Raw genomic sequence first — 57671 nt, forward strand, 5'->3', positions numbered from 1 at the left:
CCGCAATCTCTATGTTCGCTGGATTCTGAAGGTAAAGTTCTTCATACAATTGCATACTACGAGAGTAATTGTTCTCAGCATCTCCCACCCTTCCCTCTGCACGCAAAAGATTACCAAAGTTATTCAAAGTCAACGCTAACCCTGCCGTGACATTAAAGTTCGTTGGGTTTTGACGACAGTGATCCTCATAGAACTGCAAACTACGCCTGTAGCTTGTTTCGGCTTCTGTAGCCCGTCCAATTAAACGCAGGAGGATAGCTAGGTTGTTTAACCCACGTGCTAGTCCGACTAAGAGCTGTATGTTCGATGGGTTTTGATGGTAGAGATCATCGTACAGCTGCACACTACGCCGGTAGTTGACTTCAGATTCGTTTATCATCCCAGATGCGCGTTGTAAGATCCCTAGGATTCTCAACGCCCGAGCCAGCCCAGACGCAATCTCCAAGTTATCCGGGTTACAAGCCAGTAGCTTTTCGAGAATCGTGACCGTAGACCTCAAATACAGCAATGCAGTCGGTGCCAATGAAGTTGTGATTAGTGAGGACCCTGCCCGATAGATTGCGGAGGCAATTCGTTCGGAATCGTTTTTTACCAGTGATCCAGATAGTCTTTCACCTCGCGATGATACTACTCCGGGAACGAAACCGGTGCGGGCCAGTTCGTCGAGCAGTTTCGTTAGTACACCTCCGGTCCATTCCTCCCCTTCTTCCATTAGCTTGCCGATCCACTCGCGGGCGTCATCGCGGTCCTCCCAGTTCCGCAACAAGAACAGGAACGCCCCGGCGTACTCGGGAAACGCCGTCTCACGCTTCGCCAGCTTCAGCCAGTAAGCGAACTCGTCGGCGCCCGTCGGCATCGCGTCCCGCAGATGGCGATAGAGAAGGTACTCGGCCACCGTCTGGTAGACGAACCGATACCCACCCCCCTCCTCCCGTACCCGCTTGGTGATGAACCCCTCGTGCACCAGCATCTCAACCGGGTGGAAGTCGGTGCGAACCTCCATCGCGGTGCGGCCGGACGCCCAACCAAGTCGCAGAGCGTTCACGTCGTCGTCGGTCAGGTCGGAGGTGGCGCGGTCGGGGTCGGCGATCAAGTGCTCCTCCACCGCCCGCACCGCCGGCCCGATGTTCCGCTCGTACGCCGACTCCACATACGCCGCGTACAGTTCCGGCACCCCCGCCACCGGCCCCACCGGGCGGCCGGCGAACGCCCGCTGGAAGAGGTAAAGGTAGAGCGGGTTGGTGAGCAGCTTCCGCACGTTGGCGGACAGGTTGTCCCACGGCGTGATACAGGCGGGGATGGCATAGCCGTCTTCGGTCTTCGAACGGGCGCGGGCTTGGTGCTTGCGGTAGATCCGCTCGGCGTGGTCAGCGACCAGTGGTTCGATCACGAGTGCGGGCAGGCGTCGTTCGCCCGGCTGGTTCGGGTCGGGATCGTAGAGAAAATCCTTCACGTCGGCCCGCGGGTCGGCCTCGGTCGCGGCCATCTTCTCCGGCAGAATGGCCAGCCACTCGTCGCGGGTGGAGAGCACCACCTTGCACCACGGGAAACGGGCAGCGAGCGAAACCAGCTGTAGGGCCTCGCGCGTGACCTGCTCGGCGAATGGTGCCTCGTTTAGGGCGTCAACCACTAGCACCAGCCGGCGGCCTGGCGCCTGATCTTTCAGAAATCCGGTGTGTAGGTGGGCGAACAGTTCGTCGAAGCTGCCGATCCCCTTCTCGCCGACAGACACGCCGAGCTTCTCGGCCACGTCGCCGAACAGCGACACCCCGTCCGGCCGCAGCGCGATGCCGTTGCCGCGGAGGAAGAGAACCACATTAGGGTTGCCGCGGTCGGCTTCGGGGTCGGCGAGCGTGTTTGGCGAATTACCCAGTGTGTTAAGCAACTGCTCCACCCATCGGGCGAGAAGGGCTGTTTTCCCACTGCCAGCGGTGCCGAGCAGGAGCAGGCAATTGAGGAACCGCGGACGGGTAGTGTCCTTCCACTGGTCGCGGGCTGGCACGCTCAGGAAGCGGTCGAGGTGATCACCGATTTTCGGGAACGGCTCGTAGCACTCCGGAAAGTATTTGGTGCCGCGCAGGTCGGTGAGAGTCCGACGGGAGTAGTCGAGGGCGGCCTCGGCGATCGTCCACGGGTAGACCCGTTCCTTCGGCAGGTCGTAGTTAATGTTGCGGGCAACGAGTAGTTCCCGCAAGCGTTCAGCAGCCGCTTGACAGTCCGGCGTGCCGCTGCGCTTGTCCCGTACCCCCAGGTAGTAGACGTACCTGTTCACCGCCTCCGTCTTGGCCGTCACCCGGATGCCGTAGTGCCCGTCGTAGAGGTAGAGCGGCTCATCGTGCGGGAGCGGTCGCAGCAGTGGGTCGAGGGGGATCGGCACCTTGGTGGGTGTGACCAGCACGGCGACGGACTCACCAAACGCCGCCTCCAACTCCGGCGTCAGGTCCGTTTCTACCGGCTCTAGTGGGGTCACCCCGGTCAGCGACCGCACCGCTACCGGCAGCCCCTGCTTCACCTTCTCAGTGTCATCGCAAACCAGCAGTTGGCAGTCGGCGAGGAAGGCGAAGGCGGTGAGCACCTCCTCCAGGACCGGGATGTATTCGGCCAGGTGTCGCTCGGCCTGCTGCTGGTCCGGGAGGCCGCCGTGGGCGATATAGTTGCGTAGGGCGACGATTGCTTCCAGGGACTGGAGTTTTGTTATCCTGCTTGAATCCGGAATGCTTCTCTCTACTGATGGCAATTTCTTCAAATTATCGGGCAAATCAGGAAATGGTTGGGTAAGTTTCAGGGCCGGCCACTTTCTGGGCAGGGTGCGAACTGCAGTAACCCAATCGGAGAACATCGGAGAACGCAGGGATGCAATACGCTCATTGGTAGTTTTAACAGCTTCTTTCGCAGTCTCATCGATTGGAGTCCGCAGGTACTGACTGATAAAGGCCAACACGACCATCCGCAGAGTTTGATATTGGGTAAAACACAGTGCCCAGCGACGTTCCGAAGGTAAAAGCGACTCGTCGAATATAAGTGAGTACGGCAACGCAATCGGATAGGGAAACTGATCTATGATTGAGGAGCGATTCACGATTAAACTCATGAAGATTGCAAATTCGGTGTACGATATATTATCGAATAGTTCAAACTACAGTTTATCACTGTTTTACAACAAAGTCTGCTCTACCAATACCAGAAATGTAATCATCGTTAGATCTGATCTGTGTCACCCAGTTACTTGGAATGGATCAATAGTAGCGACAAGCAGGCAATTGCTTGAAAGTTTCCCAAATTTCATTTGAAAACCCATCGACAAACTCTAATGTGATGATGCTTCTAACTTGGAGAATCGAATGTCTACGAACGAATTGGAAACATTACTCGGATCCCCCAACGGCCAACATTGGATCAAAACCATACTGGGTGTCCTGGTCGGCGGACTGGAAAAATTGCTCACCACCCAGCAGATGGCAGACATAATGAATGCCGTGGTGTGTACGGAAGCTGATCCAAAGGTTTCAAATGCCGAATGCCAGGTGCTGATCCCGCTCTTTGATGTGATGTTCCAACAATGCCCCGAGGTGGTGAAAGTAGCTCACGGCGACTACCAGGCTACCCAGCCAGCTTCGCTTTCTGCCCGGTAAAATCTTCCCAACGCTTTACGATCACGTCGCAGTATTTTGGGCTGATCTCAACCCCGTAACATTTCCTACTGAGCTGCTCAGCTGCGATCACCGTGGTACCACTCCCGAGAAACGGATCGTAGACAATTTCGCCTTCTCGCGTGCCATCACCCAACGCCTGAGCCCAAAGGGAAACCGGCTTCATGGTCGGGTGCTCACGGCTCGCTTTGGGCCTTGGATGCTGCCACAGCGTGGTCCGAGTGCGGTCTGCGTTCTTGTGCCGGTCCCCAGGGATCCAGCCAAACAGGATAGGCTCGTGCTGGTAATGGTACTCGCTGTGACCAAGCACCATCGAATCTTTTGCCCACACCAGGATCTGCCGGAGAATGCCACGCCGATTCCAGTCGTCCGCAAACATGATGTGCAGAGGGCCTGCAGGAACGGTTGCGTACCAGTATGCACCTGGTCGACAGTTCGCCTGGGAATGATCAAAGGCTGCAGACACCAGCTCAGCCAGCCCCTTTTCGTCCAGGTGGTCGTTTTCCACCTTCAACTTATCTTTTGTTTTGCCAACGTACGAAACGCCGTAGGGGGGATCTGTTACGCAAGCGTCGGCCTTCACACTTTCCATCAGCCTGGCTACATCGTCGGCCTTCGTCGAGTCTCCACACAGGAGTCGGTGCTCGCCCATGAGCCAGAGGTTACATGGCTGGGTGATTGCTTCCTTTGGCGGCTCCGGTACCAGATCCGGATCGGTCAGCCCACCGTCGAGGATTTTGCCCAGGTACTTTCCGAGCTCCTTATCATTCCACCCAAAGTCAGCCAGATTGTACCCGTTCGATTTGAGCCAGTTCAGCTCCGTGGGCAGTTTGATATCGTCCCACTTTGACAGCTCGTTCGTTTTGTTGTCGGCGATCCGGAGGGCCCTGGCTGCCTCTTCGGCGATATCCGCAACGAACACCGGCACCTTCTTCAGTCCCAGTTTTTGAGCTGCCAAGTACCTGGTGTGGCCCGCAATGATCACGCTCTGCAGGTCGACCACGATCGGCTGAACCCACCCGAAATCCCTGATCGAGTTTGCCACGGAGTTGATGGAGTCCGCACCGATTACCCTCGGATTGTCCGGGAAGGGAAATACCTTCGATATGTCTCTCTGTTCAATTCTCATCTGTTTCTCTGTGTACTACTATACCTACACTCTAACAGATACATAAATTCATGTAAATGCTTTCAAAGAAAGTGTTTCCCAAATAAGTAGTGGCTGTTGGTTTCAAGAGAATTGCTGGTCCGAATCCTACTGAATCCCGCTCTTTGAAACGATATTTCAGCAATGCCCTGAGGTGTGCGGGTGGCCTAAGTTTGAATATGTTCCAAACAACGACATGGTTCAAGGTTTCTTGAACAACACAATAACTACTGCAGTAAATTGAACGAAGTTGTTTTTGCCTTTTCCAGAATCGATTCGCAAGTAGGATAATCTTTCCTGCGAACTCCTTGTTCGCGAAGTACTTGTTCGTCCAGGTTCGAGCCAGACCCATGAAACTCATTTCCAACAGCGGTAATGACCGTGTACTTGACGTTTTCAAAAAGATGGTTGTTCCTGGCTGTTCCATCGACATTGTAACGCCTGAATTATCACTATTCGGTTTCGCTGAGGTCCTAGATTTTCTGGAAAAAGCTGGTAAGTCTCGGCTCGTTCTGCCTGATCCGTCATTACATGATCCCGGTTTACTCGGTTCTGATGCTGATCGTGCTTCTCGCAACAAATTATTAGGACGATGGTGGGCCTCCCAATGTATGAGGTGGTTAAATCACGATGTCCAGGTTCAGCAGGCACCAACGGGTATACCGCAATCAGCAATCATGGTTCACAACTCACCCGGTGAAAATGTGGCAATTACTGGTAATTGTCCTTTTACCACATCGGGTTTTGGCCTGACACCAGGTGTCCAGTTCGGTCTCATTCAACGTACGGAATCTTCGAATGAAGCTTCCGTATATCACGAATGGTTCTCGCAACTCTGGATAAGCACTCAGTCAAACGGGATCAAAAGCAGTTTGTTCGAAAAACTGAGCGAAATGGTAGATCATCGTTCTCCAGAGACTGCATATCACCTCGCACTTTTGCATCTCTTCCAAAAGTACGGTGAGGAACTCGATGAAGAGCGAATCGTCAAAAGTGCAACCGGAATCAAGAATACAATCATCTGGAAAAAGCTATTCCGCTTCCAACGGGATGGTGTCATCGGAGCTATCGACAAACTAGAACGATACGGCGGGTGTATCATCGCAGACAGTGTTGGATTAGGGAAAACATTTGAGGCACTCGCGGTCATCAAGTACTACGAACTCAGGAATGACCGTGTGCTGGTCCTATGTCCCAAGAGGCTTCGAGAAAACTGGACAATTTATCGTTCTAATGACCGTCGCAATATTCTTGCATCAGATCGCCTCAACTACGATGTACTCAATCACACAGACCTGTCTCGAGATGATGGGTTCTCGGGTGATATCGATTTGTCACACATCAACTGGGGCAACTACGATCTTGTCGTCATTGATGAATCGCACAACTTCCGTAACCGAACTACGCCGAAGGCAGGTGGCGAAACAAGATACGACAAATTGATGCGCCGGATTATTCAGGATGGTGTGCGGACCAGAGTCCTGATGCTGTCAGCGACACCCGTCAATAATCGGTTGGCTGACCTGAAGAACCAGATTACTTTCGCAACCGAAGGGAATGATGAAGCACTTAAGGATCAGGGGATCACCAGCATCGAAACGACGGTTCGTCTTGCCCAGACTCAATTCAACAAGTGGCAACAATTGGAAGACGAAGAACGCCGACCAGCTAGGCTGATGGATATGCTTGGGTTTGACTACTTCCAACTGCTTGATCTGCTCACGATTGCACGGTCGCGGAAGCATGTCGAAAAATATTATGGCACATCAGAAACCGGTAAGTTTCCCGAACGGCTGACACCAATAAACATCTACGCGGATGTGGACCTGACCCAGCAATTTCCACCGATTGCAGAAATCAACGACGACATTCGACGGCTCAACCTCAGTTCTTACGCACCACTTCGCTACGTATTGCCCGCCAAGCAACCAGCATACGATGCCAAATACAGCCAGCGGGTAAAGGGTGGTCTTTTTAGACAGTCTGACCGAGAAGAGAGTCTAATTCATCTATTGCGCGTCAACTTGCTCAAGCGTATGGAAAGTGCGGTCTCTTCGTTCTCGCTCACTGTGGAACGTCTGCTACATACCGTTGAGACGACACTTGCACAGATCGAAAGGCATGTCGATAGCGTTGAAGAGATCGATATCCACGAGGTAGATGTTGAGGACCCTGTTTTTGAACCACTGCTGGCAGGGGCGAAAGTCAAGGTGTTGTTACAGGATGTCGACCGCGTTCGGTGGCAACAAGACCTGATGGAGGACCGCGACAGGCTTACTTCAATGCTCACTGCTGCAAAAAGCGTCAATCCGGAACGTGATGCAAAACTCGCCGACTTGCGCAAAGTGATCGAGGAGAAAATTCGCCAGCCGATTAATGCAGGCAATCGGAAAGTACTGGTTTTTACAGCCTTCACAGATACAGCGAAATATCTTTACGAACAACTCACCCCGTGGGCAACGACACTGGGATTGAACACCGCAATGGTAACTGCGGGTCGGATGAGAAGTTCCATCTCCACACTCCGACTGAACATGTCTACTTTACTCTCTGCATTTGCACCGCGAGCAAAGGAGCGACCGGCAGAATTTGCAGGGGAAGGTGACATCGACCTGCTGATTGCAAATGATTGTATTTCTGAAGGCCAGAACCTTCAGGATTGTGATTTCCTCATCAACTATGACATTCACTGGAACCCCGTCCGGATCATTCAGCGGTTTGGACGGATCGATCGTATCGGTTCACCCAACTCAGTGATACAACTAGTGAATTTCTGGCCGAATATGGAGCTGGAAGAGTACATCGGCCTCGAACAACGGGTCAGTGGTCGCATGGTGCTACTCGACATCTCGGCAACAGGAGAAGAGAACGTAATTGAGCAGCAGTCTGGCAACCAGATGAACGACCTGGAGTACCGACGAAAGCAGTTGTTGAAGTTGCAGGATGCTGTTATCGATATGGAAGACTTGTCCAGTGGTGTATCGATTGCCGATCTCACCCTGAACGACTTTCGCATTGATCTGGCCCGTCTTTCGAAGGAAGAGCGACAAAACCTTGCGAAGTTGCCTTTCGGTACCTTTTCCGTCACATCGAGTCTGAATGGCGAAACCCCAATTCCACCAGGTGCGATCTTCTGTCTCCGAGCGATGGGGGAGTTTGCAGACAAACCTGCGGAACCAGGTTATCCATTGGCACCTCACTACCTTGTTCATGTGGGTGATGACGGCAGTGTAGTTCACTCATTTACACAGGGAAAACAGATCCTAGACTACCTCAAGCGTCTCTGTTCTGAACGATCAACCCCGGATCCCATTGCCTGTGGAGAATTCGATAAAATTACTCGCAATGGTGAGAAAATGGAGCACTATCAGAAATTACTGGCTGTTGCGGTAGCCTCGATTACCGGAAAGAAGGAAGAGCGATCGACAGCCAGTTTGTTTTCTCCAGGTGGTACACACCCACACAAAGGGCAGTTTGCGGGAATGCATGATTTCGAAGTGGTAATGTTTCTTCCAGTGCTTGCAGAGGTTGGATCGTGACAGCCGATTCGCTCATTGAAGCAATGGCACTTCCCGCACATACGCGGGTCGATCAACGAGTTGCCAAAAAATTATTGCTGGAGAATGGTGCCCCAACCGCTGCCGATAAACGGATCATCAACGATGGCATTGAAGAGCTTATCTGGGTGGCAGCTCTGAAACCCGAATCGATCGGTGTACCATCTTTTCGAGATGCTACTCGTGAATACCTTGAAATTGCTGTATTATCTCTCTCCTTGCGGTCTGGAGCAAAGGCAGTGCGGTTACGGGAGCTTGTTCATCGAGCGATTCCTTATCCGCTGGCGCTTGTAAGTACAATTAGCAATGGGATGACATTTTCTATGGCCCATCTTCGAAAAGCAGAAAATGACTCATCGAAGATAGTTCTTGATGGCGGTATCGTTGGTGTTTCGGTGACATCAGATGAGGTAGATACTGCTTTCCTTAAGCACCTTTCGCTGGCTGGGTTGCCGAAGGAAAATCTCTTCTCTCTATATCAGGGTTGGTTCGATCGCATTACTGCTCTGGATGCTGCTCGATATACGGGTTCATTTGCTCTTGCCTCATCGCGGGGAGTAACAGAAAGATGGCAGATTTCCGTCCGCGAGATTGCCAGGCTCGATGTAGAGATTGCCGCACTCCGGGCGAACGCAGAAAAAACAACGCAACTGAATCGCCGTGTGGAGATGAATCTGGAATTACGGCGATTGCAAGATGAACGATTACAGTTTCTGGCACAACTTGGGAAGGGAGATAGCGAATGAAACCGATTGCAGCAGGCGATCCAGAAAGCCAATCGGCGGACATTGTTGCCGAGAATATCGCACAACTGCGTGGCCTGTTTCCTGAGGCATTCACCGAAGGGAAAATCGACTTCGACGTACTGAAACAATTGCTGGGTAGATCGGTTGATGAACGGGAGGAAAAGTACGGCCTGAACTGGCATGGTAAACGACGGGCTCGGCAATTGGCTCTTACTCCCAGCACAGGCACGCTGCGACCTGCTCTTGGGGAAGGTGTCGATGAAGAGACCACCCAGAACCTCGTCATTGAGGGGGATAATCTCGAAGTGCTGAAACTCCTGCAAAAGAGTTACAGTGGCAAGGTGAAGCTGATATACATTGATCCGCCATACAATACTGGTAAAGACTTCGTCTACCCGGACAACTTTCACGATAACATCAAGAATTACCTCGAACTGACGGGCCAGATCGAAGGCGGAACCAAGATCGCAAGCAACACCGAAACCAGCGGTCGGTTTCATACTCACTGGCTCAACATGATGTACCCCCGCCTGATGTTGGCAAGGAACCTTCTGCGAGAAGATGGAGTTATATTTGTCAGTTGTGATGATACAGAATTGCTGAATTTAAATTGGTTACTCCATGAAGTATTCGGCGAAGAAAACTTTATTCATTGCCTTGTGTGGCAAAAAAAAGTCAGCCCATCCAACGACTCAAGATATTTTAGCAATGATCATGATTATATACTTACAGCAGCAAGGCAACTTACCCCTCTAGCATTATCGCGTTTGGCAAGAACTGAAGATCATAACAAATATTATTCTAATCCAGATGAAGATCCAAAAGGTTTGTGGAATTCTACAGCTGCAACATGTAATAAAAGCTCGGAAGAACGGCCCAATTTGTACTATCCAATAATCAATCCAAAGACTAAGCAAGAAGTTTGGCCTCGAAAAGAAGCTGTTTGGGCTCTTTCAAGAAGCAGAATGGAAGAGTTGAACAACAATGGAGAACTCTATTGGGGACTGAACGGAGAATCATCATCTCCAAGAATCAAGAATTATTTGAGTGAAGCTAGCGACGTTGTTCCACGGAGTGTTCTGTTATACAAAGATGTAGGACATACTCAGTCTGCAACATCAGAGCTGCGACATTTATTTGAGGATTCTGTTTTCAATTACCCAAAGCCAACAACTCTTTTACAGCATCTCGTCCAAATAGGGGGCACAACACACGAATCTAAAAAAAATGACCTAATCCTCGATTTCTTTGCTGGCAGTGGCACCACTGGCCATGCTGTAATGGCACAGAATGCGGCCGATGGTGGAAACAGGCGGTTCATCCTCGTGCAACTTCCCGAACCGCTCGATCCGGAGAACAAGGACCAGAAGACAGCAGCGAACTTTTGCGATAACCTCGGTAAGCCACGCACCATCGCGGAACTGACGAAGGAACGACTCCGGCGAGCAGGCAAGAAGGTCAAGGATGAACACCCGATGTTTGCTGGAGATACCGGCTTCCGAGTCTTCAAACTGGATTCATCCAATATCCGAACCTGGGACCCCAACCCGGACGACCTCGACGCAACGATGTTTGATTCTGTGGAGCATCTTAAAGAAGGCCGTACATCAGACGATATTCTTACTGAACTACTGTTGAAACTTGGCTTGGACCTTTGTGTCCCGATTGAGTCGAAAATGATAGCGAAGAAGAAAGTGTACAGTATCGGCGGAGGGGTACTCTTTGCATGCCTGGAAGAAACGATTGCAACTGAAACGGTTGAAGCACTCGCACTTGGCATCGCTGATTGGCACCAAACTCTGGCACCTATTGGTGAATCGCAGGCTGTCTTCCGCGACAGTGCTTTTGAAGACGACATTGCCAAAACCAACCTGACCGCCATTCTCAGCCAGCATGGGCTGAAGAACGTCCGAAGCCTGTGAGGAAACAGCAATGAAAGAAGACACCGTACCCGCAGGCGAATTTCTGCTGTATGTGTCCGAAGACGGCCGCACGCGGGTCGAATGCCGTTTTCAGGATGAAACGATCTGGCTGAGCCAGGCACTGATTGCTGAATTGTTTCAAATCGATGTGAGAACTGCAAACGAACACCTACAAAACATCTTTAAGGAAGGTGAACTCAACCCGGGGGCAACTATCCGGAAATTCCGGATAGTTCGAATTGAAGGAACCCGGGAGGTTTCGCGGGAGATCGAACACTACAATCTGGATGCAATTCTTGCTGTCGGTTTCCGAGTGAGATCGGAGCGAGGCACACAGTTTCGCCAGTGGGCGACGACACGCCTAAAGGAGTACCTGGTCAAAGGCTTCACGATGGATGATGAGCGGCTGAAGAACCCACCTGCCGCCGGGTCTGGTGTGCCTGACTACTTTGACGAATTACTGGAACGTATCCGGGATATACGCTCCAGTGAAAAGCGAATGTATCTGCGAGTGCGGGAGATTTTTGCTTTGGCCGGGGATTATCTACCGAATCACCCAGAGACGACCATTTTCTTTCAAAAAATCCAGAACAAATTGCACTATGCAGCGACCGGAAAAACAGCTGCCGAGCTGATTGCCGAACGGGCTGATGCCCAGAAATCGAACATGGGTCTTACAACCTGGAAAGGATCTGTGGTTCGAAAAGGAGATGTTGCTACGGCCAAAAATTATCTTCTGGTCGAAGAGATTGATGAATTAAACCGAATCGTTGTCATGTGGCTCGACTATGCGGAAGATCAGGCCCGTCGACGAAAACAGGTATTTCTAAAGGATTGGGAAACAAAGTTGGAAGAGTTCCTGCAATTCAACGACCGTGCAGTGTTAGAAGGTAAAGGAACGGTGAGCCATACGGATGCTGTGCTGAAGGCCGAAGCGGAATATGAAGAGTTCGCGGCCCGTCGACGTGCGGCTGCTGGAAGCGGAATCGAACAGATGTTGCGGCAGAATTTAGAAGATACTGCAAAGATGATACCAAAACAACCCAAGATGAAGTCGAAGAAAAGGAAAAAATCGCCATGAAGCTCCATTTTGAATCCAATCTGGGTTATCAGCTTGATGCGATTGAAGCAGTTTGTGACCTGTTTCGCGGGCAGGAAATCTGTCGGACAGAGTTTACAGTCACGCTGCCGAGAGATCCAAACTCTTTGTTTGAAGAAAATAGCGACCTGGGGATTGGCAATCGACTACAACTGCTGGATACGGAACTATTGGCCAACCTGCGTGAGGTACAACTGAGACACGGCTTGAAGCCCACGGATGAGCTGGAATCGGGCAAATTCAATTTCACCGTGGAGATGGAGACCGGTACTGGAAAAACTTATGTCTATTTGCGTACGATCTTCCAGCTGAACCGTGATTACGGCTTTACCAAGTTCGTGATTGTTGTGCCCAGCGTGGCCATTAAGGAGGGAGTGTTCAAGACATTGGAAATTACCGAAGATCACCTTCGCAGTTTGTATGGCAATGTCCCATTTTCGAAAGGAAATAATTATTTTATTTATGATTCATCAAAGTTAGGTCAGGTGCGGAACTTCGCCACAAGTTCGCAATTGCAGGTGATGGTCGTAACTGTGGGAGCAATCAACAAGAAAGATGTGAATAACCTTTACAAGTCCCACGAAGCGATCAGCGATGAAAAGCCGATCGACCTGATTCGCGCGACCCGCCCCATCATTATTGTGGATGAACCGCAAAGTGTCGATGGCGGCCTGGAAGGTCGGGGCAGAGAAGCACTTGACGGCATGAATCCTCTTTGCACAGTACGGTATTCCGCTACACATATTGATAAACATGCTATGGTGTATCGCCTGGATGCCGTTGATGCTTACCAGCAGAAACTGGTCAAGCAAATTGAGGTAGCTTCACTGGAAGTCGAAGGTGGGCACAACAAACCCTTTGTACGAGTAAAAGGTATCAAGCCGATGAAGGGCAAGCCACCTGTCGCGACACTGGAACTCGACATCCAGCAGGCAAAAACTGTTTCCCGAAAGGAAAAAAAGGTTTCTGGCGGGGAAGATCTGGAGCAACTGACCAACAGGGCGATTTACAGTAACTTCCGTATTGGGGAAATCAACGCGAAGAAGGGTCAGGAATACGTAGAAATTCATGCACCCGGTGACCACCATTTCTTGAAGATTGGTGAAACCACAGGTGATGTTGATCAAACAGCGTTGAAAAGACAGATGATTCGCAGAACCATCAAGGAGCATCTTGATAAGGAACTCCGGCTTCGTCCGCAGGGTATCAAGGTACTGAGTCTGTTCTTTATCGATGAAGTTGGCAAGTACCGTATCTACGACGTCGACGGTAATCCGCAGAAAGGCGAATACGCCCACATCTTTGAAGAAGAGTATGCAAAGCTGGTGAAGCATCCGAATTATCGGATTCTCTTTGAAGGAATTGATGCGACGAGTACAGCCACGGAGGTTCACGATGGGTACTTCTCGATCGACAAGAAGGGGACATGGCAGGACACGGCGGAAAACAACTCCGGGAACCGCGAGAACGCTGAGAGGGCCTATAACCTTATCATGCGGGAGAAAGAGAAACTGCTGAGCTTCGACACAAAGCTGAAGTTTATCTTCTCGCACTCTGCACTACGTGAGGGGTGGGACAATCCCAATGTTTTTCAGATTTGTGCCCTTCGCGACATTGGCACAGAACGTGAACGCCGACAAACCATTGGTCGAGGCCTTCGATTGTGTGTCAATAGCTCTGGAGACCGGATCCGGGGCTTCGAAACCAATACCCTGACAGTAATTGCCACAGAGAGCTATGAGGAATTCGCAGAGCAGTTGCAGAAAGAAATTGAGACAGATACGGGCATCAAGTTTGGGATAGTGGAGGAGCACCAATTTGCCACGATTGCTGTGCCCGATGGCAAGGGGAGCCACCAGATGCTCGGTTACGACAAGTCTAAAGAAATTTGGGGCTATTTGCAGAAAATGGGGTATCTGGATAAAAAGGGAAAAGTTCAGGATCGACTACGCACCGATTTGAAAGCTGGTATGGTAGAATTGCCGGAAGAATTCGCCCCTTACTCCCACACGATCAACGATATCCTTCGAAAACTGGCAGGGAAACTCGATATCAAGAACGCCGATGAACGTAAGACGATACGCACCCGTCAAGCAGTATTGGAGAGTGAAGCTTTCAAGGCACTGTGGGATCGCATTAAACACAAAACAACCTATCGCGTGCATTTCGATGCAGAGAAATTAATCACCGATGCGGCGAAAGCTATCGCGAATGGCCCACCCATTTCGAAGAGCCGCCTTCATTTCCGCAAAGCAGAACTCGACATCAATAAGGGGGGAGTTGCTGCCAAAGCAACGGAAGTACTTTCACCAACAACACTGGATGAGGACGATATTGATCTTCCAGACATCTTAACTGACTTGCAGGACAAGACTCAACTAACACGGAAAAGTATCGCACGCATCCTGACCAAAAGTGGGCGGCTCAAAGATTTTCGAGCGAATCCGCAACAATTCATCGAACAGGCTGTGCTCCATATCAATTATGCAAAACGCCTCGCTTTGGTCGATGGCATCCGTTACCGAAAATTGGGTGATGAGCATTACTTTACCCAGGAACTGTTCGAAACAGAGGAATTGACAGGATACCTGAAGAATATGATTGAAACATCCAAAGGTACGCATGAGTGTGTGGTTTATCAATCGGGTGTGGAGAAATCATTCGCGGAAGATTTGGAAAATAATGTAGCTGTAAAAGTTTATGCAAAATTACCGAACTGGTTCCGAGTACCTACACCGTTGGGTTTCTACGAACCGGACTGGGCAGTACTGATTGAGGAAGAAGGGAAAGAACGACTCTACTTCGTTGTCGAGACAAAATCATCGCTTTTTGATTTTGATCTCCGTGACCGCGAGCAAGGAAAGATTGATTGTGGCAAAGCCCACTTCGAGGAAATCGGCAGCGGGTTCGATCAACCTGCAAAGTTTGTTATGGCCACAGAGCTTGATGATGTGTTTCAGCACGTTCATTAATTTCATTCGAATTGGCGATTCCTTCATCATTCAGATTTCCAGACTTACAATGCTGGTTGGTCAAAATAGAAACAACATATCACTCTTAAGTGCTTATCAATAAAGGACTTACAAGTGCCGCTTCTCAACTTCGCTGAATTTTGCGAAACCCCTGTATACTATTCGTGTAACTAGCTTTTAGTCCAGTTTACAACTGAATTAAATTGAACTATGCACACATGGTTATTGTGTGCTTTGGTTCACAAAATCAAAGGCCGAGGAAGAACGAAATATGCGACTGATTCCATCGACAATTGTGAATTACGAATCTCCCGAGTACTGGTACAAAACCATCTTTCGCGACAAACACAAAACGCCTACGAATGTGATTGACAAGCTGATTGCAAATTCACATCAACTCGCAAAATCCATCCCATGGGTAATGAGTTCAAGTCACAAATTCAGGCCTATTCGGTCAAAACCAGATCTGCAGATGATCATTGACCGTCTGTACCCACTGGAAAAGACGCCACTTTGGACGTACTTGCATAAGGTCGCCACCATTATTGGAAGAGATGAGGTTGCAAGCATGGTCATCTATCAGCACTACTCTGACAGTTTGTCCTGCTTAATTTTCAACAACGCGTTATCCATCTTGACTCGCAGCCTGGAAGAGGTCCAAACAATAATCTGTGACGTGCTTTTCTGTGCAATCATGACAGGCTTGCTTCCCAAAGAGCTGGAAATCAAGCTACCGAGAGATCCTTGTGATCTTCGATTCAAGGATGAGAAGGAGATTACAGTGCTGGTGGAATTAATTCGGGAATGTTCCTCCGTTCTACGTCAGGCTCAGCGGGATGAAAAACGGAACGAGCTAGAACGCTCAGCGCCCCCAATCATTCAGGCGCAAAGAGGACGCCCTCGCAAGGTACTGACTGCAGAAGAACTGAAGCTGTTCAAAGTTGTCGATCACTGGGAGCGATGGAAGCAAAATGGCAAATCAATGGAGGAATTCTGCCAAGCACATCCCGAATTATTGGCAGAGCAAAATTTGGATCTTGAGAAGTTGAGAAAAGCGATCAGGGATGTTCGCAGGTGGCGAAAATCTATGAAATCCAAGTGTCGTTAGAAGAACACAAAATGTCACCGAAAACAAAAATCATTTTTTGACCAGAGAATTTTCAATTTTTTTTCCGCAAAGTAACGAGCAGTTTTGACTTGTTTGTACGGCTTCTGAGATTTTCCCTAGGAACAATTCGAGATCAAGAAATAAACCAAAAAGTCGATTGTATTTTCTGTCCCCATCTATTCCTTCATGGCGATGCTGCCATACAGGAAAACAACGATGTGGATTTCACCACCAGAACAGAATGATGCCCCACTGGCATTACGGCCTCGAGAAGCGGCTCGGTTATTAAGCATCTCCACCAGAACGCTCTGGGAGTTGGTGCGACAAGGGCGGGTCAAACGGATCAAGCTGGGAACAGCCAAAAACAGTCCGGTGATGTTTCGCCGGTGTGACCTGGAAGCATTTCTGGCTGCGGAAATGCAGCAGGAAACCTCTGGCGATCAGGGAGGTCAGGAATGAACCTCCACCTTGAACGGGTGCTGGCTGCATTCAAAATGGTCACTCCGCAGGGAAACGGTTGGAAGGCCCTCTGCCCAGCCCACGACGACAATCGTCCCAGTCTGAAGATTGATTTGGCAGCAGATGGCAAAATCCTGCTTTGCTGCAAATCACGGGGATGCTCCGCTGAGGAGATCGTTCATGCTGCGAAATTGACCATGGAAGACCTGTTTCCAGCAGAAAAAGTGCCTCCGAGGATAATTCCCAAAAAGCCGGACTTCCCAACTGTCGAAGAAGCGATTTCTTCATGTGGGAATTCCTCATTCGGACGAGAACCAGATCAAGTCTGGAATTATCACGATACCCACGGTGCGCTGGTGGGAGTGGTGGCCCGTTGGAACCAGAACGGGAAAAGGAGATCCGCCCCTTTTCACGTGGCGATGATTCCCAATGGCGAATGGAAGTGATGCCCACGCCGCGACCGCTCTACCGATTACCTCAATTAGCTGCTCAGGATTTGGTGGTCGTCACCGAGGGAGAGAAGGCTGCAGATGCTGCCATTCAACTGGGATTTGTCGCTACTACCAGTGCCAGTGGTTCCCAAGCGGCCCATTACACCGATTGGCGACCACTGGCAGGAAAGACGGTCTGGATTTGCAGGGACAATGATGATCCTGGTCTGAAATATGCAGAATCAGTGGCAACGATCCTGCACAAAATCGATCCTGCTAACCAGATTAAGATTGTTCTATTGCCGAATCTCCCACCCAAAGGGGATCTGGTCGATTGGGTCAAAGCCCATTCCCATGTCTCCAACGATGAACTGGCTACCCAACTAAAGCAAATTGCGGAAGAATCGGAACCATTTGTTGGAATCACTCCTGAAGAATCAGAAGCCAGATCTGGTCTGCTGCCAGCCAAACCGTTTCCAGTGCACTGCTTTCCTGCGCTGTCCGGGATTACATCGGTGACACTGCTCAGCAAATCGGCTGTGATCCATCATACATCGCAGTGCCATTGATTTCTGCTTTTGGCAGTGCGATCGGTAATTCTCGTTGGTTGCAAATTAATGAAACCTTCAAAGCACCGCCGATTATCTGGTCAATGATCGTGGGAGAATCTGGTGATGGAAAAAGTCCGGCATTTCGAGCAGTGATGAAGTTTACTCGTCAAAAGAACAAGCAGGCTTACCAGCAATACGAGCAACAATTGAAAGCCCAAACAGAGCAACAACATTACCAGAGAGAGAATGATCAAGAGGAAATGGAAGAATATCGCCGCAAAAAGGATGCGTATGCAAAGCGTGAACGGGAACACCAGCAAGCACTCAAACAGTGGGAAAGCCAGTACAAGAAATGGGATAAGGAAGGTCAAATCGGAGATGCGCCTTCAGCACCAGTTTGGAATGAGGATCCACCACAAAAGCCCAAACAGAAACGTCAAATGGGCCCCTCAGTCCTGCCCGCTGTTCGGTATCTGATCACCGATACCACGCTGGAAGGATGACTTCCATTTTGCAAGACAACCCTCGGGGCACCATCGTTGTAGTTGATGAGTTGGCCAGCTGGTTCAGCTCCCACACCCGTTATCGAGGCAATGGGAAATCATCTGATATGAAATCATATCTTTCCATGTACGATGGCGATGAGATTGATTATTATCGAAAAACGGGCAAAGAATGGGTCTATATTCCCAGAGCTACGGTCAATGTCACCGGAGGTATCCAGCCAGGAATCCTTCGAGCCATCCTGACCAGAGAGAATCGGGATTCCGGCTTGGCGGCACGATTCCAATTTGCCTGGCCTGAAAGACGGGCACAGTTGTTGCAGGATTATTCGTTTAACCCTCAACTGGACAAAGCCATGTCTTCACTGTTTGAGAAATTATTCAGTTTGGAGATGCTGCGGGGCGAACAAGGCCAACTAGATCCCAAGTTTCTCATGCTGGAACCAAAGGCATTTTCATTATTTCAGCAGCAATTTAATCGTTTGGGAGAAGAGCATCTGGAATTGGAAGGTGACCTGGCTGCTGCCAATGCAAAGCACAAGTCATTACCTGCACGGCTTGCTCTGATTCTGCATATGGTACGGTACGCAGCGGGTGAAAATGTGAATCCAGACATGGTTGATGCTACCAGCATGCAGTATGCGATTGAACTGGCCGAATGGTTCCGCAATGAAACGTTGAGGGTTTATTATCTCCTGGATCATCCGGATGAGGTGAAGGTTGTTTCACAACTTGACCAGTTATCCCACTGGATTCGCAAACAAGGTGGCCGAGTCAGTATTCGGGATGTTCAACGCAAGAAGAACATGAAAACCGCACAGGAAGCGGAGCAATTGCTGAACAGCATGGTGGAAGCGGACAAAGGATACTGGGAAGAATCCGTCGGTACGGGAGTGGGACGGAAACCTGCACGCCATTTCGTGTTGAATCCACCGATTGCTACCCAGGAGCCAGTTTCATCACCTGAACAGTCCCATGATCCGCCGCCGACGAATCCGGAGATTTGGATGGATCACGAAGAACAGATGCAGCAGATGAAAGATACCATTGGCAAATGAAAATTGCCATTCTGTCTTTTTGTCATTCTGTCATAGCGAATCGGTTAACAGAGATTTTGGAAGGGAATCCAGAAGAGTCATGGTGCTCAAATGAACACCGAAAGAACGGTATTCAGACGATCGTCTGAGCAAGATGAAATGCACGTGAATTATGACACAATGCCAGTGGTTTATGACACAACTCCCCAAGAATGTTGCAAAGTGTCGCATGGTTCGGCAAAAGGGTAGTTTTGTCATTTTGTCATGTGTCATAACTGAGTAGTAGATAGGGAAAAAATATTTTTGAATCAGAACTGTCATGGAACTCCATAAGGTCCCTTCCAGGTAAAAGTTGGTAACATGGGACTGTTTAATAAATGAAAAATTAATGAGGATAAGATGGCGAGTATTACAACGGATAGAGAAGGTAGAAGAAGAATTCAGTTCTTCACAGGAGATGGGACCCGAAAGACGATCTACCTGGGCAAGGTAACCATCAAAGATGCTCAGGGCATTCAAAGGCACGTCGAAGAGATTCTTTCTTCAGGTGCCAGTGGACAGCCGATGGCAATGGATACCGCCAACTGGTTAGCCAGGATCGACCAGAAATGGCATGCCAAGCTGGCTGGAGTGGGCTTGGTAGAACCAAAGAAGTTCGAACGATGCAATTGGGAGATTTCCTAAAAGAATTCATCCTATCGCGACCTGATGTAAAACCAGCAACCTTGGAGGTATGGCAACAACCTTGCAGGAACTTGATTGAGTACTTTGGTGCAGATAAACAGTTGCGCAAGGTGACTGTAGGGCAATGTGACCAGTTCAAAGCATGGCTGAATACCCAGGGACTTGCCGCAGCCACCCTTGCAAAACGGCTAGCGTTCGCCAGGACGTTCTTTCACACTGCCCGGAAGCATAAGTTCATCGATGAGAACCCGTTCGCAGAGATCAAGATCCCCCACGCCAATGTGAGTGCGAGGCAGCGGTTTATTGATCGAGAAACCACTCAAAAGCTGTTGGACCATGCAAATCCTACCTGGAGAACAATTATTGCCCTGTGTCGATTTGGTGGCCTTAGGTGCCCCTCGGAAGTGCTATCGCTGGAATGGAGACACATCGATTGGGAGGCAAAAAGGATCACGGTTATCTCACCCAAAACGGAACGCTACGATGGTAAAGGAAGTAGGGTGATCCCGATGTATCCTGAATTACACCATTATTTGCAAGAGGCCCATGAATTAGCAGAACCAGGCCAGACCCATGTAGTGGGGGCTGGGTATCTCAATAGTGCCCAGGGACCGAATGGCTGGAGGAGTTGTAACCTTCGAACTAGTTTTGGCAAACTGATTAAACGAGCAGGGCTGGAACCATGGCCCAGAATGTTTCATAACTTGCGTTCCAGTAGAGAAACTGAACTACTAGATAAATATCCACTACATGTTGTATCTGAATGGATGGGCCATGATGCCAAAGTAGCCTTAAAGCATTATGCCCAAATAACCAATGATCATCTGGAGTCAGCTACCCAGAGTAGTACCGATACAAGAGAACACTATGCGCAAAAAACGACGCAGCAGGATACAGAAGAGTATGGTGAGGTAAGGAGAGAAAATTCTGAAATGCCTATAAAAATAGAGGTTTGCGAAACATCGCTAGAAGAAACTGAACCTTGCATTATGATTTTACGGAGAGGGAGGGATTCGAACCCTCGGTACGGTTTCCCGCACACAGCATTTCCAGTGCTGCACAATCGACCGCTCTGCCACCTCTCCAGAATAATTCGTTCTACTTTTTTTTTAAGGATAGTCAACTCCCGGAACAGGTTCGTTTTTACCCATAAAAACTGGTGGGAAAAACTCTAACACAACCAACCGTTTGGAAATTGAAGCTAAAACTGGGGATTGTCGATTGAAGAGATTACAAAAATGAAAATTCCTAATAAATGCGTACAAGTCTATGATTGATATGGGTTAGCGCTGATCAGTGGCATCGGGCTGCGACGCACATCACCGTGCAGGTTCGCCTGGTAGATGATCTGGGTAGTCAGATCGGCACAGGTCAGCCATTGCCCACCATAACAGAAAGTGTCGATGCACAATAAGTAGCCCACGTTCAGGACAAGGCCAGATTTCTGTGCGGTATGCCCACAAACGATGGTTTTACCAGAAAAATGTGGTTTGCAGCCCAGTGGACCGTAAAGTTTTTCCCACCGCAGCGTGTAAGTGGATTGTTCTGCCATCGGTATGGTAGGCACCACGTTGGCGTGCACAAATATGTGGCTGTTTGTTTCGAAATAATTGTGGCAGGTTGCCTGAAAAAACTGGCGGTGCTTCTTTGACAATTTCCGGCCATCATCGTGGGCTTCCAGATACAGCTCGTCGTGGTTCCCCATTAGTGAAATCACACGATTTTCCCGATGCAGATCAATAAGCAAATCCAGCACACCCGGTGTATCCGGCCCACGGTGCACATAATCGCCTAATGTAACGAGTTGATCTTCCGTCGTCAGTTTTACTGCTGCTAACAGCTTTTTGAGGGCAGGCAAACAACCATGAATATCTCCTATTGCCAGCAACCGAGCCATCGACACTCCATCCATACTGTTCCTTGCATCTTAGCAAAGAAAACCACTTAGCGAAGTAGCCGATCTGCAAGTTCTTTTTCCTTAATGGGGAAATCGGCCAGAATCAGGTTTTCCTTTTTTTGAAATCGTTCAAATGCATTTGCAACTGAAGTAAGTGATTGTTTCGCTGGATCACGATGGATAGTCAGCTTGCCAAATTTCCCAGCAAGAATCATGCCCGATACATCCCCATACTTCACTGCCCCCGGCAGCATCGCTGGGTGGGTAAAATCATTAATTTTTGCGAAGTGAAAATCGCTCAGATCGACAATCGTTTCTGAAATCAAATCTGGTGCCAGCGCTCGGGCTCCCAACGCCCACAATCCTGCTTCTCCGAACCCCACCAGGGTAATCTCTTTCGCTTTCAGGATGTCCCGCGAAAATACCAGCATGTTCAACACATCCTGAACCCGCTGTGCAAGTAAAGGCTGGTTGTAGCCATAGGTGTAACCGGCAAATTGTTTGTTGATTGGGAACGGCTTTGAAGAAACTAATTCCCCAGTCTGAATTACATCAGGAGACAATACGGCATAACCTGCCGCAACCATTTTTTGATATATCGGTTGGAGTTTGTCTTCATCAAAAAGAGCCTTTTTGCCGTCTGGGTGCAGAATAATACAAACTTTCTCGCCACGAAACGCTTTGGAAAACACACCCGCAGACAACGTGAGCTCATTGCTGCCCTTGCGACCCAGGCCGGCCACATGCATCATTGTCTCATCAGCTAAATTCACCGATTTGGGTGGGATTTTGATATCCAGCGTACCACTAGGTGGTAATTCTCCACCTAGTAACACTTTCCAGCCATTTTGTAACACATGTTGATAACTTTCAAATTTCTTGCTTTCTTCCAATGGGATCGTTCCCACCACCTGATCATTCCAGGCTGTAAGTACTTTCCGCACACCAGTGGCATCCACTTCTGTCTTTGGTCGGGGTGTTTTCGCAGTAAAAACTTGTAGTTCTGCCGGAGATACTGGCACAAATGGCTGCTCTTTAACCAAGTGATCTTTTTTTAACAGGTGCTTGTTGAACCAGGAATACATGCTTTCGCGGGCATGCTGGTTATAGTTATGCCCAAACTGCAGCCACGCCTGCAACTGAACATGCTCTTTTTTGCCATACATTTCATAAAGTTGCTGTAACTCTGGAAAACCTTTCGTTTCCATTTCTTTGGTCCAATCATTGGCAGCAGACATGGCCAGTGGTTTCGGTGCGAACATCGCGGCCATCTCGACATTACTGGTCCCAATTCGCAGATACGAGGCATTTTCGCAAACACATCCCCCTTGCATGCCTGTGGAAACCATCACTGCCGGAAATGCCACTGCAGGGCGGTCGTCCAGTGCACAGAGAATGAATGTTTGCGTACCACCACCGGAAGCACCGGTCACTCCGATGCGTTGAGGATCAACATCGGCTAAGCCAGTGAGAAAATCAAGTGCCCGGATGCTGTTCCAGGTTTGCAAACCCATAAAATTCTGCAGTCGCAATTCCGCATCCACATCCGTAAAGCTGGTGCGGTGCTTAATTGCCTGGCTGTCGGCATAACCCACCATATCGTAGTGGAAAACGACAAATCCCATCATTGCCAGATTGGCACAGCGGGCCTGCAATGGATATTGTGCCCCGTCCAGTCGGTCTTCCGCTTTGATTTTCAGTTCCTGTTCTGCTTTTTCCTTGCTGATCTGCTGCAATCTTCCCCCACCTGGGCCTTCAGGCGACCAGTGGCCATGGGGTGATAGAATTGCAGGATACTTCCCTTTCATTTCACCTGTGGGGCGATAAAGATTGCCGGTGACGAAATGGCCTGGCAAACTTTCAAAATGAACATGTTCAATGGTATAACCACGACGTTCGATTTTGCCGCGGATCACCAGATTCAGAGAGGTTTTGGCAGGCATCGGCCACAAGCCAAGGGCCACCTGCATTTGCAACTTCAAATCAGCTTTTCTTTTTTCCCATGCGTCCAGATTTTTCGGCACGCGAAACGGGAAGTAACCGTTGTAATCGATCGGTTTTCCCAAGCGTGGGTCTTTCAGTTGTGTGGGATCCGAAATTAATTTGGTAGGGTGATCTGCCGACCAGACAATGTTACCAAAGAAACAAATAATAAAACCGATACGCCACATGGTGTTCTCCAAAACAATCATCCAAGGATAATCGATTGGTACACAAGTTGCAATGTTGGTAACAAAATTCGCTGAAGAAACAGAGTTTGAATGGAACCGATATAGGAATGTTTATGCGATGATGGCTTTCACTACTTCACCGTGAACATCAGTCAGTCGGAAATCACGGCCGCTATATCGGTAGGTTAATTTCGTGTGGTCCAGGCCCATCAAGTGCAGAATGGTGGCATGCAGATCGTGCACGTGAACCTTGTTTTCCACAGCGGCAAAGCCAAATTCGTCGGTGGCACCGTAAGCCATGCCACCTCGCACGCCACCGCCAGCCAGCCAAACAGAAAATCCGTGGTTATTGTGGTCGCGGCCATCTTTCCCTTCTGTGGTGGGTGTTCTGCCGAATTCCCCGCCCCACAAGATTAATGTGTCTTCCAGCATTCCTTTCCGTTTCAGGTCACGAATCAGACCCGCGATGGCCATGTCGGATTGTGATGCCAGATTTCGGTGGCTCTTTTCCAGATCACCGTGGGAATCCCATGGTTGTCCGCCACCGTGGTAGATCTGCACCATTCGCACACCACGCTCTACAAGGCGGGAAGCCACCATGCAGGCATCAGCAAACTGACCTTTGCCATAAAGATCACGCACGTTTGCTGGTTCCTTATTGATGTCAAACGCCTCCACAGCTGATGTCTGCATTCGAAAAGCGATTTCCAAAGATTGAATACGTGCTTCCAGTTTCGGGTCTCGATCGTTTGATTCCAGGTGCATCTGATTGAGTTGCTGCAAAAGATCCAACTGATCCCGTTGCGTCTGCTCTCCTAACTGGCCGTTCTGGATATGGCGGATAATGTTCTTCGGATCCAGTCGGCTGTTGTTGATATGGCAGCCCTGGTAAATCCCAGGTAAAAAGCGATTGCCCCACAGTGCGGGACCAACGACAGGACTTCCCGGGCATAGCACTACAAAACCGGGCAGATTCTGGTTTTCGCTTCCCAAGCCGTAGAGCAGCCACGATCCCATGCTGGGGCGCAGGGGTTGTGTATTGCCGGAAGTCATCATTAGCAGCGATGGTTCGTGGTTGGGCACATCGGTGTGCATCGAGCGAATGACGCACAGATCGTCTGCACAGTATTTCGCCAGATTCGGATAGATATCGCTGATTGGGAGGCCGGATTTCCCAGACTTTTTGAACTGGTAGGGAGACTTCATTAGCCCACCGGTACGGCGCTCTGTCTTTTTATCCGATGCGGGCGGCTTCTTTCCATGGTATTTTTCCAGTTCCGGCTTGGGATCAAAGGTATCCACCTGCGACGGGCCACCGTTCATAAAAAGGTGGATCACATGCTTGGCACGTGCGGGGAAATGTGTTCTTTTTTCTGCCAGCGGATTCGTTCCTGCCTGGGCTTCGTCTGCCAGCACGGAAGCAAGACCCAGCATGCCCAAACCGGTGCCCGTTTTGGCTAACATTTCTCTTCGAGAAAAGATATTCATAGATCAAGCCTTTATATGCCAAATATTCACATGAACTTTAATTATCAATCAACTAATTACACATCGCCTAATTAACATACATCAGTTCGTTGGTTGCCAGTAACATCTGGGCTACCTGTTCCCAACGATTTAAGCGATCAGAAGCGGAACTGGGTTGTGCTACGAACGCGGCGATTAATTCCAATTCTTTTAATTTGGGCTGCCGACCATAAGCCAGATGGTAGGCATTTCGAATCGTATCTTCATCAGTTTTCATTCCCACCTGGAAGCGGGCTGCAAATGCTTTTGCCTGTTCCAGGAAAAACGGGCTGTTCAGCACAAATAACTGCTGTTGTGGGATGGTCGTTTCTGGGCGAACTGCACTGGTGATGTTGGGATCGGGATAATCAAACAGATTCAGTGTGGGGTCGAGCCGGTGGCGGCTGACTTTTGCGTAAATCGTTCGGCGGTAATTACCTGCGTTGGAAACATCATGCGAAGGGCCACCTACCGTGCGATCTAGTTTGCCTGAAATGGCCAATACAGTATCCCGCCAGGCTTCAATATCGAGGCGGCGACGATTCATTCGCCAAAGGTATTTATTGTCGGCATCTCGCTGGTTGTTCCCCACGTGGGTGGTTGTGGCACGCTGATATGTTGCCGACTGCATTATCGTGCGGTGCAACCATTTGATTGACCAGCCATTTTTCATGAAGTTGACAGCCAGCCAATCCAGCAGTTCCGGGTGCGTGGGTCGATCGCCCAACTTCCCAAAGTTTGAAGGTGTTGCCACGATGCCGGTGCCAAAGTGGTACTGCCACACGCGATTGACGATTACCCGTGCAGTTAATGGATTCTTGGGGTTGGCAATTGCTTCGGCCAGTTCCTTACGCCCAAACTGTTCCCCTGGTGGGGCAGATTCGGGAAGGATCTGCAACATGCGTTTCGGTGCCAGTGCGCCCTGATTGGCAGGATTACCACGGACATACACTTTCATGGTTTTGCCGCTACCAGTAACCGCATGAACTTCTGGCGGCTTGGGTGGGATACCATTCTTCTTTGCTTCCAATTCATCCCGCAGTTTCTGCAGGTGTTTCTGCTCTTCAGCCGAAAGGAGTTTTTTCTCCTGGTCTTTATTCAGTGATTTCTCTTTGTATTTTTTGGCAGTTTCTTTCAACCAGTCATTCAACATCTTCTCGTGATCTTTGAAAGTTTTTTGAGCTTCTGCATATGCTTTTGCCAACTGAGCTGGTGCTACCGAAACTGGCTGTAAATTGGTACCGTTGTAGATGCCCGCAAGAGAATAATAATCCACCGTGGGGATCGGGTCAAACTTGTGATCATGGCAACGAGCACAGGAAACGGTCAAACCCAGAAATCCACGAGTTAACGTATCAATTCGGTCATCCAACTCATCCGCAGCCGCCTGAGCGGCAGCACTGTTTTTGTAATAAAGATGCCCCAGACCAAGATAGCCCAGGCCAGCAAACTGCTTTAATGGCTGGTCTTTGTATTCGGAATACAGATCTCCAGCGATCTGCAATTTAGCAAATTCATCGTAAGGCATGTCTTCATTAAAAGCCTGCACCACCCAATCGCGGTAGCGATACGCTTCCGTAAAAGGCTTGACACCAAAGGTATGGGCCTGGTCTTCCGCAAAACGCGCCACATCCAGCCAGTATCTAGCCCACCGTTCGCCATAGTGGGGGGAGTTCAGCAGTTGTTCCACCACTTTCTGAAAAGCATCTGGTGAAGAATCTTTTTCAAATTGCTCCACCAGGTGCTGGTCTGGAGGCAATCCGGTCAGGTCGAAACTGGCCCGGCGCAAAAGGTCATACTTGGTGGCTTTTTCAACGGGGGTCAATTGTTGCTTCAACAACTGAGCGTTAATGAACTGATCGACTTCATTATAGCTGGGAAAGTTCGATTCGTTATCAGGCACTTGAGCTGCTACCGGTGGCTGAAACGCCCAGAACTTGCGGGCGACATCCCACTGAATCGTTTCAGTGGTAATGTTGGCACCTTCACGTGGATCTGGGGCATTCATTTTGATCCACTGCTCAAAATTTTTGATTACTGGATCGGGCAATTTTCCTGAAGGAGGCATTTCCATGTCGTTCTCAAACCGCATCGCCTGCAGTAAAAGACTTTTTTCAGGTTTACCAGGAACAATTGCAGGCCCACTATCACCCCCACGGAGCAACCCTGCTTTGGAATCAAGCAACAGTCCACCCTTCAATTTGTTCTTTGCTTTTGCCTCTTCAGAATGACAGCGATAGCACTGCTCAATCAGAACTGGCCGGATGGATTTTTCGAAGAAAGCGATGCCAGCATCTTCCCCACGGATGGTGGAAAGGTTACCGATGAACAAAGCGATCAGGAATATCCGTACGTATATCATGTAGTTACCGGTCATTAAATTGCGTGGTTAGGAGGGTAAATACAGTATAAATCTGTGCAAATTACCTGTCAACCAGGAAACGCACCATTTCCAGCAAAAAAGCCACATAATGTGTGGGCTGCAAGTCCGCCTGACAGAATTGGGCAATTTTGATAGACTCCTCATTAATGCTACACGGAAAGTACGCAATAAATTAGGAAGTTTTCATGGGCGAATTGTTTCAACAGATCAAACTGGTTTTCCTGAACCTCTTTAACACACCCGAATTAATGAAGGTGTTGGCAAACAAAGAGATTACCACGGCTGCCTTTATTGCACTTGCCTTGATTATCTTCACAGAAACCGGTTTACTGGTGGGCTTTTTTCTCCCAGGTGACTCCTTGCTGGTTACTGTGGGCATTGTTGCCTACGGTGCGGGCTGGTCGATGCCCTGGCTGATTATCATTCTCAGTCTGGCAGCGATCGTAGGCGACACCGTGGGATACTGGATTGGTGCGAAATCAGGCCCCAAAATTTTCCGCAAAGAAAAATCGTTTTTCTTCCGTCCCAGCCATTTGCAGGCCGCTCAGGACTTTTATCAGAAGCACGGTGGCAAAACAATTATCCTGGCTCGGTTCATGCCATTCATCCGCACCTTTGCCCCGGTGGTAGCTGGTGTGGGGAAAATGGACTACCGCCGTTTCCTGATGTTCAATATCATCGGTGGTATTGGCTGGGTTGCCAGCATGCTCCTTCTGGGTTACGCACTGCCCGCCTTTCTGGATGTGCAGTTCAAAAAGATCTTCGGACCAGAGTTTCAAATCCAGAAACATATTGAAAAAGTAATTATCCTGGTGGTGCTGCTTTCCATTTCCCCAGGGTTGTATGTTGGCTGCAAAGAATTTTACAAAAGATACATTCGAAAAACAAAACCAGCAACACCGCCTGTAACCACTTCAACGCCCGTTGATCCCAGCACCACATTGCCTTCGTAGCTATTTGAGGACCTTGGTAAGATACTCCAGCAAATCCGCCATCTGATCTTTAGGAATTGCTTTATCAAAATCTTCAGGCATCAACGATTTCTTCGAAGGCTGCATCGCTTGAATGTGGGCACGCAGAATCGTGTCCTCTGCTTTTTCGCCACGACGAATGGTGATGCTGGTAGCACTTTCAACAGCAAGCACACCTGAGAGATTTTTACCATCTGTCGTTTCGACCAGATAATTCAGAAAACGAGAATCGATTTCTCTGCTGGGATCAAGGATATCGATCAGCAGGGCCGATTTTTGTTTGGTTTTCAAAGCAGCATTTAAATCAGCCCCCACTTCATATCCCACATTCTCCAGGCGGTGGCACGTGGCACAGTTCTTGCGGAATACTGCACGACCGTTATCCATGTTGCCCGCCTGATTCAATACTGGCAGATACTGCTTGATGACTTCCTCGCGATTTGATACCACGCTGTTCTTGAATACTCGCTGGGCCTGCAGTCGAATAGCAGCATTTCCATGCTGCAATAATTGTTCCTTGCGTGCCGCCTCCAGATGTGTGGGAGAAATCGCTCCTTTTTCCATCGCCAGCAGCAATTCTCTTACCATTGCCTGATTCGAAAACAGCAATTCAACGGCTTCCCGCCTGATCTGTGGTGTCATTAACGGCCACTGTGCCAACAACAGTTGCCCCACTTTGCTGTGGCGAGAACGTGCCATGCTTTGAATGGCAGCCACCTGGATTGCCGGTGCCTCCTGTGGCAGCAGCAATTGTGGCATTGCTTCCAGGAACAACTTGTCATCTGCAAGGTGTAGAACGGCAATGGCACCTGTCCGTTGTTGCTCGGTCAACTTCTGATCCAAGGCTGTCTTCATTGAAGAAGATAATACTTCTGCAATCAGTTGTTTCACGTTTCCCCAGGCGGGTTCATTCTGGCTTAACTTTGCCTGCAACGAATAGTTACTGATGGATAATCCCTGCACCACCGCACCCAGGAATAGTTGCTGTTGTGCCGGGTTGACATTCGACAGGCATTGTTGAAGGTAACTCAACAATAATTTTTCGTTTTTGCTAAGCCCAACCATTCTGCCAAGGTCAACAATCATTGCTGTGGGCACTTGCTTTGCGCTAAGCAATCGCGTGGTGATCTCTGGAAAACAGTTGGCAACACTGCTGAAAGCAGCCGCACGCAACCATTGATCTGGTTCCTGGAGCAGCAAATCCCCAAGCACTTCTGCAGCATCGACACTGGGCATTTCACCTACAGAAAAAGCCAGTTGTAGTTTTACCATGCCATCCGAATCGTTGGTCATTTTTTTCGCAGCCTGCACAAGTTCTTGAGAGCCTTGATAGATTGGCTCGGCCAGCCGCAATGCCACCTGACGCAACAGTGGGTTTGATGATTGCATTGCCAGCAACAATTGCATGGAGGAAAGTTGCTTGCGATTTGCAAGACTGTGCAGAATGTGAATTTGTCCAAGATCACTGGCGGTAGTCATGCTGTCCAATAAGGCTTTTGTGGTTGCCTCATCGGTATGATCATCAACCCATTGTTGTGCCATCGTTCTCACCGCGATGTTCGGATGACTGAACCAGGAAACAACCTGTTGCGGTGTGGTTTTTGCAAAGTTCAAGATGGCATCGGGTGGGACATCTTTGTGCGACACTTTCCAGATTCGTCCGCGGTTGCGACTTTCCAGTTGTAATTTCTTTTTCATATCCTCGGGCAGAGACAACGGGGTTTCAATCACCTCGCGGTAGAAATCGAGAATGTAGAAGCAGCCATCAGGCCCCAGGGTAAGATGCACTGGGCGAAACCAGTTGTCTGTGGACGCAATAAATTCCTTCGATTCATTCCCACGGTGGGAACGATAAATGGATTGATTTGCTTCCAGACGATCAAACGAAACCACGTTATTTGCAGGATCACAGAAAAAGATGTTGCGTTGAAATTGTTCCGGGAACTGTTTCGCCTGGTAAAAGACTGGTGAACAGGCAGACGTGGTGTAGCCACCCGGGACCAGTTCTGTCTTAGGAAAGCGTTTACTGTCTGGCCCTTCCTTTCTGCGTGTGGTGCGTTCGACACGCCAGGCTTCAAACTCGCTGATTCGAAATACCTTTGCAGTCGCACCATGTACAGGAATGTCAGTAGTGACAGCAGTAACGGTACTCATTGGATTACGTTTCAAATAATGATCTGGCAGGACAATCTGACGCAGGTGCTGGCTATTGGTATTAGTGAACCAGTGTCCCACTTCATCACTAGTCAGGCCATATTGTCCCCCACTGGATGTGGGTTCGATCACTCCTGGCTGATCTGGTTTGAACCGAAATGCTCTTCCACGCAACACGAAAGGTGGCATCTTCGGCATGTTGGGACAGGTGATTGTACCACCGTTGTTGCCAGACATGACATATACCCAGCCATCTAGACCATAACGTGGGGTATTGATTAACTGCTGGATATTCTGCAGTGCAAAGCCGGTATACAGCACCTTGCGAATATCAGCTTTGCCATCACCATTCGTATCTTCCAGATACAGCAAATCGGGGGCATTGCAAACGATGAAGCCTTTCTTCCATGGAAGAATACCCGTGGGGAAGCGTAGTCCTTCTACAAAGATATCCACTTTCTCATACCGCCCATCCTGATCTGCGTCGGTGAGAATCTTGATGCGACCACGACTTTCCATGCCAGTGCCCACGCCACCGTTGGGATAGCCGATCATCTCGCACACATAGAGGCGACCATCCCAGCCAAAGGTCATGGCGACGGGATCGATAATATCTGGCTCGGAAGCGACCAACGCCACCTGAAAACCGGGCAACGTGGCAAATGTTTTTTGTTCTTCTGCAGGTGTTTTCGGTTCAACGGCAAAGGTGCTATTCACCACAAACTGCAGAAACACACACAACAACAAAGCTTCTCGATAACAAAGCAGCATTATTTCACCTGTTTGCGAATCGTGGAAATGATCTGGTCCTCAATCGTGGGCGACCATTTGGCTGGCATGCCGTAATAAATCTGCGAAGAATCGGCTTCGTAGCCACCTTCTTTCAGAATTCGTTTCGATGGGATGTATGCCATCACATCGTTGCAATATCCCGCAACCCATAGTTGGGAGTGGGCCTTCAGTTCTTTTTTCAACCGTAAATGATAATCCACAACAACTTCTCCACCCAGAAACACCCAGGTTAATTGATTGCCAAATCGCCAGGATTGAATGGGGTAGTAAGGGTATTTCTGCGGGATCCCTTCACCTTCGATCAACTTTAACATTCGTTGGGCACGTTTACTCACTGCCAACGTTTTGCTTGTCGCGTCCTGCTGCCATTGTGCTTTGCCGGGAATCGTGTCAAATGACAATGCGATCTCTTCGTAAGCAGTCTCGCACGCAGCCGTAACAGGTGTGGTGCTCTTGAGTGCGTGGCATACTGCTTCCGACAATTGTTTGCCGTAGTCCACTGCATATTCCAGTTTTCGCCGAGGTAATGGGTTGGCATCTGCCCCACAGCCAATCCAGAAAAGTGCCGTGACACCAGGTAATTTCTTTTCCAGTTCAATCTGGGCAAAGCCGGCATAGTCCCCACACCATTCATTGAACGAAAGCGTGGTATTGTGGCATGCATAACCAAAACATACCGCAATCAATTTCTTTTCCTGATTATAGACTGCAAGAATTGGCACAGAATGTTCCACAGGTCCCTGGGGATTTGCTCCCAGGATAATTTTGTTTTCTTTGTTTTCCCGCCGATTGACTGCAAAACGTGCGACACCAGATGCCTGCTGTATAGAAACCGATTCCAGTGAATCAAATGCCTTGATGACTGTGGCAGCAATTTTTTCCACCAACTGTGTGGAATATTCCAATACATCTGCTAGCTGCTGAGCGTTCATCGGATACATTTCTACCAGGTTATCCCGCACCACTGGTCCACTGTGGGTGTGCGATGCATTCAGCACCAAGTCGCCCGGTTCTAACTTCACTTTTTTCTGAATTGCCTGTAACACTTCCTGGCGAAACGACCGTGGGATGCCGCATAGATCGAGTGTTACCATTACCTGACGATGTCCACGTTCATCTTCCAACGCCAGGCATTTTACCCACAGGTCGTGGTGGGTTTTGGTGCACGGCTCTGTGCGTGAGGCATAGCCTGCCATCCACAATGGCTTGGTGGGTGTAATCGTGGCCTTGGCCACACCAGCGCGGTACTCCGCAGCATTACCTATTGAAAATACCCAGGTAGCAGCGAGCACCAACATCAGGATGCATTTATTTTTCATTGTTGATCCTTTCCAAGAAGTGTTTTGATGGTCTTCAGTAAGATGGTTTCGGTATCAGGGTGCGCCAGTGCTACTGTTGGTTCGTAACCACCTTCCAGAAATGCATTAGCGGTTGGAATGTAACCCATCCCTCCATCGCCGTAAGCGGCAACAAATAAGGGCTCCTTACCTGCCATTTGGTGTGCTTTTAACTGGTATTCGATAAATGCTTCTCCTGGTAGACACAGCACTTTTGTATCCTCATTCACGTGGAGGCAACCTGCCAGAACTGGTCGATCCAGGCGTTTCAACCAGGCGATTTGAAATGCGGCATTCCCACGTCTGGCCGGGGATTGCTTGCGATCCTGCAGCACTGTGCTACTGCTTTCTTCACCAAACTGCACTTCTGTCCGTGGCTTCAACTGCATTTTTTCAACATGCCAATTCAATGACTTTACAGCCATTTTCCTGGAATTATCGAAAGCACTTTTCATGCCTTGAAACATCCTGTCCATCAAGATCGGACGATTGGTGGGTGCACCATCGTTGTACTTACCAGCAGTAATATTTCCCGCACAGCCTGTGAAATAAATCTGCCTGGTTTTGGGATAACGCTGTTGCATTTTCTCGCGAGCCAGACCACAAAAATCGCAACTTACTTGTCCCGCTCCGTAATAACTCATCGGATGAGTGGCATAAAAGTGCAGGCAAGCCAATGGCGTTTCATTGTCCCACAAACTCAACGTGCGCAGGTTGGGATCGATCAAACCTTCCGGATAAGCCCGAACCACTTCATTTTTCGTTGAACTCGTGCGTGAAAAGATTGCCTTGCCATCCTTGACGATACGTCGCGATGATGCCACCTGGTTCACTGTTGCCTGGCCAACCCCCACGTGGGTAAAGGGTACTACCTGCTCCAGCGCTAATTTGGTTGCCTTGGTGAGACGATCCAACACTTGCTCAAAAAATCGCAAGTCGAGGCACGGTCCAGCACCTGCTTTTGCCAGCATCTGCTGTGCTGCCACATCGGCAAATGGTGCATCGTGGGGGTGAACACAATGCACACTCACCTGGTCTGCCGTGGTGCCTGCCCCGGCAGCAATCGCTTCTCGCACGTGCAGGTTGGCATCGTTTCGCAAGCCAACCCAATCAAAAGCACATAGTACAATCGGTTTTTCAGCACCAAATAAAATCACACCTAGTGCCTTCAGGGGATCGACAATCTTGCGTGCGGGCTCAATCCATCCCCCACAGAGCGGGTGACCTAACGGCGGGGAGATATCCACCTCGAATGTCGCCAGTTGAAATTTTGCCATGATACTGCTCTCATTTTGTTACCATGTTGCCAAGAAATGCCCGACAATGCAAGAAATGAATCCTGAAATTGCGACACCCGCTATTCCCTGCGGGCCATTCCCACGAACACACGTCCCTGAGCAATGATTTACCCAGAAATATTTAGCGTGAAATTTAATTCACTTAATATATATAGTCTTTTGCACTGTCAAAAAGTGATTAAAAATCGATGAAAACAGGCAGAATTCGGAAAATTTCTCAAAAAAGTGCCGCTTTTGGGCCTAATTCGCCAGCAGTGGGGCGATTTTTTCTTGCACCACAGCTTCCGAAGTGGGTTCGGGAATCCCATCATACAGTTCCCAAACTTCTTCCAACTCTGCCGATTGTCCTGGAATCAGATCTGTCAGAATGCCCACAGTTTCCATTTCAAGCATGTCTTCGTTGGAAAATGTCTGATAAACGGTGCCCAGATCGGGATAGGTTGCCCACTCGTGGTGGCGGAACTTCTTGACAAACAGCGTGCCTTGGTTCCAGTACGCTACCCATGGTAAACCTGTGGCAAAACCAATTTTGGTTGGTCCCTTTTTAGCATCCTGTTTCAAAAAGATAAAGCGGCTGCCAAAAGTCCAGCGGCTGTCGGTAAAGTCGAAATATGGCCACAGCACCAAAGACTGATTTGGTCCAAAGCAACTTGGATTTTTGGCCTTTAATGGATGTCCCGGGTGGTTTCGCTTTTCTGGCTGAGGCAGGATTTCAATCCCACCTGGAGCCATTACGGTGGGAGCCCATGGTGCCAGTCGAGTTGTTGTCTGGCCGGTGTTGGTCACAATCAACCGGATTTTCACCTGGTTGCCACTTTCTGCCAGCCGAACTTCCATTACTTTCTGCAGGCCGTATTCCACTTCTTCAGGTGGGGTCAGTCGCACACCAAAATCGCCAAGTGGGGTGCACTGCACTGGCCGATTATCTGCAAAGTAGGTGCGGGTTAAATCCTCCGGAGCAATCCAGAACCGCAGGCCACCGCGGATCTGCCATTCCGTTTCACCCGTTCCACCCATCATTTCATCGTAATTTTTCATTACGTTAAATGGATTGGTGGCTTTGCGAAACGAAATCACCCGCGGACCGACATCCAGCGTACAGATCAACTCCAGCTGATCGTTTGACAGTAGAATGTTGTTTTTCCAGCCACGGTACTCGACAGTTTTCAGCATAAATGAGGTCCTGATAACAGTTTGGGAGAAACAGAGAGAGAATTATCTTCGAATTAAGAATCTTTGTGCGAAGTATCTTACCAGAAAAATACTTGTTCACTAGTCGCGGACACGTTTGAAGCGAATCAGGCACCCTTTGGCTAATGTTTCTTTCTGTGGGGGTGCTTTGCCGGCTTGCAGCGCCAGCAACGCATCTTCGAGGTATTTCACTTTTACATCGCTGGGATTAATTTTGTCGTCAAAAGACCCCATGTAAGCGATTTTGCGTTCGGCATTCAGCAGAAAAAATTCGGGCGTGTAGACGGCACCATAATCGCGGGCGATCTGTTGAGATTCATCATAAAGATAAGGGAAAGGGAATTTTTTGGCTTTGGCCCGCTCTTTCATTTTGTTCAAGCGATCGTCCGGAATGGTATTCACGTTAATTGCCACCAACGCCACATCAGTTTTGGGGGCAGCGTATTTGTTGGCAAAGGCAATAATGCGGTCTTCATAATCCACGGAACAGGCACAGCTATTGCAAGTAAATACAACGATCAGGTACTTTTTAGCCTTCCACTCATCAAAAGAATGATCCTTACCATCGACGCCAGGCAAATCTTTCCACTGCGGTGCGGCATCGCCAACCGACAGCTTTTTGTTGAATTCACCCGCCTGCAAGTCAATCACCAACAGTGTGAACGACAGAATAATGAGAGGTATTTTCATTTTTAGCATGCCCCACGGAATCATTTTCAATCATTTTATTACAGATTGTGGTAATTTGAATTGCAAGCGCCTGAACGATTTTTTCATAAAACAGCCCACAATAAATCAGTTTTGAAGGAGTTTCGCCGATGAATGAAACAAGCGTAATTGCCACCTGGCCATTTGGAAAACTCGCTGCGGAAGTGGCTTCCCGCCAACTGGTCCGTGGTATTGCTGCCCTGGATGCTGCCATTGCTGGTGCTCAGGCGGTGGAAGACGATCCTTCCGTCCGCTCCGTAGGCTTCGCCGGCATTGGCAATCAACTGGGTGTGGTTTCGCTGGATTCATGTGTAATGGATGGCAAAACCCTCGACTGCGGTGCCGTTGCAGGTATCGAAAATATTCGCCACGCTGCTGCACTAGCCAAGCTGGTTTATGAAAAAACACCGCACATTCTGCTGGTGGGAAAGGGAGCAGAATGGTTTGCACTGCAGCATGGTATGAAACTAGAAACGATGCTGACACCGGAAAGTGTGGCGGAATGGTACAAGAATAACCCCAACAAGAAAGCGGAGCCACAGGGGCACGATACAGTAACGGTGCTGGCACGCGATGCAAAAGGCAATCTGGGTGGTGTTTGTACCACATCCGGCTTGTCGTATAAGCTACCCGGCCGCGTAGGCGATTCCCCTATTATTGGTGCGGGCCTGTATGTGGATAACGAAGCGGGTGCCGCAGGTGCCACTGGTGTTGGGGAAGAAATTATCCGAATTGGTGGCAGCCACTTTATTGTGGAACAGATGCGGGCTGGCAAGTCACCCCAGGAAGCAGCCGAATTGGCCGTCAAGCGGATTATCAGCACAGCAGCCCGACGTGGGCAACATGCCAAAAGCGTGGCATTTATCGCGATGGATCCCAAAGGGAATACCGGTGCGGCCTGCACCAAGGGCACAGACTTCAAATATGCCGATGCTCGTGGCGCCAATGTGCAGATGAAGCAAGCAGTAGAGCTAGAATAGGACTAGCTACGGGAGGCTGATTCGCAAGAATGAGAAATTCTAACGTATTCCATTTTGCACTGTCAGAGTTGTCTTAACATGCGGGGCAATTCACAGAAATTGAAATTCAACTTGCAGCAGGCACACTAATCTCGTTAATGCCCGTGTTTAAACGCAGGTGCTTCTGGGTTTCCACCGGCTAGGAGATATGCCAGCAGATCGAGAATCTGTTCCTTATCCAGCGTGTTCAGCACCCCGGCTGGCATGATGGAGACAGGGGAAGTGCGACGTGAATCGATCGATTTTTTCATAATCTTCACTTCTTTTGCTGGCGTGCCAGACATGATCGTGTAACTGGTGGGGTCCTCATCAACAATCACACCGATTTTTGAACTGCCATCTTCCAGTTCAAAAATTACCTGACGATATTTATCTTCAATCGATTTCGATGGTTCCAGGATTTCCTGCAACAACGCTTTGGCATCCTGTTTGTATTTTTTCACAGAATCATCGACATTCGGGCCAACGGCACGATTTTCTCCCATCGACCCAGGAACCATCGGTGAAGCATTCTTGTTCATCTGGTGGCACTGGGCACAGCCAAGAGTAGTAAACAACTGCTTGCCTTCCGCAAAATTGCGATGGTGGGCAACATGCTTCAAGTCTTCGGTAAAGTCAGTCATTTTCCATTCGGTAATTTTGGTTTCTTTCTGTGGGTTCTTGGCAAGAAATTCTTTGAGGTCGTTGGTCACAAAGAGCATCCCGCGCATCATCCGATGGTGGCCAGGGAAGGAGCAGACATAGGGATACGCACCTTCTTTCAGTGGAGCGGTAAACTCAATTACCTGCTCCTGACCAAAATCAACTAGTTTACTGTGCCACAGGATTTCCTTACTTTCCGGGATAAAGCCGACGTCAAATCCTTTGGCACCCAGTTCAATCGCCTTCAGCCCCACCTCATCTGCCTTACCGGGATTTACCAGCATCAGGTTGTGTGGCATAAAGTCGTAGTTGGCAAAGGTCAGCTTTACCTTTTTGCCAGGTTTCACCGTCAATTGCTTCACATCGTACATCATTTTTTCAGGAATGGTGGCGATGCGGATTGTTGTCAGTTCCGGGGTATCGCTCAGGATTCCTGACTTCTGGTTTTTGGCAAGTGCATTATCCGCAATCACCCCACCCCGATATGTTTTTTCAACATTCACCCAGAAATGCTTGACAGTATTTGCTGCAATGCGGGCGTGCGGCTCAGGTGAAGACAGCACCGTTTCCAGCAATTCGAAGTTTTTCACATTGTGCTGCTGATGCAACCAGAGTGCTTCCAACAAGTGGTGGGCATCTTCTGTTTTCTTTGGATCGAACTGCTTCACCCATTCTTTTGTGGCAGCAATCACCGCAGTGCTGTCCCGCCCACTTAGTTCAATTCGGGTGCGGTGGCGAATCCCATCCACGGGAGATTTCAAATTGTCCAACAGTTCAGGGATGGGGCGACCTGCAATCGCGACAGGCTTTTGCAGAGGGCGATCAATTGCTGTAATCCGGTAAATACGACCGTGGGCGTGATCGCGATTGGGATCCCGTACGTTGTGCTGCATGTGACCGATAATGACGTTGTGCCAATCGGAGACATACAGTGAACCATCTGGAGCAAAAATCGCATCTGATGGGCGGAAGTTTTTGTCCCCGCTCATCAAAAAGCCACGTGATTTGTCCTGAGTTTTGCTACCATCCGGATTCAGCCGATTGACGATCAATTCATCACCAGCAGGTTCACCCCACACAGTTCCCTTTACCGGGTCCCGTGTCAGGTGGTAGTGTTTAATGCCCAGGAAGCCAATGACATTACAGATCAAGAAATCGTTTTGCATCGATTCCGGGAAGTGGGCACTGCTGACCACTTCGCTGGCAGTTACTGGACGGACTTCTTTTTTCAGCAGTTCATACATTTTGAAGCCATTGCCTTCCGGACGCACCTGGAAAGCTCTCCCACCGGTGCCATCGGTGGCATAATGGTAGCCCCAGTAATCGAATGAAATACCATGGGGATTGGGCGAGTTGGTGGCATGCATCGAAATGGTATAACGGCGTGGGTCAAACCTGTACATTGCCGATGCGGAAGATTGCAGCGACGGCCCCCAGGGATGTTCGTGATTGTGGATCATAAAGACACCACTTTGCCAGTAGATGCCACCATCAGGACCGTAGATCAGGTTATTGGCACCGTGGTGGGTGTCGGATGAATCCAACCCTTGAAACAGAATGGTGCGGACGTCGGCAATATCATCACCGTCCGTGTCTTTCAAAAACAGCAGTTCCGACTGGCAAGTCACAATTACCCCACCGTTCCAGAATTCAAAGCCAAGGGGGTTCTGAACTTTGGCAAATTCAGTTACACGATCGGCAGAACCATCTTCGTTATCATCATGGAGGATAATCAGGGCATCATTCATCGGTTTCAGCGGTTCCCACTTGGGGTATGTTGGCCACACCGCTGCCCAGAGCCGGCCTTTGGTGTCGAACTGCATCTGTACCGGGTTCACCAGTTGTTTAAAGCGAGATTCATCAGCAAACAGGGATACTTTAAAGCCTTTGGCAACAGCCATCTGCTTGATCGCTTCTTCCCCACTGACGTAATTCAGAGTCCCTTCCTTCACGGAACTGGAACTTTTACTTCCCCCACCAACGTTGGAAATCACAGGCACTGGCTTGGGAACATTGCTGTCATCGATCGCTTTGTCCTTACCTGTTGCTCGTGCCCAGACCCGCTCATCACGGTTGGCTGTCATCACATCAAGCATTTCCAGTTCTGGCTTCAGAACATCTGCATTGCTTTGACCATTCACAAATTTTAATGTGGAACGCCCACCCCAGATATCATTACCATCGGAAGCGTGGTAACGATTCCACCAATGCAGGTTTTTGTCCAGAACTGCCTGACGTAAAGTTTCCAATGAACTGGAAACATTGATTGTCTTACCCAGCAAAGATTGAGTGATCACTTCAGAGAGTTGGCGGTTGCCTTCTTCTGTAAAGTGAACACCATTAATTGTCAGAGGCTGTGCGGCCTTGCGGAATAGATCCAATGAAGGATGGAACAAGTCGACATAACCTACCCCCGCTTCTTTCGCTGCGGCTGCGGTGGCACGAGTGTATTGTGCAAGCCGCACATTGTGGGCCAAGCCATTCGGAAAGTTAGGGTTACGGGTATCTTCAAATGCAGTGGGGCTGAACAGCACTATCCGCGGGAATTGACCACCTGGCTTTGCACCGCGGGTTCGCTGCACAAAATCCAGCAACTGTTTCTTATAATCGTCTGGCTTTCCTTCGAAAGATTCGTTGTATCCAAAAAATGCAAAAACTACTGTTGGCTTGACGAACTGCAGATATGAGGTCATCGACATCTGACCTGAACTACGGGGATAGTTGTTTGGCCGGTCGCCGCTGGTGCTCATGTTGCGGAATCGCACCTGCAGATCAAGCAACTGGCTTTGAAGTGCTGTTTCTACCCAGCCATCATGCTGCATCCGATCAGCCAGACCATTGCCTAGAATGGCAACAACATCACCTTTTTTGAATGCAAACGGTGCTGGATCACGATAATCGGCGGGAACTTCTGCCAGACCAGGTTCTGGTGGGTTGGATTTGCCTGGGTTGTTCGCCACACTTGTACCACCCGCAACAGGTGAACCCGGCTTGCCATCATATGTCAGGTAAGTGAATTTGCCGGTTTTAGCATCTATTTCCATGCCTTGTGGTGCGGCCACATCTTCCGCACGAAAAACTTCTTTCCGTTCCGCATCCAGTAAGGTCAGTGTGAAGCCAGCCAGACGGCCTTCAAATCCTGTGCGGTTCCAGATCCCAATCTTCTCGATATCGATTGGTTGGCTCAGATCGAGTTCCCACCATGGGTTTTTCTCGCCGGAATTCGAAGTGTGGGTTTGCCCACCCCCGTTGTAATCGGGGTTCTTGTTGCCATCAGTCGCCCGTGCGGCATCTGCACCACCGTGGGTGCTGGATTGGGTCGCTTTGCCGGTTTTGGCAATATTCTTCCCACCTTGAAACACTTCTACTTCTGCAAGTGTCAGAATTCGTTTATTTCCAGGTAACTCGATCCTCACATAGCGTGCTGGTTTCCCGGTTGCCGTTACCTTTGATTTGGAGGGATCGGACTTTGGCTCCGGGTTCTTTTTTTTCGGATTTGCCTTTTTCTTTGGTGGTGGGGGATTCGTATCTTTTGTGTTGTTGTTAGCTGGAATCGGACTTGTCATACCCACGTACATTTCCGGCTTCACACCACGGGCATAGGTGTTGTTGCCAAAAGTGTTGGGTTTGAATGGGCCAACAAAGTCAATGTGGCTATCCGCTTTAATCTTATCTTCCAGCCCCAATGCCCACAGGCAACCATTGACCAGCATCCGGCGGTAACCATCGTTCTGCAAATCTTCCGGAGTACCATAAAGTGTTGTAAAAACACGCCCAGTCTTGCCTGAAGGTGACTTGTAGCTGCGGGTCCATTCCGACGGCATTGGTGGTTTTTTGGCATCGACCGGAGAATCTGGCTTCATTCCATTTAACGGCTGAGCCATTGTCAGCACTTCACCATCTGTGGGTTTGCCGACATAGCCTCCCGCCTGCACCCAGACATCCTTGACACCACTCAGAATCGGATGATTCTTCTTATCTTCAATAATCGTAATTCGAGTGCTCTGCTGGTGGTTCGTGCCGTAGTGCCCCACCCATGTCTGGCCCAGCACCTGGTGCCCAAAGCCCAGTTTGTAGTCTTCCGCTTTGGAATCAAACGAGTATTTCGAGAAAGGATCAGTTGCCTTCATCCGAAACGCATGTGTCGCGGTACGAAGACCCACCACAGGGCCACCGCGGTTCAGGTAGTCATCGAGATGTTGCATCTGTTCTTTCGGAAAATTCTGAAATCGCAGGAAAACTACCGCAAGATCTGCTGTTTTCAGCGCTTCCATCCCGGGCATATTGGAATTACCTGGAATAATTTCGTTCGTTGTGGGGTCGACATTGAACAGAACCGTGCACTTGAAGCCGTAATGCTTCGCAAGAATTCTCGCCAGCGCGGGTAACGTTTCTTCCGAGCGATATTCGTGGTCACCCGCTAAGAAAACGATGTGCTTTCCATGACCCGGTCCATCCGTGCCTTCATACACCACAGGTTGAGCCAGCGCGGACGTGGCAAGTGCCAGCATACCCAACGATAGCAGCATGTTTTTCAACATTCGTATCATGATTTCCTTTTTCTTGAAGTATCCTCAACGTTTCAACGTGGCAGACCGTGCCATACACGGGAGAGAGTTCTGCCGAATCAGGTGGGTCCCAACAGATCACCGCCAAAGTGTCAGCGTTGCAACATTGGCCAATTTCAAGTTGCTATTTTACAACGTGAAAAGCACCAATCCTAGCGAAATCTGACCGATTCACTTTTGGCCACCTGCGTTCCCAGCCCTGGAAATTTTCATTATCCTCTCATTTTTGCTTAGTCATGACAAGTCAAATCGGTGGGCATCCATTGAAAAGTGAGCTTTATTACCAGATAATTGCATAGCATTACAAGCTCTTCTGGATCCTCTCATGTTTCTAAAAAACTGGTTACCACTCTGGTGCGTGCTGCTCAATCCACTGTTTTTACTTGCAGCAGACGTAACTCATTACGATATCGCCATTTACGGTGCCACACCCGGTGGGATTGCTGCAGCACGATCTGCTGCAAAAAACGGTGCCAAAGTTCTGTTGATCGAACCCACTGCCCATATCGGTGGGCTGACTACCAGTGGGCTTTCGCATACCGATTTCCGCACCTTTGAAGGCCTTTCTGGTGCGTTCCTCGAGTTCTCGGAACATGTATTAAAATATTATGAGAACAAGTACGGCAAAGATTCCATGCAGGCCAAAACAAGTCGAAGAGGCACGCACGCTGAGCCGCACGTGAATGAACTTGTTTTTGAAAAATTACTTACAGAACTCCCCACGATTACCGTGCTGAAAAACGCAACGTTACAGAGTGTAGAAACCACTAGTGTCGGTGATGAGAAAGTGCTGAAAACGATGCTTATCAGACGAGAACAGAAAAATCTATCAATCGCCGCAACTGTTTTTATTGATGGCACTTACGAAGGCGACCTGATGGCACTCGCTGGGATTCCCTACCATGTGGGGCGGGAGGCAAAATCGCAATATGGCGAATCTCTGGCACCTGACAAAGAAGACAAACAACTTCAAGCGTACAATTTTCGGATGATCATGACCAGAAACCCAGCAAACCGGGTCGAAATCACCCAACCTGCCAACTACAATCGCGACACTTATGAAGATATTTTAACATTGCTGGAGATCGGCAAGATCAAACAGATATTCGACTATCCTTCGAGGTGCGTCTTCAAAGCACAACTCCCATTGTTACCGAACGAAAAATATGACATTAACGATGTCTCCAATGGATTGGTGCGGTTATCGATGCCTGGTAAGAACCTCAAATGGCCCGATGGAACCGCCAAAGAACGTGCAGCAATTTTTCAGACCCACCTTGACTATCATCTGGGCCTGTTGTGGTTTTTAAAACAGGATCCCAAGGTACCTGAAAAGTATCGTTCTGAAGTCACTCAGTGGGGCTGGTGCAAAGATGAATTTACCGATAACAACCATCTGCCCTGGCAGCTATATGTTCGCGAAGCCCGTAGGATGAAAGGCACGTATGTGTTTACGGAAAAGGATACCGATGCAGAGCCGGGAGATGTGCGGGCGAAGTTTCATCCGCAAAGCATTGCCTGCGGAGATTACGGCCCCAACTGCCATGGCACCAGTCATGAAGGCCCACTGTTTGGTGGCAAGCACACTGGGGAGTTTTACAAGCGGGTTAGCCCATACCAGATTCCTTACCACTGTCTATTGGCAAACAAAGTGAATAATCTTCTGGTACCCGTTGCCGTAAGTTCTTCCCACGTTGGGTTTTGTGCACTTCGCCTCGAACCAATCTGGATGTCGCTGGGTCAGGCCGCTGGTGTGTCAGCAAGGGAAAAGGTCCGTAGCGGCGTTTCTTTACACAAATTAGAATTCTCTCATCTTCAGGAGTTGTTGCACGCTGAAAAATCGGCAACGATCTACGTTTCAGATGTGCCACCGGATCACCCATTGTTCCGTGCCGTGCAGTGGTTGGGCAGCAAGGGTGGGTTACACCAATTAGTGGCTGGAAACACCAAAACTTACGGCCAACGTGGGGAAAATATCGAAGGCCAATACTACAAAGCCTATCCTCTCCACGATTTCCGTGCCGAGGAGAAAATTGATGAAAAATTACTCACACGTTGGTTGAGGTATCTGCCAGAAATGCATCGCATAGCCGCTACGGCAGCGATTGCAGAGAAAAAGTTCACCACACGTGGTGAAATCGTTCAAGAGTTGTACAAGCATCGTCAAATGAAGTAATTTCCCCCACTCGAAATCTCCTACCATAGATAGCGTGGGTGGTAATCCACTCACAAAAATTAATATTCTCTCACAATCTGTATTTGACATTTAACTCATGTCCATACGTTTAACCAACCTTCGGTTGCCGATTGAGCACGAACCGGAGGAACTACCCGACGCAGTTCAGGAAATCCTGGGTACCCCCGGTGACGAGCCATTGAATTGGCGTATCCTCCGTAAGAGTCTGGACTTACGAGATAAATCTCAATTGCGATTCGTCTACACGGTGGCGGTTGATTTACCGCCGGAAGAGGAATCGCTGGCGTTGCATATCGCCCAAAGACAGCACACCGTACCTGTTGATCATTTCGCAGAAGAGGCGTTTTCACTTCCCCACCCTGGGGTGGTGCCACTGCAGCACCGTCCGGTGGTGATTGGTTCAGGACCAGGGGGCCTGTTTGCGGCCTACTTTCTGGCCCAGGCTGGTTACCGCCCAATCGTGCTGGAACGTGGCACACCTGTCAATGAGCGTATTCGCGATGTGAAACGTTTCGATGAAGGTGGGGATTTCGCACCTGAAAGTAATTACCTCTTTGGCGAAGGTGGCGCAGGCACCTTCAGCGATGGAAAGCTCACTTGCCGGGGTTCTGGCACCGATTACCGCAAAGTGCTGGAGGTTTTTGCTGAATGCAAAGGTCAGCAACCCGGAAGACCCAGCATTCTGTACTACCACCGGCCCCATTTAGGCAGCAATCGCCTGCCTGCTGTAGTCAAGGCACTGCGGCAACGAATCGAATCGTATGGTGGGCAGGTGGTGTTCCATCGCAAAATGACCGACCTGATCATTGCAGGCGACCAATTGACCCATGTGGTGACCGAACAGGAAACTTTTGCTGCGGATCTGGCGATTCTGGCGACCGGTCACAGTGCCCGTGATGTTTATGAAATGCTGCAGCACCGTGGCGTGGCGATGGAACCAAAGCCATTTCAAATGGGCGTTCGGGTAGAACACCCACAGGATGATGTCAATTGGGTGCAATATGGAAACATGCAGCACGTAGATATCCTTGGAAATGCCGATTATTCGCTGGTGGCACACGGGAAGCAGGCCGACGTCTTTACATTCTGTATGTGTGCTGGCGGTTACATCATCCCCAGTGTCTCGCAGGAAGAATATTTCTGCACCAACGGGATGAGTCTTTCAAAACGGGATTCTCCTTTTGCCAACAGTGGGCTGGTGGTCACCATTCCAACCAGCCAATTTTCGGGTAATGACCTGCTGGGTGGCGTGCGACTGCAGGAACAGTATGAGCGACTGGCGTTCGAAATGGGCAGAGGTGAATATACCTGTCCTTTCCAGCGTGCCGACGACTTTTTGCATGATCGAATATCGTCTGAAAGTGTTGAAATCAGTTATCCACGAGGCAAAGTAGCCGTAAAACTGCGGGAATTGTTGCCCCCACTCGTGGTACAGACATTAATGGATGGACTGCCACGAATGAATCGGATGTGGCGGGGGCATTTTCTGAAAAATGCGGTGCTGGTAGGGCCAGAATCACGGGGCAGCTCGCCAATCCGAATTGTTCGCAATCAGGAGACTCGTGAATCACCCACGCAAGGGTTATACCCTGTCGGTGAAGGTGCTGGCTACGCTGGGGGGATCGTCAGTGCAGCAGTTGATGGCCTGCGAACTGCCAAAGCAATCATCGCCCGGTACGCACCCCCACGTTAAACTGGGCAAATTGCAAAGATTAGAAGAAATTTCCTTTCCAGTATTGAACTTATACCTGAATTGGTTCTAATTTCATTACGAAACAAGGTTCACACCAGAAAACAAATGAAAAAGTTATCACTTTTAATCCTGGCGTTTGGTGTCATTGCCACGGCTGTGGCAATTTCCCAACAGGCCGAATCACCCAAAGCAGCAGTTAGCGGTGAATTGCAGGTCAAGCAAGGTGCTCGTAACCCCTGGACCCACCTTCGGCTGAACAATTCAACGGAAGAATTTCAGTTTGCCATGGTCAGCGATCGCACCGGTGGACATCGGGCGAACATTTTTTCCAAAGCAGTGGAACAGTTGAATCTGCTGCAACCAGAATTTGTGGTTTCGGTGGGCGACCTGATTGAAGGCTATTCCACCGATCGGGAACGAGTAATGAACGAATGGAAAGAGTTCCAGGGCTTCACTTCCAAGCTGGAAATGCCATTTTTCTACGTAGCTGGTAATCACGATATTACCAACAAGGAAATGGAGGAAATCTGGAAAGAAAAGTTCGGTGCACGTTACTACCACTTTGTTTACAAAAATGTGCTGTTCCTGATGCTGCAATCGGATGACCCTCCTGGTACATCTTCCATTTCTGAAGAGCAACAGAAATATGCCACCCAGGTGCTCGCTGAAAATCCCAACGTTGACTGGACCGTAGTTACCTTGCACAAGCCAATCTGGGAAGGGAATGTTGAGAAGAATGGCTGGGGAAACATTGAAAAAGCTCTGAACGGACGCAAATACACCTGCTTTGCTGGTCACGTCCACCGCTATAAGAAATCGGTACGGCAGAACATGAATTATTACCAGTTCGCCACCACAGGTGGGGGTAGCAGACTTCGTGGCACCGAATATGGGGAATTTGACCACCTGATTTGGATTACGATGAAAAAAACAGGTCCTGTGATTGCCAACCTGATGTTGGATGGCATCGTTGGTGAAGATTTAACCCTTCCGAAGACCAATGAAGAAGTGCCACAATACGAACGTAAACGCACTTTCGCCACCAAGGGTTACGTTTATCTTGCTGGCACGCCGGCAGCAGGTGCCACTGTAGCATTTTATCTGGAAGATCCGGCGAATCCTAAACGCACGCGTTTCGCAGCGGATGCAGTTGTGGAAGGTGACGGTTCATTCAGCCTTTCCACATATGGCAAGTTCGATGGTGCTCCCGCTGGCAAGTATAAAGTGGTGGTTACCTTTGATGGCCGTTATGGTGGTAGTTCCGGCAAAAAAGAACTGATTCCGGAAGCATATTGGAAAGCGGATACCACCCCACTGACCGCAACAGTTGCTGCAGGCAGCAATGAGTTTACATTTGAATTGAAGAAGTAACGAATAGATCATTTTTCAACTTATACCCCAGCTATTCCTGCGCTAATGGGTGCTGAGATTCTACTTCAAGCCCAAAAATGAACAAAATTTCATAATCTTATAATCAGTCAATAACAATTCCTGATTTTTTTGCCCACAGCTCAAATCAGCGGATTTTTTCCACGAATAACCCTTTGTAATGCCCCACCCTTCCTGCTCGTCGGTGGGAAGGGGACAGAAATTAAATTCATTTTGTGAAGAATTGGAATAAAACTTCCCCTTCGTGTATCTCCTATTACAGGTGGGTATTTTCATGGGCAAACCGGCAAATGAATCGGAGTTCCGCCGGATTGTCGAAGACTATTATGCCCAACTCTACCGATACGCCTATCGCCTGAGTGGTACCCAGGCCGATGCAGAAGACCTGACCCAGGAAACCTTTTGCAAAGCCCACCTGCAGTGGGGTAAACTGCGGGAAACCACCAAAGTCCGGTCATGGTTGTACACCATTCTGCGGAATGTGTACTTGCACAAGCTGCGATCCGCCAAGATCCGGAAAGAGGTGACACTGGAATCGTTTGGTACTACTGGCAGTGGGGAATTGCCCGCCACGATGCCCGATATTCCTGAAGAACTGGAAGTAAGCCCGGAAAAGCTTCAGGCAGCATTAAATGAACTGCCGGAAGAGTTTCGGACCCCCGTGATTTTGTTTTATTTTGAGGAAATGACTTATCGCGATATTGCAGAGCAGATGGAACTTCCCATCGGCACCGTAATGTCTCGGTTGGCACGTGCCAAAACCCACTTAAAGGCACGATTAGTACCCCAATGATGTTGGGTAGTGAGGCAGGTTTACGATGATCATCGATTGTACGACCGCTCGAATGTTCATCACATTCTTTGGCAGCGACAGCTCGGAACTGTCAGAGCAGGATCGTACGTCGTTGCAAGCCCACGTACAGCAATGTGCGGGCTGTCATCAGGCACTGATCAACGAACAACGCTTTGATCTGGCAGTGGGCAAGGCCATGCATGCAGTTGCAGTGCCTTCGCATCTGGCGGGCAGTCTCAGCGAAGCCATCTCTCACCAACATGTAGGGCGTTGGCGTACCAAAGCCTGGTGGTCGGGATCAATTGCCGCGGCAATCATTCTGACTGTTGGTGGCTGGTATGCTTTCCAGATCTCCACCGCACCGAATCTCGATGCACAACGGATTCTTGCCGAAGCAGATGGCAATGTTTACTCTCCAGAAAAAGTGATCGCCGATCACGGCATTCGATTTCACCCGGAAATGCCCTTTGATCTGAATATGTTGCGTTCGGTAGGAGAAAGTAAGTTCCAGGGTGCTCAGGTACCGATGCTATATTTTGTGAATCCCAACCACAATGCATGGGCGAAAGTGTTTGTGGTAAGAAACACCGACTTCAACTGGAAAGAACTGCAACAGAACATCGATCGGGATGGAAGCGCTGGGATCAGCGAGTTTGGATTCCAACTGCGTGTCGTTGCTGATCGCAGCAAATCGGACATTGCCTACATCGTCGTCTTTACTGGCGATTCCCTGCGGCTATTCCTGGAAACCAGATCGGTCGTGTGAGTACGGTTTTGTTACTTTGATTTAACGTACTCTCTCAGCTCCAAATCGATTGCAACCTCTGCTACCAGAGAATTGAGAGGTCGATTGTTTATACCAGCACCTGTAGCAGTTTCAGCAACAACGATTGCCATTGTGCAAACGGTTCATCCTCCGGATCGGTGGGAGTAATTTCCAGTCGTCGGATCCCACTGTGAATAGTGGGTACAGGCCCGGCTAACAATAGATCCGTTTCCACCACATCTTCAACATCCGCATGGAGTTCCGTTTGCACGCTGCAACCGATCAGGTGGCACATGCTTTTTTCCGATATATTTTCGACGAACTTGCTCAAATGGATTCGAAGTGGGACGATTTCGACCAGATTCTGTTCCGCCAGTTCGCGACACACCATCTGAATAAGTTCGGCTTCCAGTGCCAGTGCATTTTCTCCCTGGGATAGTGGAAAAACGAAGTAAAACTTCAGTGCATCATTTCCCAGCCAGTCTGCCAGTTGGCGTACCGTAGCATTGAGAAAACCCAGCAGCAGAACGATTCGCTGAAAAGGAGACTGTGGGTCTTTTCTGCGACTCTCCACCAGTTCCGGGTGCAGCACAAAAATGTAACTGCGGTGCCGTCGTAAAAACTGGTTTTCATCGCGGGAATAATAATAGAGTTCGTCGCGGACAAACTTAATATCGAACATATCCGGACGCATCGCCTCGTCTTTTTCCATGTAGGCAAGCTGTGAATGCAACAGGCTTTCGATGCTGCCTTTGGTGGAAATTGAGGTAAAACCACCCACGGGATAGGCGTCTTCATCAAACACTTTCGATGGTACTTCCTGTCTGCCGTGCAGGGGCTTCACCATCTGTTTCGGCAAACGCTCCAGAAACCGCTGGGTGGCCTGCACAATCTGGCGGTGGGCAACATATTGCCCCAGATCGGCCAGTGCCGTGCGATGTTCCAGTGCCACAATATCTTCCGGTGCTAGCAGATCCGCCATTCGGCGACAGGCGAGGTGCAAGGAACGGTATTGCTCTGGGATTTCAGGCACCACACCATCATTGCTGAGAGAATCCCAACCTCTTTGCAGAAATTCGGCAGCAGGAATATCGGAAATCGTTCGCAACGTACCTGGAACGCATTCCATGCCCGTAATTTTGGCACGTTCGCAGAATTGCTGCATCAGATAAGCGAACCCACGTGGGCGTTCTTCCTGCTTGAAGCGACGCATCGCATCCACGGCTCGTTCAAAAGACCGATCCAGGTAGAATTTCCCTAAAACGTAATCTTCGTATTCGCGAAATAGCGAATTTTCTACCTGTGGAATTACTGGAAAGGCCTGTTTAGCCACCTGATTTGCATTACCAAATGCCAATATTGCAATATCGGCAATAACACCAAGCGGTAACAGAGTTTGCCCACTGTGGACGATTTCTCGTGCCAGTGGCAGCACCATCTGCACTACCTGGGCATCGGGAATGCGGGTCCGCATGAACCAGATACTTTGGGTTAAAAACTGAGTGGTCTGGTCGGCGTTCATAAGAATAAAAGTGCTTCCGTGGCTGATTTACTTGGAAAGTTGCAGTTCCAGTTCGCTTTGAATCGCAAAGTACAACCCGTGTGGGTTGTTACCGTTGACGATCTTAATGAGAATCTCATTTTTGCCTTCTTTCAATTCAACAGCAATTTGGTGTTTACCTGGCGTTGCTGCAAAATGATCCCGATTGGTAAACACCTTTTTGCCATTTACCCAGATGATAGCACCGTCATCATTACCTACCGCTAGGGTAGCTTTCTGCTTACCAGTTGATGTCACCGACTGGTAGAGATACGATGCACTGTTTGCCCCATTGTCGCCATAGTGGGCAGCCAGATCGAGGTAACCAGAACCGTTTGGCCGCACCGTTGACCAGCGAATTTCCTGCTTTGCTTTCCCCACGTAATTACCCTCGAAGTTGATACTGCCTGATTCGGGGCCAAAATCGGTATCCAGGGCACTATCAGAAGCGTCGTTCGGGAATGGGCCAAGGATTTTCCAGTGATCTGGCGTCATCGATGGAGTGGTTAATGTGAGAAGATATTCCACCATGTCAACCAGTTCTTCTTCGGTCAACGTGGCGACCAGATTGTCCGGCATCAGCGATATCAGGCTTTTTGCCTTATCTTCAGCAAGATCGTCCTTTTTAATCGTGGTATCTTTGCCGTTCGCATCGCGAAGCGTAAGATTTTTCTCATTTTCGGCCACCAGCAAGCCACTGAGCGATTGACCGTCCAGCGTGCTTACTTTCCACTGCACGTATTGGTCGGCAATTGCCTTATTGGGATCGAGAATCGATTCGTATAGATTCTGTTTGCCCGCAGCTTTTTTGCCAATCATTGACAAATCAGGACCAATCTGGCCCCCCTGCCCTCCCACCATATGGCAACGCATGCATTGAGCATCGCCTTTCAGGCTTTGCTTGAAAATCTCTTTGCCACGTGTGGCGTTACCATGCTTCAACACCAGTTCACTGATGGGTGGCAGTTTTTTCGGATCCAGTTTGCCCGGTGCGGGGAATAACGTCAACGCACGGTTTCGCAGTCCCTGATACGGATTGTTTCGCAGTAATCTGCCAGTATCTGCCAGCAGATTTTTCGGAAGTTTGCCACTTTCCTGTTGATCCAGCAACCACTCGCACCCTGCATAAGCTGCGGCAAGACTATTGAGTGCGGCCTGCTGCACCGCACGCGATGGATGGGGGGCGGTCAGGATTTGCTGCAGTTTTTGCATTGCAGACTGCCCCACTGGAGACAGTTTTCTGCCTTCCAACTGATTACCAAGTGCATTGGTGGCTGCCTCCGCAACTGCTTGATCGTCAACTAACAGAGAAAGAGTGGTGACAGCTTTCTGCGATTTAATTTTTCCAAGGGCCAGTATTGCGTCCTTCCGCACTTTCGTGGGCGACTTTGCATTGCTCGCCACATCCACAATCGCCTGACTGTTTACATGATCGTTGCTTGCAGCAATCAGGACAAAGGCGATTGGTTGTGTTTTTTCATTTTTTAATAATTGAGAAATCGCTTGCTGGTATTCTGGGGTCGTTTTGACCGTTGCCCACTTGGTTGGCAGAAATTCGACCAGATTGCTGACGCACTGTTGCTGGATTGGTTCTGACTGGCCTTTAATGAGTAATTCAAGCAGCACCTGGGCCGATTTGATATCGGAACTGGTTGCCAGAATTGAAACAATCTGAGCTTTTTCTGTTGCGGGCAACTTGGGATCTTCCAGATATTCTGGCAGTTGTGGAAGTATGGAAGGTGGCTGCAGTTCCCACACCAGATTTGCCACGGTGGCATTCCAGATGGGGAAATGTTTTGGAAAATCAGCCAACAATGCAGAACGTCGAGCAGGATCTGTCCCACAGGCGATGTTGAGAGCGGAAAGGTAAAACCGATCCTGCCCATCATATTTCTTTGCAAAATCGTAAAAGAATGGCTTGGCCTGCTCCACTGGAAAATGCCGTAGACCAAGGATCACCTCTCGCTGGGTGGCGGGTGTCTTCACCACTAGAATCTGTTTCGACAACTCCGGATCAAAATCTTCCGGACGATGGAAAAACTGTTGATCTCGATAAATGCGGGTGGCCAGGTTTCGCAGTTCTGGATGCTCGCTTGCCAGCAACCCTTCCAGATGGTGCAAAATCCCCAAGCCCACTGGCTTGGTCTGTGGTTCATCCCGTTTGCTGAGTTGGGCAATCTGCCAGCTCACGCGGGCATGATCGTAAGGGTTTTCCTGCGGGCAAGTCCTAAGTGCCTCATATGCTTCAGGCAGTTTGAGCGTCTGCAGGTATTGAATTGCCATCGCCCGCGTTGAGAGGCACGGGGAGTTTAGAAATTCGGGCAGATCGCTGGGCTTGGAAATAGATACCCTACTATGTTGATAGCCCTTATGACCTTTAGGCGTCAGCCGATAGATTCGTCCTCTGGTCCAATCGCCCATCCCGTGGCCACCAACGCCGGGATCGTACCAGTCGGCCATCAAAATGCTGCCATCGGGTGCGACACACACATCAGAAAGCCGAAACCAGTTGTCAGTGCTGGTAACGAGCACTTCCTTTTCCAGTGTGAAGCCAGCCCCTGCAACCTTAATATGAAAGCACCGTAGCTCTCTGGGGCCAGCATCCGTATGCAACAATTGCCCGAAGTACTTACTGGGCAACAGTTTACCTTCATAAAAACAGATACCAGTGGGGCTGCCAAAGCCAGTACGCATTGTTTTGTGCACCACCCCGGGCATATTTTCGTGCCAGTGGTGATCCCCACGGTTTCTGGGCCAATAGCCGTAATTCCCACCGGGCATCACCTGACAGATTCTGGTCTGCTGATTGCCGTCATCATCATTGTCACTCAACCAGACATCGCCAAAACTGTTCACACAGCATTCGTAATTATTGCGAAAATTGTGTGCAATCAGTTCGAGATTGTTCCCTTCAATGTCGCACCGCCAGACGGTTGCAGCCTGACAGTCGGTACGATTCGTGGTGAATTTTGGGCCTTTGCCGTTGCGTGCCTGCAGACCATCAACGCCAGCGTCGCCCACGGTGAAATAAAGTTTGCCATCTGGGCCGATATTGATGCCATGCACCCCATGGTCGTGGTCAAACCCTTTGAAGTTCGTCAAAAACTTCGTCGGTGGACCATCAGCTTTCAAATCGCCATCGTTGTCTTCAAACAGCAGGATATCAGGCGATTGGCACACAAATACTTTGAAGGATTTACCATCCGCACTGGGCAGCACCGCGATGCCCAGAGGTCCATAAAGGTCTTTCCCCTGGTAGAACACTTTGGATTCATCTGCTTTTCCATCGCCATCTGTGTCCACCAGCACTACAATTTGGTCCCCTTCGGGACGCAGAATAGGTTTGCGAAAGTTCACACGTCGATAATTCACTGCTTCGGTTACCCAAACCCGCCCGGCAGGGTCAATATCCATTGAGGTGGGGTTCAGGAGCTGTGGTTCAGCGGCAAAAAGCGTCACTTCCAGCCCATCTGCAACCTTCATTGCTTTCAGAGCATCCTGTGGGGATAGTTGGGCAAATCCGATTGGCACGATGCCGCACAGAATGATTACGGCATAAAATAAACGTTTCAGTGAATGCATTTTGTAACCTGGAGAGAAAGTTGTCTGAAAGCATTACAAACATTGTGGGGATACTGGCAATCATCACCATCATTATTCTAATGATTCGTTCTGGAAAATCCGGTGGGGGCTGAAAGTCGTGCTAAATTACCGGTCGGTAATCAGTGGCTCGATTTACGTTTTTTGTAGATTTCACCTGCTTTCGCGAGGATCGATTTTTCGGTTTCCGTTAAGCTCTCTTTGCCCGATTCAGCAATTTTCGTCAGAATTGCATCTACTTTTGCTTCCAACTGCTCATCCAGGTAGAACCCTTCGGAGTTGTTGGCGTGCGTTTCCTGGGGCACACTGTTGGCAATGGCCGACCCGGCAGGTTGCGGTTCCGGTTCTGGCATGAAGAGCTGAATCCCACGTTTTTTTGCCTGTTTCCGTTTGGAATAACTTTTGCCAATTGCAAAAATGTTGCTGATACGCCAGGTCATGGTGTGGTACATCCAGGCAAACAGCGCAGCGACCACATGAACACAGATTTTCGGAAGTGCTGTCACATTCACTCCATTGCCATTTCCTGTATTCACCAGCAGTGCAATATCAATCAATGCGTAGACACCAATCACGAGCCAGATCGGCACGTTTACGATGAAAAAGACACTGATGTAATATCGTGGGAAGTGAAAAGCAAACAGAAACAGCACTGCAGTGACAGCCGCAGCTGGGCCCATTAACGTTACGGGCACTGCCGCAAGCGTGGCGACGATGGTGAAGATTACCCCACCCAGGAATGTGGTGAACAGCAGATAAGCCAGATATTCTTTACTGCCATAAAGGTCTTCTACCTGCCTACCCAGCCACGCCAGAAAAATCACCGTCCAGATCAACGATAGAAAGTTCCACGGGTGGTGCAGGAAGCCATGGCTGATCAAACGCCAGATTTCGCCAGTAAGAACTTTTTCCGGTTGTAGTTCGCCATAACTGGTCAGTGGGGAATCAACTATCACCTGCCCGACCATATTCGTTTGTTGAGTAGCGACTTGGATCACAAACAAAACAAAGAGAATGATCGAGAAAAGAATCGTCACTTTGCTGCGTGCAAAAGGATTATTCCAACGATGGTCATCGCGGTAATAATCTCGATCATACAGTCCCATACCCAGGCTCACCAGACAATTGGTTAATTTCAACGATACCCATAGGTTACCAGAAACTGTTGTACAGCAAAAGGGCATTCGACCCCGAAAAGATATCAGAAATGCAAATCAATCAGATTCTCCTCGAAGTGTGCGTGGGTAATGTGGCAGATGGGCTGCTGGCAGCCCAGGCAGATATTGATCGGCTTGAGGTCAATTCAGCTCTGGAAATGGGTGGGTTAACACCCAATTTTGGCACGGTGCGACACATGCTTGATCAAACGGATGTGCCATTAGTGGTGATGCTCCGCCCACGTGGGGGTGATTTCTGTTATTGTGGCAGCGAAATAACCGCACTTCTGCATGACCTGGAGCTTTTTCAGAATCTGGGCATCAACCAGTTTATCGTCGGCTGTCTCACGTCCAGTGGTATGATCGATCAGCAAATGTGTGAAAAATTAATGAGAGAGGCCCCCGATGCCACATGGGTATTCAGCCGAGCGATTGACACCACTGCAGATTATGGCGCGGCATTTGAATCGGTGGTGGAATTGGGCTTTCACCGAATTTTAACCAGTGGAGGTGCGGCAACTGCACCACTGGGAAGTGATACCCTGCGGGAAATGCATAACCGCTTTGGTGACGAAATCGGCATTGTTGCTGGTTGTGGCATTAATCAAATGAATGTTTCTTCATTTTTGCAGACAACGGCACTCAAACAGATTCATGGGAGCTTCAGCACCAAAACAACCATACCTGGTACTAACGAAGTGGCACAACGACTTGATTTTCATCATTTACAGAATGTGCTGCGAATTGTGCGGTAAAAATCAACCAAACATCAGCAGTTGACTGATATCGAGTGGCTTTTCAAACTCGCACCCCAGAACAAAATAATCCTGAGTTTCGCGACAGCTACGTACGATCAGTGATACTTTGTCAAATGTATCAGGTGCATTGGTGGGCCGAACATCCAGGAACGTGCCCACGGGTATTGGCTTGTCGATGGCCACTTTAATCCCACCGGAGGAACGGTCCAGTACATAAGCTTCGTATGTGTATGTTTTCCCTTTTGCGTTCACATCAAAAATGGTCAGTGGAGTGGGCATCCCTTCACGTCTGATCGATTTTCGACGCTCATCATAACGTGCAATCGGAGGTGGGGAGCCATCGGTGGGTAGATCGGGATCAGGCGGCACAATAATGTAGGTTTGTGCCACTGGCTTTCTACTCATCAGCATGAAAGCCAGCACAATACCAAATGAAACAGCGGCAACCAACCACAGAATCGGATCTCCGAAAGAAAGGTTACCCAGCCATCGTGTGACGGAATCCATAGTCCCACCTGAAAATCACTGTATCCGTAAAAATCACTACCACAATAGTGGTATATTTTTTGTGAATTTGCAAATTTTGCACACAAATCTGATCTATTTGGCGTGAAAATCGCCCCGTCTGGCGTAAGCTGGGGAAAATTTACCGATTTTTCCATAAGTACACTCAAGTTTCGTGCTCCACCTGCCGATTTCACTAGAGATGCATTTACTTTTCAACGGGGTTGTCATGCGTTTGCTTGCGTCGGTGCAGTTAGCCATTGCGACACTTATGTTGACTGGCTGCATCTCTGGTGGTGGTTTATCTTTTTTTCCAGATCGCTTCCCACTTGGTGAAAAAGCAATTGCTCAGCGTGAATGCCAGAATATCGATTATCCCCGCGAACATTACAAAGCCTGGTTGACCACCTACATCCTGGAGCCGGGCGATGGGTTGTTGATTCTACCCGTCGATATTGATTCGAACGTACGTATCTCTGCCGACCACACCATTGGGCCAGACGGCAAAATCGACCTCGGAAAATATAACATGGTGGTTGCTGCAGGCAAAACAGTTCACCAGCTTGAAGAAGAAATCCGTGCGATTGTGAAAACCGCCTACCAGAAAGAAAAAGGCAAGGAAAATGAAGACCCTGGCTTTATCGATGTGCGTGTTGTGAACAGACTGGGTGCCGTTTACTATGTGCAGGGCGAAGTAACCACTCCTGGAAAATACACCTTAAATGGTAACGAAACCGTACTTGACGGTTTAATTAATGCTGGTGGGCTGAC

Annotated in this window: 38 protein-coding genes and 1 tRNA gene (1 of these 39 running past the window's edge); 22 read left to right on the forward strand and 17 right to left on the reverse strand. The window is 49.3% G+C overall.

The genetic code is table 11. From position 1 onward, the window contains the following. The coding region (locus R3B84_14095; protein MEZ6141699.1) for a tetratricopeptide repeat protein at nt 1–3079 on the reverse strand (3079 nt) is incomplete at its 3' end. Between the two features lie 262 nt (nt 3080–3341). On the opposite strand from R3B84_14095, the gene R3B84_14100 reads away from it, so the two are divergent. After that, entirely contained in the window at nt 3342–3632 is a 291-nt protein-coding gene (locus R3B84_14100; protein MEZ6141700.1) for a hypothetical protein, read from the forward strand. Here R3B84_14100 and R3B84_14105 read toward each other — a convergent pair. Beyond that, complete coding sequence (locus tag R3B84_14105; protein MEZ6141701.1) at nt 3601–4779, reverse strand: DNA methyltransferase; 1179 nt, start codon at nt 4777–4779, stop codon at nt 3601–3603. The genes R3B84_14100 and R3B84_14105 overlap by 32 nt on opposite strands. 368 nt (nt 4780–5147) lie before the next feature. Here R3B84_14105 and R3B84_14110 point away from each other — a divergent pair, with 368 nt between their 5' ends. The 12 genes from R3B84_14110 (at nt 5148) to R3B84_14165 (ending at nt 19866) form a co-directional block, all read left to right on the forward strand. Further along, the gene (locus tag R3B84_14110; GenBank protein MEZ6141702.1) at nt 5148–8336 is read left to right on the forward strand and encodes a helicase-related protein; all 3189 of its coding nucleotides are present in this window, start codon (nt 5148–5150) and stop codon (nt 8334–8336) included. Next, a complete protein-coding gene (locus R3B84_14115; GenBank protein ID MEZ6141703.1) occupies nt 8333–9100 on the forward strand; it encodes a DUF4391 domain-containing protein in 768 nt (255 codons plus the stop codon). Before R3B84_14110 ends, R3B84_14115 begins: the two co-directional genes overlap by 4 nt. Further along, nucleotides 9097–11022: a site-specific DNA-methyltransferase gene (locus R3B84_14120; protein MEZ6141704.1), complete on the forward strand. Its 1926-nt coding sequence runs from the start codon at nt 9097–9099 to the stop codon at nt 11020–11022. Before R3B84_14115 ends, R3B84_14120 begins: the two co-directional genes overlap by 4 nt. Before the next feature lie 10 nt (nt 11023–11032). Beyond that, nucleotides 11033–12103, forward strand: coding sequence for a virulence RhuM family protein (locus R3B84_14125; GenBank protein ID MEZ6141705.1), 1071 nt, complete (start codon nt 11033–11035; stop codon nt 12101–12103). Further along, nucleotides 12100–15093, forward strand: coding sequence for a DEAD/DEAH box helicase family protein (locus R3B84_14130; protein MEZ6141706.1), 2994 nt, complete (start codon nt 12100–12102; stop codon nt 15091–15093). Before R3B84_14125 ends, R3B84_14130 begins: the two co-directional genes overlap by 4 nt. Nucleotides 15094–15364: 271 nt before the next feature. Continuing rightward, the gene (locus R3B84_14135; protein MEZ6141707.1) at nt 15365–16201 is read left to right on the forward strand and encodes a hypothetical protein; all 837 of its coding nucleotides are present in this window, start codon (nt 15365–15367) and stop codon (nt 16199–16201) included. Between the two features lie 216 nt (nt 16202–16417). Beyond that, nucleotides 16418–16660: a helix-turn-helix domain-containing protein gene (locus tag R3B84_14140; protein MEZ6141708.1), complete on the forward strand. Its 243-nt coding sequence runs from the start codon at nt 16418–16420 to the stop codon at nt 16658–16660. Further along, nucleotides 16657–17106 (forward strand): hypothetical protein, encoded by a 450-nt coding sequence (locus tag R3B84_14145; protein MEZ6141709.1) that lies wholly within the window; start codon nt 16657–16659, stop codon nt 17104–17106. Before R3B84_14140 ends, R3B84_14145 begins: the two co-directional genes overlap by 4 nt. Continuing rightward, a complete protein-coding gene (locus tag R3B84_14150) occupies nt 17034–17660 on the forward strand; it encodes a hypothetical protein (protein MEZ6141710.1) in 627 nt (208 codons plus the stop codon). The genes R3B84_14145 and R3B84_14150 overlap by 73 nt, the downstream gene beginning before the upstream one ends. After that, on the forward strand, nt 17657–18145 hold the full coding sequence (locus tag R3B84_14155; protein ID MEZ6141711.1) for a DUF3987 domain-containing protein: 489 nt from the start codon (nt 17657–17659) through the stop codon (nt 18143–18145). Before R3B84_14150 ends, R3B84_14155 begins: the two co-directional genes overlap by 4 nt. Continuing rightward, a complete protein-coding gene (locus R3B84_14160) occupies nt 18142–19203 on the forward strand; it encodes a DUF3987 domain-containing protein (GenBank protein MEZ6141712.1) in 1062 nt (353 codons plus the stop codon). Before R3B84_14155 ends, R3B84_14160 begins: the two co-directional genes overlap by 4 nt. 378 nt (nt 19204–19581) lie before the next feature. After that, nucleotides 19582–19866, forward strand: a complete 285-nt coding sequence (locus R3B84_14165) for a hypothetical protein (GenBank protein MEZ6141713.1) — start codon at nt 19582–19584, stop codon at nt 19864–19866. A 998-nt stretch (nt 19867–20864) separates the two neighbouring features. Here the strand turns inward: R3B84_14165 and R3B84_14170 are convergent. From R3B84_14170 to R3B84_14190, 5 genes are all read right to left on the reverse strand, one after another. After that, nucleotides 20865–20951, reverse strand: a tRNA-Ser gene (locus R3B84_14170). Between the two features lie 182 nt (nt 20952–21133). Next, nucleotides 21134–21763: a metallophosphoesterase family protein gene (locus R3B84_14175; protein ID MEZ6141714.1), complete on the reverse strand. Its 630-nt coding sequence runs from the start codon at nt 21761–21763 to the stop codon at nt 21134–21136. A gap of 47 nt (nt 21764–21810) precedes the next feature. Then, a complete protein-coding gene (locus R3B84_14180; protein MEZ6141715.1) occupies nt 21811–23934 on the reverse strand; it encodes a hypothetical protein in 2124 nt (707 codons plus the stop codon). Nucleotides 23935–24045: 111 nt separating this feature from the next. Continuing rightward, on the reverse strand, nt 24046–25398 hold the full coding sequence (locus R3B84_14185) for a DUF1501 domain-containing protein (protein ID MEZ6141716.1): 1353 nt from the start codon (nt 25396–25398) through the stop codon (nt 24046–24048). A gap of 91 nt (nt 25399–25489) precedes the next feature. Continuing rightward, nucleotides 25490–27802: a PSD1 and planctomycete cytochrome C domain-containing protein gene (locus tag R3B84_14190; protein MEZ6141717.1), complete on the reverse strand. Its 2313-nt coding sequence runs from the start codon at nt 27800–27802 to the stop codon at nt 25490–25492. 206 nt (nt 27803–28008) lie between these two features. On the opposite strand from R3B84_14190, the gene R3B84_14195 reads away from it, so the two are divergent. Further along, on the forward strand, nt 28009–28776 hold the full coding sequence (locus R3B84_14195; protein ID MEZ6141718.1) for a VTT domain-containing protein: 768 nt from the start codon (nt 28009–28011) through the stop codon (nt 28774–28776). On the opposite strand, the gene R3B84_14200 is transcribed toward R3B84_14195, so the two are convergent. The 5 genes from R3B84_14200 to R3B84_14220 form a co-directional block, all read right to left on the reverse strand. Further along, entirely contained in the window at nt 28777–31719 is a 2943-nt protein-coding gene (locus R3B84_14200; protein MEZ6141719.1) for a c-type cytochrome, read from the reverse strand. Continuing rightward, the gene (locus R3B84_14205) at nt 31719–33059 is read right to left on the reverse strand and encodes a neutral/alkaline non-lysosomal ceramidase N-terminal domain-containing protein (GenBank protein MEZ6141720.1); all 1341 of its coding nucleotides are present in this window, start codon (nt 33057–33059) and stop codon (nt 31719–31721) included. The genes R3B84_14200 and R3B84_14205 overlap by 1 nt, the downstream gene beginning before the upstream one ends. Further along, nucleotides 33056–34354 carry a hypothetical protein gene (locus R3B84_14210; GenBank protein ID MEZ6141721.1) on the reverse strand — a complete coding sequence of 433 codons (1299 nt, stop codon included), beginning with the start codon at nt 34352–34354 and terminating at the stop codon, nt 33056–33058. The genes R3B84_14205 and R3B84_14210 overlap by 4 nt, the downstream gene beginning before the upstream one ends. 261 nt (nt 34355–34615) lie before the next feature. Next, entirely contained in the window at nt 34616–35548 is a 933-nt protein-coding gene (locus R3B84_14215) for a hypothetical protein (GenBank protein ID MEZ6141722.1), read from the reverse strand. A 99-nt stretch (nt 35549–35647) separates the two neighbouring features. After that, the gene (locus R3B84_14220; GenBank protein ID MEZ6141723.1) at nt 35648–36256 is read right to left on the reverse strand and encodes a thioredoxin family protein; all 609 of its coding nucleotides are present in this window, start codon (nt 36254–36256) and stop codon (nt 35648–35650) included. Nucleotides 36257–36384: 128 nt separating this feature from the next. Between R3B84_14220 and R3B84_14225 the strand changes: the two genes are divergently transcribed. Then, complete coding sequence (locus R3B84_14225) at nt 36385–37254, forward strand: isoaspartyl peptidase/L-asparaginase (GenBank protein MEZ6141724.1); 870 nt, start codon at nt 36385–36387, stop codon at nt 37252–37254. Between the two features lie 134 nt (nt 37255–37388). Here R3B84_14225 and R3B84_14230 read toward each other — a convergent pair whose 3' ends face one another. Further along, nucleotides 37389–42485 carry a ThuA domain-containing protein gene (locus R3B84_14230; protein MEZ6141725.1) on the reverse strand — a complete coding sequence of 1699 codons (5097 nt, stop codon included), beginning with the start codon at nt 42483–42485 and terminating at the stop codon, nt 37389–37391. A 343-nt stretch (nt 42486–42828) separates the two neighbouring features. On the opposite strand from R3B84_14230, the gene R3B84_14235 reads away from it, so the two are divergent. The 5 genes from R3B84_14235 (at nt 42829) to R3B84_14255 (ending at nt 49341) form a co-directional block, all read left to right on the forward strand. Next, on the forward strand, nt 42829–44679 hold the full coding sequence (locus R3B84_14235; GenBank protein ID MEZ6141726.1) for an FAD-dependent oxidoreductase: 1851 nt from the start codon (nt 42829–42831) through the stop codon (nt 44677–44679). 97 nt (nt 44680–44776) lie between these two features. Beyond that, nucleotides 44777–46393 (forward strand): FAD-dependent oxidoreductase, encoded by a 1617-nt coding sequence (locus R3B84_14240; protein MEZ6141727.1) that lies wholly within the window; start codon nt 44777–44779, stop codon nt 46391–46393. A gap of 105 nt (nt 46394–46498) precedes the next feature. Continuing rightward, nucleotides 46499–47764 carry a metallophosphoesterase gene (locus R3B84_14245; protein ID MEZ6141728.1) on the forward strand — a complete coding sequence of 422 codons (1266 nt, stop codon included), beginning with the start codon at nt 46499–46501 and terminating at the stop codon, nt 47762–47764. A 292-nt stretch (nt 47765–48056) separates the two neighbouring features. Then, nucleotides 48057–48575, forward strand: a complete 519-nt coding sequence (locus tag R3B84_14250) for an RNA polymerase sigma factor (protein MEZ6141729.1) — start codon at nt 48057–48059, stop codon at nt 48573–48575. A gap of 25 nt (nt 48576–48600) precedes the next feature. Further along, nucleotides 48601–49341: a hypothetical protein gene (locus R3B84_14255; protein ID MEZ6141730.1), complete on the forward strand. Its 741-nt coding sequence runs from the start codon at nt 48601–48603 to the stop codon at nt 49339–49341. Nucleotides 49342–49429: 88 nt separating this feature from the next. On the opposite strand, the gene R3B84_14260 is transcribed toward R3B84_14255, so the two are convergent. From R3B84_14260 to R3B84_14270, 3 genes are all read right to left on the reverse strand, one after another. Further along, a complete protein-coding gene (locus tag R3B84_14260; protein ID MEZ6141731.1) occupies nt 49430–50815 on the reverse strand; it encodes a hypothetical protein in 1386 nt (461 codons plus the stop codon). Between the two features lie 75 nt (nt 50816–50890). Next, the gene (locus R3B84_14265) at nt 50891–54463 is read right to left on the reverse strand and encodes a c-type cytochrome (GenBank protein ID MEZ6141732.1); all 3573 of its coding nucleotides are present in this window, start codon (nt 54461–54463) and stop codon (nt 50891–50893) included. Nucleotides 54464–54603: 140 nt separating this feature from the next. Further along, the gene (locus tag R3B84_14270) at nt 54604–55587 is read right to left on the reverse strand and encodes a rhomboid family intramembrane serine protease (protein MEZ6141733.1); all 984 of its coding nucleotides are present in this window, start codon (nt 55585–55587) and stop codon (nt 54604–54606) included. 101 nt (nt 55588–55688) lie between these two features. On the opposite strand from R3B84_14270, the gene R3B84_14275 reads away from it, so the two are divergent. Further along, nucleotides 55689–56393, forward strand: coding sequence for a copper homeostasis protein CutC (locus tag R3B84_14275; GenBank protein ID MEZ6141734.1), 705 nt, complete (start codon nt 55689–55691; stop codon nt 56391–56393). 3 nt (nt 56394–56396) lie between these two features. On the opposite strand, the gene R3B84_14280 is transcribed toward R3B84_14275, so the two are convergent. Next, nucleotides 56397–56903 (reverse strand): PilZ domain-containing protein, encoded by a 507-nt coding sequence (locus R3B84_14280; GenBank protein ID MEZ6141735.1) that lies wholly within the window; start codon nt 56901–56903, stop codon nt 56397–56399. Between the two features lie 226 nt (nt 56904–57129). Between R3B84_14280 and R3B84_14285 the strand changes: the two genes are divergently transcribed. Continuing rightward, nucleotides 57130–57671, forward strand: partial view of an SLBB domain-containing protein gene (locus R3B84_14285; protein MEZ6141736.1) — the 5' portion only. Its footprint extends 199 nt past the window's final position; 542 of the gene's 741 nt are visible here — the first part of the coding sequence; it begins with the start codon at nt 57130–57132; its stop codon lies off the right edge, out of view.

This window comes from Zavarzinella sp., assembly GCA_041399155.1.
In the GTDB taxonomy this organism is placed as follows: domain Bacteria; phylum Planctomycetota; class Planctomycetia; order Gemmatales; family Gemmataceae; genus JAWKTI01.

Bases quoted from the DNA above. Each gene is read 5' to 3' on its own strand.
- R3B84_14100 (MEZ6141700.1), top strand. From the start codon at position 3,342: ATGTCTACGAACGAATTGGAAACATTACTCGGATCCCCCAACGGCCAA.
- R3B84_14105 (MEZ6141701.1), bottom strand. From the start codon at position 4,779: ATGAGAATTGAACAGAGAGACATATCGAAGGTATTTCCCTTCCCGGAC.
- R3B84_14110 (MEZ6141702.1), top strand. From the start codon at position 5,148: ATGAAACTCATTTCCAACAGCGGTAATGACCGTGTACTTGACGTTTTC.
- R3B84_14120 (MEZ6141704.1), top strand. From the start codon at position 9,097: ATGAAACCGATTGCAGCAGGCGATCCAGAAAGCCAATCGGCGGACATT.
- R3B84_14125 (MEZ6141705.1), top strand. From the start codon at position 11,033: ATGAAAGAAGACACCGTACCCGCAGGCGAATTTCTGCTGTATGTGTCC.
- R3B84_14130 (MEZ6141706.1), top strand. From the start codon at position 12,100: ATGAAGCTCCATTTTGAATCCAATCTGGGTTATCAGCTTGATGCGATT.
- R3B84_14135 (MEZ6141707.1), top strand. From the start codon at position 15,365: ATGCGACTGATTCCATCGACAATTGTGAATTACGAATCTCCCGAGTAC.
- R3B84_14140 (MEZ6141708.1), top strand. From the start codon at position 16,418: ATGTGGATTTCACCACCAGAACAGAATGATGCCCCACTGGCATTACGG.
- R3B84_14145 (MEZ6141709.1), top strand. From the start codon at position 16,657: ATGAACCTCCACCTTGAACGGGTGCTGGCTGCATTCAAAATGGTCACT.
- R3B84_14160 (MEZ6141712.1), top strand. From the start codon at position 18,142: ATGACTTCCATTTTGCAAGACAACCCTCGGGGCACCATCGTTGTAGTT.
- R3B84_14165 (MEZ6141713.1), top strand. From the start codon at position 19,582: ATGGCGAGTATTACAACGGATAGAGAAGGTAGAAGAAGAATTCAGTTC.
- R3B84_14175 (MEZ6141714.1), bottom strand. From the start codon at position 21,763: ATGGCTCGGTTGCTGGCAATAGGAGATATTCATGGTTGTTTGCCTGCC.
- R3B84_14180 (MEZ6141715.1), bottom strand. From the start codon at position 23,934: ATGTGGCGTATCGGTTTTATTATTTGTTTCTTTGGTAACATTGTCTGG.
- R3B84_14185 (MEZ6141716.1), bottom strand. From the start codon at position 25,398: ATGTTAGCCAAAACGGGCACCGGTTTGGGCATGCTGGGTCTTGCTTCC.
- R3B84_14190 (MEZ6141717.1), bottom strand. From the start codon at position 27,802: ATGATATACGTACGGATATTCCTGATCGCTTTGTTCATCGGTAACCTT.
- R3B84_14195 (MEZ6141718.1), top strand. From the start codon at position 28,009: ATGGGCGAATTGTTTCAACAGATCAAACTGGTTTTCCTGAACCTCTTT.
- R3B84_14200 (MEZ6141719.1), bottom strand. From the start codon at position 31,719: ATGCTGCTTTGTTATCGAGAAGCTTTGTTGTTGTGTGTGTTTCTGCAG.
- R3B84_14205 (MEZ6141720.1), bottom strand. From the start codon at position 33,059: ATGAAAAATAAATGCATCCTGATGTTGGTGCTCGCTGCTACCTGGGTA.
- R3B84_14210 (MEZ6141721.1), bottom strand. From the start codon at position 34,354: ATGGCAAAATTTCAACTGGCGACATTCGAGGTGGATATCTCCCCGCCG.
- R3B84_14215 (MEZ6141722.1), bottom strand. From the start codon at position 35,548: ATGCTGAAAACTGTCGAGTACCGTGGCTGGAAAAACAACATTCTACTG.
- R3B84_14220 (MEZ6141723.1), bottom strand. From the start codon at position 36,256: ATGAAAATACCTCTCATTATTCTGTCGTTCACACTGTTGGTGATTGAC.
- R3B84_14225 (MEZ6141724.1), top strand. From the start codon at position 36,385: ATGAATGAAACAAGCGTAATTGCCACCTGGCCATTTGGAAAACTCGCT.
- R3B84_14230 (MEZ6141725.1), bottom strand. From the start codon at position 42,485: ATGATACGAATGTTGAAAAACATGCTGCTATCGTTGGGTATGCTGGCA.
- R3B84_14235 (MEZ6141726.1), top strand. From the start codon at position 42,829: ATGTTTCTAAAAAACTGGTTACCACTCTGGTGCGTGCTGCTCAATCCA.
- R3B84_14240 (MEZ6141727.1), top strand. From the start codon at position 44,777: ATGTCCATACGTTTAACCAACCTTCGGTTGCCGATTGAGCACGAACCG.
- R3B84_14245 (MEZ6141728.1), top strand. From the start codon at position 46,499: ATGAAAAAGTTATCACTTTTAATCCTGGCGTTTGGTGTCATTGCCACG.
- R3B84_14250 (MEZ6141729.1), top strand. From the start codon at position 48,057: ATGGGCAAACCGGCAAATGAATCGGAGTTCCGCCGGATTGTCGAAGAC.
- R3B84_14255 (MEZ6141730.1), top strand. From the start codon at position 48,601: ATGATCATCGATTGTACGACCGCTCGAATGTTCATCACATTCTTTGGC.
- R3B84_14260 (MEZ6141731.1), bottom strand. From the start codon at position 50,815: ATGCGGACCCGCATTCCCGATGCCCAGGTAGTGCAGATGGTGCTGCCA.
- R3B84_14265 (MEZ6141732.1), bottom strand. From the start codon at position 54,463: ATGCATTCACTGAAACGTTTATTTTATGCCGTAATCATTCTGTGCGGC.
- R3B84_14270 (MEZ6141733.1), bottom strand. From the start codon at position 55,587: ATGGGACTGTATGATCGAGATTATTACCGCGATGACCATCGTTGGAAT.
- R3B84_14275 (MEZ6141734.1), top strand. From the start codon at position 55,689: ATGCAAATCAATCAGATTCTCCTCGAAGTGTGCGTGGGTAATGTGGCA.
- R3B84_14280 (MEZ6141735.1), bottom strand. From the start codon at position 56,903: ATGGATTCCGTCACACGATGGCTGGGTAACCTTTCTTTCGGAGATCCG.